This is a genomic window from Micromonospora sp. NPDC047187 (assembly GCF_040643355.1).
Taxonomy (GTDB): Bacteria; Actinomycetota; Actinomycetes; order Mycobacteriales; family Micromonosporaceae; genus Micromonospora; species Micromonospora salmantinae.
This window is the reverse complement of record NZ_JBEYUF010000006.1, coordinates 1-56673: the sequence shown is the minus strand read 5'-3', so window position 1 is coordinate 56673 and position 56673 is coordinate 1. Positions and strand designations below refer to the sequence as shown.

Genomic DNA, 56673 nt, shown 5'->3' with positions numbered 1-56673 from the left:
CCGATCAGGCGCGCGATCGGCTCAGGGAAGCCGGGGCGACGGGTGATCTGCAGTACTGGCTGACGCGACACGTTGAACAGGGGGCGCGGCTGTGTCGTTGAATCTCTACATGGGGTCCTACCTGGTCTGGGCGGCCGAGGACCTGGCCTGGGTGCCCGCCGGGCTGCTGCACCGGCGCTTCCTGGGCTGGGTCCGGCGACCTCATCCGGCGAGACGCGCAGGTAGCCGCCTCGATCACTTGATGCTGAGTAGGTGTGGACGAGCCGTTCTGACTACTCAGCATCAAGTGATCTTGGTGATGGCGGCGGAACCGGGTTACTGGCTCGCTCGCTCGGCGGCGCGTACGGCGTTGCGGAACAGCATCGCGACGGTGGTCGGCCCGACCCCGCCGACCCGGGGCGTGATGGCGCCGGCTACCTCCGCGCACGATTCGTCCACGTCCGGCAGGAGGCGCCGGCCTTCGTAGCGGACGCCGGCGCCGATGACGACGGCGCCGGGCTTGACGTGCTCGGGCTGCACGATCCCGGGTACGCCGGCGGCGGCGACGAGGATGTCGGCGCGGCGGGTGTAGCGGCCCCAGTCCGGCACGCCGGTGTGGACGACGGTGACGGCGGCGTTGGCGGTCGGGCGCTTCTGGGCGAGCATCATCGCCAGGGGGCGGCCAAGGGTGGCGCCCCGGCCGAGGATGACGACCTCACGACCGGCGACGGGGATCTCGTAGTAGGCCAGCAGGGCTTCGATGCCGGCGGGGGTGCACGGCAGCGGGCCGGGCAGGCCGACGGCGAGACGCCCCATGTTCAGCGGATGCATGCCGTCGACGTCCTTGTCCGGGTCGATGGTCTGCAACGCCGCGTCGTAGTCCAGGTGCCCCGGAACGGGGTACTGCACGAGCAGCCCGTGTACGGCCGGGTCGCTGTTGAATCGGGCAATGGCCTGGTGCAGCTCGGCCTGGGTGGCGGTGGCCGGCAGATGCACGTGCGGGGAGGCGAACCCGAGCGCGGCGGCCTGACGCTGCTTGATGGCGATGTAACCGGCACTGGCGTCGTCGTCGCCGACGAGGATGGTGGCGAGGCTCGGGGTGATCCCGCGGCTGCGTAGGCGGGTGGCTGCGGCGGCCGTCTCGGCCAGGACGGCTTCGGCGACGGGTGCACCCGGCAGGAGCCGGGCCGTGCCCGAGGGGGTGTGCTGGTCGGCGGATTGGCTGGTCGTGGTCATGACGGTTCCTCGACGCAGGCGCCCAGGCGGTCGACGCCCGCGAGAGGCTCCCCGATGGTTCCACCATCCCCGTGCCGCCAGTCGCCGGTGGTTCGATAATGCCGCATCACCAGGGCAACTGCCCAGCGAGGGGGAGCGCGGCGGGGAGGACCCCCGCCGCGCCCACGGTCCCTGACGGTCGCCGGCCGGTGGGGTCAGTGCTTGCCGGTGTACCGGAAGTCGAAGTAGTCGATGTTGAAGTTCTGGTACGCGGACGCATCCATGCTGATCACGAACTCGTGGGTGCCCCGCGTCAGGTACTGCGTCTCGGGCAGCGGCTGAAGCGTGAACGCGTCGTGCGAGGTCGTGGTCCGCACGTCGACCGGGGCGACCTGCGCGCCGTTCCTGATCGCCAGGTCGATCGCCGGTACGGAGTTCTCCGGCGCGCCCCGCCAGTAGCCGCGGTGCGCCACCACCATCACCGGAGCGTCCGGCCGGTGGTCGAGGTACTGACGTCGTACCTGCTCGATCGTCTGAGCGGGTGGCTTGGGGCGGTCACCCTCGACGCTCGCGCCCGTCGCGGTCGTCGCGTTTCCGATCGCGCCGGCCACGGCGGGCGGTACGAGGCCCACCACGACACCGGTCGCCACTGCGGCGAAGCCCCAGCTCATCCACTGTCTACGCACTGGTTCCACTCCCAGGTCCGCTGCTGCCGGCCGGATCTCAGCTGGTACGACCGTCCACTCAGCCTGGTAAACCAGGCGAGGCGACGGCTGAACGGATCGTGGAATCCCCGCGAAGGATCATGGAAGTCTGACCATGCACGGCCCCGGTCCTTCCGGGTCGACCGGCCGGGCCAGCTGCCCGGAGAGGTGATGGGCTCGCCCCAGGTCAGGGCTGGACGAACAGGGGGCCGTAGTTCGAACGGAAGATCTGCTCGCCGAGGCGGCGCATCACCAGGTCGCGCAGCGCGGGCGGGAGCCCGGTGGCCTTGTCGCGGCGATGGGTCTGGCTGAGCACCCACTCGGTACGCGGGCGGCGCCGCGCCTCGTACCCGCGCAGGGCTTCGGCAACGGACCCGGCGGTGGCCAACGACGACGCGAGCACGACCGCGTCCTCCAGGGCCATCGCCGCGCCCTGGGCCATGTTCGGCGAGGTGGCGTGGGCGGCGTCGCCGATCAGCAGCACCGGACCCCGGGACCAGGAGTCGAGCACGACCTCCTGGTTCGGCCCCGCGTGCAGGGTGCTGTCGTCGTAGTCGAGGGCCTTGAGCATGGTGGCCACCGGCTCGGTGAACGTCGCGGTCAGCTCGTCGCGCCAGCCGGGCCGGTCGGCCACCGGGCCGTCGTTGTAGTAGCAGTACGTCTGCTCGGCGCTGATCGGGATGGTCAGGAACTGCCTCCCGCGCCCCAACTGCACCGACCAGACCGGCTCGTCGTCGACGCGGGGAGCGACCCACCGGTACGCGTACTGGCCGAGGTCGCGGGCCGCCTGGCCGTCGAAGGCGAGCCGGCGGACGGTCGAGTTCACCCCGTCCGCGCCGAGCACCAGGTCGTACCGTTCGCTGCTGTCGTCGTCGAACTCGACGGCGACCTGGTCGCCCTCGGCAAGGAGCGCGACCGGTTGGCGGCCCCAGCGGATCGGGGTGTCGCCGACGCCGGCGAGCAGCGCCCGGTGCAGCTGCGCCCGGGGCAGCGACACGCACGGCCCGACGCCCCGCCACAGCGCGGCCACGTCGATGTCGAAGAGCCGACGCCCGCGCTGGTTGGCGCTGCGCTGCCGGGTGATCTCCACGGAGACGTCGACGACCGGCTCGGCCAGACCGAGTACGTCGAGCATCCGGGTCGCGTTGCCGGTGAGGTAGATGCCGGTGCCGGAGTCGGTCGGCCCGGCTGCCCGCTCGACCACCTCGACAGTGGCACCCCACTCGCGTAGCGCGGCCACCGTCGCCAGTCCGGCGACACCTCCGCCGACAATCAGTACCCGGACACCGGCACCCCGCACGACACGCTCCTCCCCGTTGCCCTGCCCGACCCCGCTGAGCTGCTGCTCAACGGTCCAGCCGCCGCAGCACTCTACGAGGCGGGTGAGTCAGCGCACGGGAACGGGGGCTGAACTACCGAGGAATGGGCTGCGACGATGAGGGCATGACGACCGCTGAGGCGTACGCCGAGTTCGGCAGCCGCGAGGCGCACGGGGTCTCGCCCACGTACGAGCGCCTGTCGCAGGCGGTGGCCCGCGACGACGAGCTGCTCACCCTGCTGGACGGGCTTCCGCCGGCCAAGCGGCAGCCGAATCTGCTGTTCGGCGTCGTCCGCTGGCTCGGTGGCCCGGTCGACGACCCGGCCGCGTTCCACGACTACGTGGTGACGCACTGGCCGGCCGTCGAGACCCAGATGCTCACCCGGGCCACCCAGACGAACGAGGCGGGCCGGTGCGCCGTCCTGCTGCCGGTGCTCGCCGCGCTGCCGCAGCCCCTCGCCCTGCTGGAGGTCGGTGCGTCGGCCGGGCTCTGCCTCTACCCCGACCGGTACGCGTACCGCTACGGCGACCATCAGGTCGGTTCCGGTGAGCTGGTCCTCGACTGCGCGGCCAACGGGTTGGTGCCGCCGGCAGGCGTACCCCAGGTGGCGTGGCGGGCCGGCCTGGACCTCAACCCGCTCGACGTGACCGACAGCGACGACGTGTCCTGGTTGGACGCGCTGATCTGGCCGGAGCACTCCCACCGGCGGGCCCGGCTGCGCGCCGCGGCGGCGGTCGCAGCGGCCGACCCGCCGCTGCTGGTCCGCGGAGACCTGGTGGACGACCTGCCGGCGCTGGCCGCGCGGGCGCCGTCCGACGCGACGCTGGTGGTCTTCCACACGTCGGTGCTCTATCAGGTGGCGCCCCCGCGCCGGGACGCGTTCGTCCGATTGGTCCGCGAGCTGCCGGGGCACTGGGTGGCGAACGAGGGGCCGGAGGTGCTCCGGTACGACGGGCTGCCCGCCCCGCCGAGCGACGTGCTGCACAACGTCCTCGCGCTCGACGGAAAGCCGGTGGCCTGGGCCAGGGGCCACGGCCAGTCGCTGACCTGGTTCGGCTGACGCCGCCGAGCCGACCCGGCCGCCAAGCCCCCAGGCCCGGTCAGCTCAACAGACCGGCTCGGGCATCCGGTGGCGCAGGGCCCGGATGAACCAGTCCACCGCCGGTGCCGTCGCATCGCCTGTCGACCAACCGTTGAGCACCGCCAACAGGTCGAGGTAGCGGTCCCGGCGGGGGTCGTTGGCCGGCACCAGCCGATCGAGCAACCGCCGACGCAGGTCGGCCTCGTCGGAGTGACAGTGCAGGCTGGCGTACCGGCTGGTGACGGCTGCGACCACCGGATCGGCGTCCGGGCTGCTCGGGTCGAGACCGGCCGCGAGGGCGGGGGCCACCGCGTCCCGGACCACCGCGACGGCGTCCGGGCGGGGCAGCCCCGTGACGTCGTGGTCGGCGGCGTGCTGCCGCACCAGCCGCCGCATCCGGGCCCGGAAATCCAGGTCCCGGCACAACTCGGCCAGCTCCAGCCAGGCTTCGATCTGCCCGGTGCTGGGGTCCTCGGGAAGCTCCGGTGTCAACGAGACGATCACACCCGGGTACGCGGGCTGGTCGCCGAGGCCGGCGAAGACGCCGTCCAGGAAGTCCGCCACCAACTGCCCGCGTTCGCGCGTGGTGAGCTGGGCCAGTCGGTGCAGCTCGTCCACCTCGGCCGGGCCCGACCCGCGCCTCGCCGCGACGGTGAGCACCGCCTGGCGCAGCCGCAGCACCCGGATCTGCACGGTCAACGCCTCGGCGTGCGCGGCGGCCACCTCTGGCAGGGGTACCTCCTGGGCCACCACCCGCCGGATGGTGGCCAGATCCAGGCCCAGGTCACGCAGCGTCCGGACCAGCTCCAACCGGGCCACCGCCGCCGGGCCGTACCGCCGGTAGCCGGCCGGGCTCCGGTCCGTCGGCGGCACGAGCCCGCTGTCGGCGTAGTACCGGATGGTCTTGACGCTCAGGCCGGTCCGTCGGGCCAGGTCGCCGATCGTGTGAAACGTCTGCCCGCTCATGCCCCCACCCTCGCGTCTCCCCCCGGTGGAGACTCAAGCCGCTGCGCTCATCGGTCAGCGGACCCGCTGGTGGCGGAGCAGGACCACCCCGTTGCCGAAGACCCGGCTCTCCACCAGCCGCAGACCGGTCGGAGTCTCGGCCTCGGGGAAGAGTCGACGGCCCCGACCGACAAGCACCGGATGGACGTAGATCCGGTACTCGTCGATCAAGTCGAACCGGGCGAACGTCGCGGCCAGGTCGGCCCCGCCGAGCGCCAGGTCGCCGCCCGGTTCGGCGGTGAGCTTGCGGACCTGCTCGACGTCGACCTCGCGCACGACTGTGGCGTTCCAGTCGGCGTGGTCGAGGGTGCGCGAGTAGACGATCTTCGGCATGTCCCGCCAGATGCGGGCGAACTCGCGCTCCGGGCCGCTGGCGGCCGGGTCCTGATCGGCGGTCGGCCAGTAGGCGGCCATCAGCTCGTGGCTGACCCGGCCGCTGAGGAACCCGCCCATCGGGGCGATCACGTCGTTGAAGTGCTGGTGCAACTCCTCGTCGACCTGGTGCCAGCCGATGTCGCCACCCGGGCCCTCGAAGAACCCGTCCAACGACAGACTCATCTGCACAACGATCTTCCGCATGGTTTCCCCTCCGTACGCGTCGACAGGTGTCGACCCCGATCGTTGTCGGACCGTACGACGAAACGACGGCTCGCCGCGACGACGCCGGGTGCATGTCGCGCAGCCAGGCAGCGGAAGGCCGACCGCGAACCGTCCCTAGACTGCTGCGGTGACCGGAGAGCGACTACCCCTGGCCGACCGGCCGCTCACCGAGCCGCACCCGTCCCGGCTGCCGTCCGAACACCCCGACCGGGCCCGGATCCTCGCCGCGCACACCGCCGCGTTGGCCGCCGGTGAGGCCGGTTACCTCGACCCGGCGAGCGGACTGTTCGTGCTCAGCGCCGGTTTCCTGGCCCGCCGTGGCACGTGCTGCGGGCGCGGCTGCCGGCACTGTCCGTACGTGGATGATCCACCCTCGGGATCGGCGTGAACGAGGACTTCCGCACGACACCGACACCCCGTACGGTGTCCGACGGACATCTGGCGGGCGCCTTCCGCCGTGGGTCGGCGAGAGGGTGGAGTGTGCGCGGTCGGATCGTGGTCGCCGGGCTGGCCGGTCTGCTGGTGAGCGGGTGCGCCGACGAGGCGGAACCGGTGGCGGTGCCGCCGCCGGTGCCGATCGCTGTGGACGTGGCGGCGGCCTCCTCGGGCGGCGCCTGCCGTCTGCTGGACTTCGCGGTGATCGAGCAGGTGGTGAAGGTCCGCTTCGACGTGGCGGCGGCCAGCGAACAGGGTGACACCCACACCTGTGTGGTCCGGGCCGCGGGCGCCACCCTGCCGGAGTTGACGCTCAGCGTGACCGAGACCACTGTCGACAAGGCCAGCTTCGGCGCGGACGTGGTGCCGGACAAGGCGGCGAAGGTCACCGGGCTGGGTCAGCAGGCGTACAAGCGGACCACCGCCGCGGCGAGCGGGCACGGGCCGGTTGCCGAGGTGGGCTGGCTGGCCGGCGACGGACGGCTGGCCACGGTGAGTTGGACCACGGCCCGTGGCAGTGAGCGCTCGGCGGTGGAGAAGCTGACCGGTGACCTGACCGCGTTGGCGAAAAAGGTGGACACCCGGGCGTTGTGACGCCCGGGTGTCCTGTTGCTCAGCCCGTTTGCTCAGTTGGCGGCGACGAAGACCCGGGAGGCGACCTCGCGGGGCAGCCGCACCCGGTCACCGGAGCGGTCGATCGACACCCCGTCGCGCTCCTGGGCCACTGTCACAGTGGCGCCCGGGTCGACACCGGCGGCGTGCAGTTGGCGCAGCACGTCGGCGTCCTTCTGCACGCTCTCGCAGATCCGGCGTACCACTACCGACCCGGAGAGGCCGGGGAAGGCCAGGTTGCGCTCGCCCTCGGCGGCCTCGGTGGTCTCCGCCGCCGGCGAACCCAGCTCCTGAAGCCCCGGGATCGGGTTGCCGTACGGGGAACGGGTCGGCCGGTTGAGCAGGTCGTAGACCCGCTTCTCCACCGCGTCGCTCATCACGTGCTCCCAGCGGCAGGCCTCCTCGTGGGCCTCCTCGTAGGGCATCCCGATGACGTTGACCAGCAGCAGCTCGGCGAGGCGGTGCTTGCGCATCACGGACACGGCGCTGCCGCGACCCAGGGCGGTGAGCGTCAGGTGCCGGTCTCCCTCGACGGTGAGCAGCCCGTCGCGCTCCATTCGGGCGACGGTCTGGCTCACAGTGGGGCCACTCTGCTGCAGCCGTTCGGCGATCCGGGCACGCAGCGGCGGCACCCCCTCTTCTTCCAACTCGAGGATGGTGCGCAGGTACATTTCGGTCGTGTCGACCAGGTCGTGAGACTTCATAAGGTCAGCGGCCCTCCGGTGCACGATGTTACCTCGGCGAACGGCTGGTGACCTTCGCCGAACCGCGTGCCGTCTACGCGAATGGTGTTGGATGGTCGCCATGTCCGGTACCCAGGAACCGTTGGTCGAGGTCGGTCGGCTCGTCGCCGAGCTCGGCCAGGTCGATCCGCCCACCCTGCTCGACGTCCGCTGGCGGCTCATCGGCCCGCCCGGACGCGACGACTACCTCGCCGGCCACCTGCCCGGGGCGGTCTTCGTCGACCTGGACACCGCGCTCTGTGGGGCGCCGGGTGCCGGCGGCCGGCACCCGTTGCCCGACCCGGCCGCGTTGCAGGCCGCGCTGCGGGCCGCCGGCGTCCGCGCCGGTCACCCGGTGGTGGTGTACGACGGCGGCGACGGCATGGCCGCCTCGCGGGCCTGGTGGACGCTGCGCTGGGCGGGTCACCGGCCGGTGCGCCTGCTGCACGGCGGCTACCCGGCCTGGGTCGCCGCCGGTCGGCCCGTCTCCACCGACGCGCCCGCCCCACCCCTCGGTGACGTCGTGGTCCGCGCCGGTGATCTCCCGGTGCTCGACGCCGGGCAGGCCGCCGCGCTGGCCGCCGCGGACGACTCCGTGCTGCTCGACGTACGGGCGGCGCCCCGCTACCGGGGCGAGGTCGAGCCGATCGACCCGGTCGCCGGGCACGTGCCGGGAGCGGCGAACCTGCCCGCCGGGGAGTACGTCGGGCCCGACGGCCGTTTCCTGGCCGCCGACGTGTTGGGTGAGCGGTTCGCCGCCGCCGGGGTGACCGAGGGACGGACCGTCGGGGCGTACTGCGGCTCGGGGGTGACCGCCGCCCAGGCGGTGCTCGCGCTGCACCTGGCCGGCCGCACGGACGCCGCGCTCTACGTCGGATCGTGGAGCAACTGGGTGGCGGACCCGGCCCGACCGGTCGCCTCCGGGTCGACACCCGGCCGCTGACCAGCGCGTGCGGTGGGCCGGCGCCGATCCTCGTGCGACGATGGCCTCATGTCCGACGACACTGTGGTGGTGTGGGACGAGTCGCTGCTCGCCTACGACATGGGTGACCATCCACTCGACCCGGTCCGGGTGGAGCTGACCATCGCGCTGGCCCGCGAGCTGGGCATCCTGGATCGGCCGGGGGTGCGGATGGTCAAGCCGGAGCCCGCCGACGATGCCCTGCTCACCCGGGTGCACGCGCCGGCCTACCTCGCCGCGGTGCGCAACGCGCCGCGCGACCCGCTCTTCGCCGGGTACGGGCTGGGCACCTCCGACAACCCGGTCTTCGAGGGGATGCACGAGTCCAGCGCGCTCATCGCCGGCGCGACGGTGACCGCAGCCGAGGCGGTCTGGCGTGGCGACGCCCGGCGGGCGGTGAACGTGGCCGGTGGGCTGCACCACGCGATGTCCGCCCGAGCCTCCGGCTTCTGCGTCTACAACGACCCCGCGGTGGCCATCGCCCGCCTGCTCGACCTGGGCGCCGAGCGGGTCGCGTACGTGGACGTCGACGTGCACCACGGCGACGGGGTGCAGGACATCTTCTGGAACGACCCGCGGGTGCTGACTGTCAGCCTGCACGAGACCCCGCTGGCGCTCTTCCCGGGCACGGGTTTCCCGGACGAGACGGGTGGTCCGGGTGCGCAGGGCACCGCTGTCAACATGCCGTTGCCGCCCGGTGTCGACGACAGCGGCTGGCAGCGCGCGTTCCACGCGATCGTGCCGTCGGTGCTGCGCGCGTTCCGGCCGCAGGTGCTGGTCAGCCAGTGCGGCGCCGACGGCCACCGGCTGGATCCGCTCGCCGATCTGAACCTGACGGTGGACGGGCAGCGGGCCACCTACCTGGCGTTGCGGGCGCTCGCCGACGAGTTGTGCGACGGCCGGTGGGTGGCCACCGGCGGCGGCGGGTACGCGCTCGTCGAGGTGGTGCCCCGCGCCTGGAGTCACCTGCTGGCAGTGGCCACCGGTGACCCGATCGACCCGGCGACGCTCACCCCACCCGCATGGCGGGACCTGGTCGCCTCCCGACGTCTGGGCCGGGAGATACCGCTGCGGATGACCGACGACGCCGACCCGTCGTACGAGCCGTGGCAGCCGACCGGCGAGCCGAACGCTGTGGACCGGGCGATCGCGGCCACCCGCAAGACGGTCTTCCCGCTGCTCGGGCTCGACCCGCACGATCCACGGGACTGAGCCGGGCCGGGGGAGGGCGTTCCGGTGACGACAGTGGACCAGCCGGTCGACGTGCTGCTCAGCGACGGCAGCACGGTCCAGTTGCGACCGATCGACCCGGCCGACGCGCCGGGCATCGTGGCGATGCACAGCCGGTTCTCCGAGCGCACCCGCTACCTGCGCTACTTCTCGCCGTACCCGCGAATCCCCGAGCGGGATCTGATCCGTTTCGTCACGGTGGACCACCACGACCGGGAGGCGTTCGTGGTGCTGGCCGCCGACCAGATCGTCGCTGTCGGCCGGTACGAGCGGCTCGGCCCGCAGGCCCCCGAGGCGGAGGTGGCCTTCGTGGTGGAGGACGCCTACCAGGGGCGGGGCATCGGCTCGGTGCTGATGGAGCACCTGGCCGACGCGGCCCGCCGCAACGACATCATGAGCTTCGTCGCGGAGGTGCTGCCGGCCAACGGGACGATGCTGCGGGTCTTCGCCGACTTCGGCTACCAGGTCCAGCGCGAGTACGCCGACGGCGTGGTCCACCTGAGTTTCCCCATCGCGCCCACCGAGGCCAGCTTGGAGGTGCAGCGCGGCCGGGAGCACCGCACCGAGGCCCGCTCGATCGCCCGGCTGCTCGCCCCGCGCGGCATCGTCGTCTACGGTGCCAGCGCCACCGGCCAGGGCGTCGGCGCGGCGGTGCTCGGGCACCTGCGCGACGGCGGGTTCACCGGTGCGGTGGTGCCGGTGCATCCGAGCGCGTCGACAGTGGCGGGCCTGCCCGCGTACCCGTCGGCGGTTGATGCCGGAGCGCCGGTGGACCTGGCGGTGGTCGCGGTCCCGCCGGAGGCGGCGACCGCGGTGGTCGCCGACGCCGCCGCCGCGGGGGTGCACGGCCTGGTGGTCATCTCGGCCGGCTTCGCCGAGGCCGGTGGCGAGGGCGCGGCCACCCAGCGGGCGCTGGTCCGCGCGGCGCACGCGGCCGGGATGCGGGTCGTCGGCCCGAACTGCCTCGGCGTGGCCAACACCGACCCGACGGTACGCCTCAACGCCACCCTCGCCCCGGCGTTGCCGCCGGCCGGTCGGGTCGGCATCTTCAGTCAGTCCGGCGCGTTCGGGGTGGCGCTGCTCGCCGAGGCGGACCGGCGGGGCCTCGGGCTGTCCAGCTTCGTCTCGGCCGGCAACCGGGCCGACGTCTCCGGCAACGACCTTCTGCAGTACTGGCAGGACGACCCCGGCACCGACGTGATCATGCTCTACCTGGAGACCTTCGGGAACCCGCGCAAGTTCGCCCGGCTGGCCCGGCGGATCGGCCGCGCCAAACCGGTCGTCGCGCTCGCCTCGCCGGCCCGCCCGCCCGGGGTCGGTGACGCCGCCGGGCCGGACGAGGTGGCGGTGGCCGCGCTCTTCGCCCAGTCCGGGGTGATCCGGGTGGACACCGTGCCGGAACTGCTCGACGTGGGTGTGCTGCTGGCCAACCAGCCGCTGCCGGCCGGCGGCCGGGTCGGTGTGGTCGGCAACTCCTCGGCCCTCACCGGGCTCGCCGCGACCGCCTGCGTCGGGCACGGCCTGAGCGTGGCCGACGGTTATCCCCGCGACGTCGGGCCGAGCGCCGGCGCCGCCGAGTTCGCCGCCGCGCTCGCCGAGACGGCCGGTGACGAACGGGTGGACGCCCTTGTGGTGGTCTTCGCCCCGCCGCTACCCGGCCAGCTGACCGACGTGGACGCCGACGTGACCGCCGCGCTGCCGGCCGCCCTCGCGCTGGGCAAGCCGACAGTGGCGACGTTCCTGGTCGGGCGGCTGCCACCGGGGGTGCCGGCATACGGCGGCGTGGAGGAGGCCGTCCGCGCTCTCGCCCGCGCGCACCGGTACGCCGAGTGGCTTCGCCGCCCGCCCGGGGTGGCACCGGAGCTGCCCGACCTCGATCGGGCTGCCGCGCAGGCAGCGCTCCGGGCCGACGCCACCGATCCGGGTGCGCTGCTGGCCGCGTACGGCATCGACGTGGTGGCCTCGGTGTCCGTCGACTCGGTCGACGCTGCTGTCGACGCGGCGGCGCGGCTGGGTTTCCCGGTGGCGCTCAAGGCGGCCGCCCCCGGGCTGCGGCACCGGCTCGACCTCGGCGCGGTCCGGCTGGACCTGCCCGACGAGCCGACCCTCCGCCGGGCGTACGCCGACCTGGCGGCGACCTTCGGCGCGGACGCTCTGGTCCAGCCGATGGTCCCGCCCGGCGTGGCCTGCGTGGTGGAGGTGGTGGAAGACCCCGCGTTCGGGCCGGTGGTCGGTTTCGGCCTGGGCGGGGTCGCCACCGAGCTGCTCGGCGATCGGGCCTGGCGGGCGGTGCCGCTGACCGACCGGGACGCGGCCGAACTGGTCGACGAGCCTCGGGCGGCGCCGCTGCTGCGCGGGCACCGGGGGGCCGCGCCGGTCGACCGGGCGGCCCTGGCCGATCTGCTGCTACGGGTGGGTCAGCTCGCCGACGAACAGCCCCGGGTGCGCTCGCTGACCCTCAACCCGGTGCTCGCCCGCCCGGACGGCATCTCGATCCTGCACGCGCAGGTAGGGGTGGGCGGCGTGGCCGCCCGCCCGGACACCGGCCCCCGCCGCCTGTGAGCGTGCCCGGTCAGGCGCGGCTGGAGATCTGCTGGACGCCCCAGGTGTTGCCGTCCGGGTCGGCGAAGAAGACGAAGCCCACGTTGTCCAGCGGGTCCGGCACCGGCCGGGGGTTCTGACCCACCACCTGGATCTCGCTGACCTCCACACCCCGCCCGACCAGCTCCTCGTGGGCCCGCTTCAGGTCGGGAACCACCAGTTGCAGGCCCTTGAGTGAGCCGGGTGGCATCTCCGGGACGACACCCTTGCCGATCACGATCGAGCAGCCCGAGCCGGGCGGCGTCAGCTGGACGATGCGCGCGTCGTCACTGATCACCGTGTCGTGGTCCACCGTGAAGCCGAGCTGGTCGGCGTAGAACTTCTTCGCCCGGTCCACATCGGATACCGGCACGATCACCACTTCCAGCGTCCAGTTCATCGTCGCTCTCCTCGCGTCGTCGGTCAGCGGACGGTGTCCCAGTCAAGCACCCCGACAGCACGGAAGGCCCCGGCGAACCGCCGGGGCCTTCCGTGGGAACCGGGTGCGTCAGCAGGCGTACGCCTCCAGGCGCTGGGCCCGCTCCGGGGCGCGCAGCTTCAGCAGCGTCACCTTCTCGATCTGCCGGATCCGCTCCCGGGACAGGCCGAACTCCCGACCGACCTCGTCCAGGGTGCGCTGGCGGCCGTCGTCCAGGCCGAACCGGAGGCGGATGACCGCCTGCTCCCGCTGGGACAGGGTGGAGAGCACGATGCTGACCTCGTTGCGCAGCTCGCCCTGGGCGGCGGCGTCGCCCTGCTCGGTGCGCGGGTCCACCGAGGCCACGAAGTCGCCGAGCGCGCTCTCACCGTCGTCGCCGACGGCCTGGTCCAGGCTGACCGGTTCCCGGTCGTAGGAGATCAGCTCGATGACCTGGATCTCGGGGATCTCCAGTGCGCGGGCCACCTCGGCGACAGTCGGTTCACGGCCCAGCGTCACCGCCAGTTCGCGGCGGGCCCGGACCATCCGGTTGACCTGCTCGACCATGTGCACGGGGATGCGAATGGTGCGGGCCTGGTCGGCCATGGCGCGGGTGATGGCCTGTCGGATCCACCAGGTGGCGTACGTGGAGAACTTGTAGCCCTTGGCGTAGTCGAACTTCTCCACCGCCCGGATCAGACCGAGGTTGCCCTCCTGGATCAGGTCGAGAAACGCCATGCCACGGCCGGTGTAGCGCTTGGCGATGCTGACCACCAGCCGCAGGTTCGCCTCCAACAGGTGGTCCTTGGCCGCCCGCCCCTCGGCGACGATCAGCTCCAGGTCGGCTCGCAGCTCCGCGGAGACCGGGGTGCAGGTGGCCAGCTTCTCGTCGGCGAACAGGCCGGCCTCGATACGCCGGGCCAGGTCGACCTCCTGCGCGGCGGTCAGCAGCTTCGTCCGGCCGATTCCGTTGAGGTAGGCCCGGACCAGGTCGGTGGAGATGCCGCGCTCGTCGGTGGCGTCCAGGTCGACGAGGGCCTCGGGGGTCCCGTCACTGTCGGTCGTGGTGGCCGGGCGCGTCCGGTGTTCCGTCATCTGCAGAACCATCTCTGTCTCTCCCCGTTTCCACGTCGGTGCCGTGTTCCCGGCCCAGTGGTGCCGGTGTGAACAACAGCTTGGCGGGCGGGGCGTAAAACGGGAGTGAGGCGATCGGGCACCCGACAGGAATTGCGTCGGATCGCTGGTGCGGTGTGTCGTCGGAGTGTGTGGTTGCCCGCCCCGGCTACGTTGCGGACGGCCGGCCACCTCAGGTCGGCCGAAACGACAGTTGGAGGACGGTGTGGTCTTCAAGCGGCTCATGAAGGCGATGGGCGTCGGTGGTCCGTCGGTGGAGACGGTGCTGGCGAACCCGAACTGCCGCCCGGGCGGCCCGCTGGAGGGCCGCATCCAGGTGCTGGGCGGCGACCACCAGGTCGACATCGACCACGTCGCCCTCGGCCTGGTCACCCGGGTCGAGGTGGAGAGCGGCGACAACGACTACGACACCACTCAGGAGTTCCACCGCCAGCAGGTCACCGGCGCGTTCCGGCTGGAGCCGGGGCAGCGCTTTGACCTTCCGTTCCGCTTCGACGTGCCGTGGGAGACACCGGTCACCGAGTTGTACGGGCAGCACCTGCACGGGATGACGATGGGCCTGCGTACCGAACTGGAGGTCGCCCGCGCTGTCGACAAGGGTGACCTGGACGCCGTGTCGGTGCACCCGCTGCCGGCGCAGGAGCGACTGCTGGACGCGCTGCTGCGGCTGGGCTTCCGGTTCGCACGCGCCGACGTGGAGCGTGGTCACATCTACGGTGTACGCCAGACGCTGCCGTTCTACCAGGAGATCGAGTTCAGCCCGGCCCCGCAGTACGCCCGCTCGATCAACCAGTTGGAGGTCACGTTCATCGCCGACGCGCAGCAGATGCAGGTGGTGCTGGAGGTCGACAAGCGCGGCGGTGTCTTCACCGAGGGCCGGGACGCCTTCGGCCGGTTCACTGTCGACCACGCCACCGCCGACCGCACCGACTGGACCGCCGAACTCGACAACTGGCTCCGCCAGTCCCTAACCCGCCGCGGCCTCTTCTCCTAACCCTCCCCACCACCCTCCTTCCGTTGATCATGAAGTTACTGCCCCGACACGCCGCTGCGGTTGGCAATAACTTCATGATCAACGAGGGAGGGGGTGGGCCGGGGGCCGGGCCGGGGAGGGGGGTGGGGCGGGGGTGGGTTAGAGGTCTAGGAGGAGGGTTTGGGGGCCTATGTTGATGCTTTCGACCAGCATGTGGGCGCGGAAGCGGCCGGTCTCCACCTTCGCTCCTCGTGCGCGTAGGGCGTCGACCACCGCTGTCACCAGTGGCTCGGCGACCTCGGCGGGGGCGGCGGCGGTCCAGCTCGGTCGGCGGCCCTTGCGGACGTCGCCGTACAGGGTGAACTGGCTGACCACCAGGATCGGCGCGCCGGTGTCGGCGGCGGACCGCTCACCGTCCAGGATGCGTACCTCGTGCACCTTGCGGGCCATCGTCTGAGCGGTCTCCGCGGTGTCGGTGTGGGTCACGCCGAGCAGCACCAGCAGGCCGTTCTCGATGGCGCCGACCACCTCGCCGTCCACCGTCACGCTGGCCCGCCCGACGGTCTGCACCACCGCCCGCATCAGGCGCTCACCGGCTCGATGAAGCCGCGCTCCACCAGGTGCGCCACGATCGGGCCGGCGGCCTCGGCCATCTCGTCGGGCTCGACGTCGTGCGCGGCGGCCAGCAGGGCGAGCTGGTCACGCAGCGGCAGCCGGCCGTCGGCGCCACCGACCAGCGCCAGCACCAGCGGGTCGATCTCCTCGGTCCAGCGCAGGCCGTGCGGCATAGCGAGGACCTGCCGGTCCACCCCCCAGCCCTCGTCGCCCATGGTGGCCTCCTGTCGTAGCTGGAGGCCCTCGGCGGCCCGGTAGCGCTCGGCGAGCAACGCCTCGGTGTCGCGTACCCGGAGAAAGTCCTGGCGGTCGAACCAGGCGGCGACCTGGTCGCCCAGCGGTGGCTGCACCCGCTGGCGCAGATCCTCCACCCGCACCACCGGGTCGGCGTGCCCGCTCCGACGCAGTGACACGATGCCGAAGCCGATGCCCTCCACCTTGTGTGCGTCGAACCAGTCCAGCCAGGCGGCCATCCGCTGCGGGTCGGCGGTCTCGCCGACGTCGGTGAGCCACAGGTCGACGTACGCCATCGGGTCGGCCACCTCGCGTTGGATCACCCAGGCGTCCAGACCGGTCCCGGCGAACCAGCCGGCCACCCGCTCGTCCCACTCCTCGCCGGCGACGTGCACCCAGTTCGCCAGGTACTGCATGGTGCCGCCCTCGGTGAGCAGGCCCGGGGCGGCGGCGGCCAGTTCGGCGCCGATCGCGTCACCGATCCGGCCGGAGTCGCGGTACACGTGCGTGGTCGTGCCCGGGCCGACCACGAACGGTGGGTTGCTCACCACCAGGTCGAACCGCCGACCGGCCACCGGGGCGACCAGGTCGCCGCGGAGCAGTTCCCACTCCTGACCGTTGAGGGCGGCGGTGGTCGCGGCGAAGCGCAGCGCCCGCTCGGAGAGGTCGGTGGCGGTCACCGACCTGGCGTGGGTGCCCAGGTGCAGGGCCTGGATGCCGGAGCCGGTGCCCAGGTCCAGTGCGGTGTCGACCGGCCGGCGCATGGTCGCGCCGATCAGGGTGTGGGTTGCCCCGCCGACGCCGAGGACGTGCTCGGCGTGCAACGGGCGACCCGGGCGGGCGCTGGCCGGCACGTCGGCGAGCACCCACCAGTCCTCGCCGTACGGCTCCAGGTCGATGCCGGCACGCAGGCCGTCGCCGTACCGCTCGACCAGCCCGCCCGCGAGGGCCTCGGCCAGGCTCAGCGGCGCCAGCGCGGCGGCCACCGCCGCCTCCGATTCGGTCTGGGCGCAGATGAACAGCCGGATCAGGGTGCCGAGCGGGTCGCCGTCCTCGGTGGCGCGCAGCGCGGCCCGATAGTCGTTGCGGGCGACCGCCGCGGTCGCCTGGGCGCCCAGCCGCTCGGCGATGCCGTGGCTGGTGAATCCGGTCCGGGTCAGTGCGCTGCGCAGCGCGTCGACACCGGCGGGGGAGAGCAGCATGTCGTGTTCGTCCACCCCGACATCCTGCCTCCCGTCGCGTCCCGGATCGCGTCACCCGACCGATTTGCAGATCGTCAGGGTGTCGAGCCGCTCCGTGTAATGAGCCGCCAACGCGTCGAATCGTGTTCGGGCCTCGTCTGCCATAACCGTGGTCCACGCCGTTCGCAGCCGCGCCACGGTCTGCGTCACCGTCTCAAAGGTCCGCTCCGGGTCCGCACCAGCTCGCTCTGCCAGGCGCCGAAAGTGGTCGCCGGTGATGGCGCTCGGCACTGTCTCAGCATTCAGGCTGAGCGCCAGCGGAGCCCAACGAAAGTTGGAATAGAGCGACAGAGAGTGGAAGTCGTAAACAGGGGCGAGGTGGGGAGTCCGTCCGTCCGCGTATCTGATCGCCCAGTTCTTCAGATGCCCGTCTGTATTGCCAACCACCAGCAGGGCAACAAGACGAGCAATGAAGTCGTGGTACCCGCCGTCCCCGGTAAGCTGCCGGATCGCTGCGGCCAAACCGTCGTACGAGGCACCCGATTCGCTGTACTTGAACTTAGGATCGACGTCCGCGATTTGGGCGAAGTCCTCCACGTGGATGCGTTCCCCGTATGCGCGGTCAAACCGTTGAATGACGTAGACGAGATCAGCCGGGCGGACTAGCCCATCGGGGAGACCTTTGACCTCGTCCGCACGCAGGAGATCCACTGCCGGAACTGGGAATCCGGCTGCTGCCAACCATCTCATGGTCAGATACTCATTGGTGGGTAGCTCACGCAGACTCTGGTCGGGCAGTTTTACGATCCACCAACCGCCCTGCCCGCTGACTGGCACGGTGAGTCGGTCAGCTGAGATCGAATACTTAAGCTGGACACCGGCCAGCGAGTGGCGTAGCGGGTGGTCGATCTGCTCCCCTGAGTCTGGGAGAAAATCGTCCTCCGGCTCGCTGTCGGCATGCACGGTTACGGCACCTGGCAGGTTGCTGCCCACTCTGAGTAGCAGGGTGAAGTCGCCCACTCTTCCGCCCCCGAGTTCACGGATGATCTGACGCCGCAAGGCGCCTTCGGGTAGCAAGTTGGCGAACCAGGGCGGCAGGCCGACGCGTGTACGTCGGACCGATCGCGGATCGTCTTCGAAGATCTGGCCAAGAACTTGATGATCGGGAGAGGAAAGGTCATCGTCGTAGATGAATTCGGAACCGCCCTGAACAAACTGGAGCTCACCGACCCGACGACCATGTAGCCGCACCTCGGCTGTCGTTCCTGCCATGTCACGCGGCCGTTCGCAAAACGTCCGCCAATGATTGCCCGTCCCGTGCGCCCCACTCGGCCATTCGATTGACGTGGCCAGTAATGATGCGGAGGCATGCCTGCGCCCGTAGTTCCAGGAACCCGGTCCAGTCGTCGTGCAGCGCGAGGGCCGCAGCATCCTCGCTGATCAGATGGCTGGCTGCGACGGTTGGCGAGGCGGCTACCAGGAGCGAGCGGGTGAGACGTTCCCCGGGGGGGAGCACAAACCGGTTAGCGATCGTGCCATGGGCCTTGTCGCCGCTCTCCGGCAGTAGGGGACGTAACGGACTGCCCTGCTCCAGCAGCCGAGTGATGTCGATGATCTCGCCGCTGTCGAGATCACGAGGCTCGGCCGCGAGGAGCCCCAGGGTGTTGAGCTTGGTCATTGCGTGGTTGAAATGCACCTTGTCCAACTCTGCGGCGAAGTCCGGGAAGGACTGCACCTGTCGCAAGACGTTTGTCGCAGCGGTCAACGCATTGGGCGCGTCCACCGACTCCACCTGATTGCGGACGTCGGCCACGCTGACTCCACGGGCGCGGGTGCCAGCGACAGCACTGCGCCAGACCCAGCGACGCAGCAACGTCGCCGGTCGACCACTCGGTGTGCCGTGCAAGCGGACGAACCGCACCAAGATCGGCAGCACGTGTGAGTAGGGCAAGAGCCTGATGTGGGGAATGCCGCATTCGCCACGTAGGAACTCGACTACCTCCCTCAGTCGTGCCGCGACCTCGCGGAGCGTTTCGGCCGGGTCGTCCTGGGGCCCGAACTCCTGCCGGAAGTCCTCTCGGAAAATATCGCCACCCCGATACGCGAGGACGCAGCGCAGGGTGAGCCGATCGTCGAGCGTTCCGAAGCCGAGCGTGGCCGGAACCTGGCCAAGGCCGTGCAGGCTGCTCAGTTCGTCGTTGACGGCACCGGTGTGTAACGCCTGGAAGACTTCTGACTTGGTGAGCCGCTTTCCGGTGGTGTTCATTCGGGTGAAGATCTCAAGTAGGGCGTTCTCGTCGGCCGAGTGAACGACGTACGTCGGAATCTGGTACTCGCGTATCGCTTTGGCCGCCTGGTCGGCGAGGGCGAGTTGTTCATCGGAGAGCCAGTCGGAGTTATCCCGCATCCAGCGGAGCAGGACCGCGGTATCCAGCAGAGAGCTGACGGGCACCCAGGACCGCGGCGGTCGTTGACGGTTGCCGATGGTGTGAAACTCGCCGGTATCGAGATCGAGATGGACCCGGAAACGTGGATCGACCGAGCGGTCGGCCCGGGTCAGAGCACCGACGAGAGACACGATGCGCTGTTGACCGTCAACAACCCAGAGAGCCGCTGCTGTCTCGGGTGCCACGACTTCGAGTGGGCCAACCTGGAGGCGTTGCGCCGGCGCTGGGCGTCGCCACAGCAGCAGGTTTCCGATCGGGAAGCCCCGCAGCAGGCTGTCAAAAAGTCGGACGATGTCGGACGCTTCCCACTTGAAGGACCGCTGGAAAGGCGGTATTCGGACCAGTCCGGTGGTGACGTCCCGGACCAGATCCTCCGGCGTGCGGTATTCGACGCGTGGCCTCTCCAGGCTCGGCACGGCCACCTCCTTTCCAGGACCCACCGAGAGTATCGGCAACAGGTCCCTGGTCCCAGCTACGTGGCCGGTGAGACGTGGCAAAGTCAGGGTGGCATCCGCCCACCCGTGACGGGCCAGGCAGGATGGTCCGCATGACGCTCGTTCTGCCCATCGACCCGGAGGCCAACCGCCTGCTGGAGCGTAGCCCGCTGGCCCTGCTGGTCGGCATGGTTCTTGATCAACAAGTGGCGATGGAGAAGGCGTTCTCGTCGCCGTACGTGCTCCAGCAGCGGCTCGGCCATGAGCTGGACGCGGCGGAGCTGGCCGGGTACGACCCGGAGGCCCTGGTCGCGCTCTTCGCCCAGCCGCCCGCGCTGCACCGGTTCCCGAAGGCCATGGCGGCCCGGGTGCAGGAGGTCTGCCAGGTGCTGGTGGAGCGCTACGACGGGGACGCGGCGCTGCTCTGGGCCGAGGTCGCCGACGGGCCGGAGCTGCTGCGCCGGGTCTCCGCGCTGCCCGGCTTCGGCAAGCAGAAGGCGCAGATCTTCGTGGCCCTGCTCGGCAAGCGGTTCGGGGTGACCCCGCAGGACTGGCGGAAGGCGGCCGGAGACTACGGCGACCCGGGCGCGTACCGGTCGGTGGCCGACGTCACGGACGCCGATTCGCTACGTCGGGTGCGGGAGTTCAAGCAGCAGATGAAGGCGGCGGCCAAGGCGAAGACCACCGGCGGCTGACCGACCGGCCTGTTGAGGGGCGGTCTGCTCAGGCGGCGGTCGGGTGCGCCAGCGAGGCCAGCGCGCGCCGGACGTCGGCCAGCGAGACGGTCGCCGAGTCGTCCAGGTCGGCCAGGCCGGCCTCGATCCACTGGCGCATCAGCGTGGTGACCCCGATGCCCCGGGCGTCGGCGGCGGCGCGGACCCGCTCGTAGGTGTCCAGTGGCAGCCGAACCGAGCGGCTCACCATCGGTACGTCGCTGTCGGGGGTGGGCAGCTCCGCCGCCGGGCTCTCGTCGATCAGCTCGGCGATTCGCTCGCCGCCGCCGTGGAACTGCTTGGTCGCGTCGTTACGGTGCATCGTCACGGCCTCCTCATCTACCGAGATCTCCGCACGGCCTCGTCGTAGCGCTTGGACTCGACGTCGCTCAACTCGCGGGCGGAGAGAATGTCCCAGTCGTTGTCGGTGCCATCGGCCTCGGCGAGCAGCACCGCCAGCCTGCGGCCCCGACGGGCGGCGGCGTAGACCACCATCACGTCGTCACCCAGATGACGGATGACCCGTCGGGCGCTGTGCAGCGCCTCCCAGACTTCCCCGGGTGTGACGTCGTAGACCCTCAGGTTGGCCAACGCCTCGTCGGTGAAGCTGAACCTGCTGCCCACATCGCGGAGCGTACCACGGGCGTAACACGCGGCGGGATGAGTCGAAGTTCGCTGATCACGGACCTGCGGTGACAGGATGAGGCGTAACCCCCTCGAGGAGGTCCATGGTGAAGCGTCAGGCGTACCAGCCGATTCTGATCACCGACGCCTCGCGCAGCCAGGACGATCAGCTCAACAGTCGCCAGCGCCGCTATGTCCTGATGATGGGCATCCGGGTGCTGTGCATCATCGTCGGCGCGATCCTGGTCGGTGCGAACGCCCCACTGCTCTGGCTCTGGCTGCCACTGTGCGGCCTCGGCATGGTGCTCATCCCCTGGCTGGCCGTGCTGCTGGCCAACGACCGGCCGCCGAAGGAAGAGCACCGGCTGGCCAACCGGTTCCACCCCCGCCAACAGGACGACACCCCGCCGATGAGCCTCACCGCCGAGGAGCGCCCACACAAGGTCATCGACCTCGAACCCTGACCCGCGAACGGGCCAGGGTTCGAGCAGTCGGGGCTGTGGCCGTGCGCCGGCTGCTACGCCTGTGGCCGAGCCCCGGCGGTGGAGACGGCCAGCGCGCCCAGGTCGGTGGCGCGGCCCAGTGCCGCAGTCGGGGTGGCACCGGCGAGCCACGCGGTGAGCAGACCGGCCGCGAAGGCGTCGCCAGCGCCCGTGACGTCCACCACCGCCACCCGGCTGGCCGGGGCCACGCAGACCGGCGTGGTGCGGTCCACCCAGACCGCGCCGGCCGCGCCGCGCTTCACCACCACCCGCCGAGCCGTCGCCGACAGCACCCGCCCCTGCGCCGCCGGGTCCAGCCCGCCGGCCAGCACCGTGGCCTCGTCCGCGTTGACCAGGAGCAGGTCGATGTCGCGTACCCAGCTCAGAAACGCCGCCGCGCCGACCCGCCGCAACGGCGCCGCGGAGGCCGCGTCGACGCTGATGGTGAGCCCGCGCTCGCGGGCGGCGGCCAACGCCCGCAGCCCCGCGCCGCGCGACTCCGCGTCCAACAGGGTGTACGCGGACAGGTGCAGATGCCCGGCGCCGGGCGCCGCCGCGATGGCCTGCTCGACGTGCGCGGCGCTCAGCCGCAGGTTCGCGCCGCGCTGGCTGACCATGGTGCGCTCGTCGTCGGCGGCCAACACGATGACAGTGCCGGTCGGGGCGCCCTCGACCCGCTCGACGGCACAGTCGACGCCCGCCCGTTCCAGCTCGGCCACCCGGTCCCGCCCGGCGTCGTCGTCACCGACGGCCCCGACGAGCGTGACGTCCACCCGCTGCGCGGCGACCCAGGCGGCGGTGTTGGCCGCCTGACCGCCGCCGCCGAGACTGATCGCGGCCCCGGTGTCCGAGCCGGCCGCGAGCGGCCCGGACAACACGGCGACCACGTCGGTGATCACGTCGCCGACGACGACCATCCGGGCCGGTCGGGTCATGCCGGGACGGCGGTGCCGCGGGCCACCGAGGCGACCGCGATCCGCGCGGCCAGGTCGGCGTTGCGCAGGATGATCCGCACGTTCACCGCCAGGCTGGCGCCCTCGGTTGCCGAGTGGAAGTGCGCGAGCAGGTACGGCGTGACGGCCTTTCCGGTGATCCCGTCCCGCTCCAGCAGGGCCAGGCCCTCGGTGAGAGTCCGGTCGTGCAGCTCCGGGTCGAGCTGCTCGTCGACCGGCAGCGGGTTCGCGATGAGCAGCCCGCCGGTGTGCACGGCGTGCTCGTCCCGGGCGGCGAGCACTGCGGCGACCTGCTCCGGCGAGTCCACCGACCAGTCCAGGTCGAAGCCGGCGTCGGTCAGGTAGAAGCCGGGGAACCGGCGGGTGCGGTAACCGACCACAGCGACCCCGAGGGTCTCCAGGCGCTCCAGCGTCGCGCCCACGTCGAGGATCGACTTGACCCCGGCGCAGACCACCGCGATCGGGGTCTGCGCCAGGGTGACCAGGTCCGCCGACTCGTCGAAGGTGTGCGCGGCCTCCCGGTGCACCCCACCCAGCCCACCGGTGGCGAACACGCCGATGCCGGCGGCGGCGGCCACCGCGCTGGTCGCGGCCACCGTGGTCGCGCCGTCCGCGCCGGTCGCGGCGGCCACCGCGAGGTCGCGGACGGAGAGCTTGGTCACGCCGTCGACAGTGGCCAGCCGGGTCAGCTGGGCGTCGTCCAGGCCGACCACCAGCTCACCGGCGATCATGCCGATCGTCGCCGGAACGGCCCCGGCGTCCCGAACCGTCCGCTCGATCTCCCTGGCCACGCGTAGGTTCTCCGGTCGGGGCAGGCCGTGCGAGACGATGGTGCTCTCCAGTGCGACGACGGGCCGGCCGTCGCGCAGGGCAACGGCGACCTCGGTGCCGTAGCTGATGTGAAAGTCAGTCACACGGGCACCGTACGGGGTGGGGCTTCGGCCGGCCTCAAGTGGACCCGGCCGTGATGACCTGCCAAACTTGTCGGTTGGAGGTGCAGACGTGAGCACAGAGGTTCTCGAGCGTCCGGAGCTGAAGGACGCCGATACCGGTCCCGAGATGTTCCATTACGTCCGCAAGGAGAAGATCGCCGAGAGCGCCGTCATGGGCACTTTCGTCGTCGCTCTCTGCGGCGAGACCTTCCCGGTCACCAAGGCGGCCAAGCCGGGTTCGCCGGTCTGCCCCAAGTGCAAGGAGATCTACGACTCGTACCGTGAGTGAACCTCGGCCGGTGCTCCGGCCGGCGACGTAGCCTGCGGCGGTGACCACCTCCACCGCCCTGCTGCTCGCCGACCTGACCGGGGTGGCGGTGTTCGCCGCGTCCGGGGCCTCGGCGGCGGTGGCCAAGCGACTGGACCTGTTCGGCGTCGCGTTCGTCGGCTTCGTGGCCGCCCTCGGCGGTGGGATCTTCCGAGACCTGGTCATCGACGAGGTGCCGCCGCTGGCCTTCGCCGACTGGCGGTACGTGGCCACCGCCGCGATCACCGCGCTCGCCGTCTTCTGGCTGCACCCGCAACTGGCCCGACTGCGCACCACAGTGCTGGTGCTGGACGCGGCCGGCCTGGCGCTGTTCACCGTCACCGGTACGCTCAAGGCGCTCGACGCCCGGGTGCCGGCCGTCGGGGCCTGCCTGATCGGCATGCTCACCGCCATCGGCGGCGGGCTCGGCCGCGACCTGCTCACCGCCGAGATCCCGGTCGTGCTGCGCCGGGAGATCTACGCGCTGGCCGCGCTGGCCGGCTCGGTCCTGGTGGTGCTGCTGTACGTCACCGGGCAGACCGGGCCCGCGCCGCTCACCGCCGCCGCCGTCCTGGTCTTCGGGCTACGCCTGATCGCGCTGCGTCGACGCTGGTCCGCGCCGGTGGCCACGCTGCGCCCGCCCCGCGCCGACGGGGCGGATCCACGCACCGACCGGGAGTGGTGAGACGGGTCGGGCCGCCGCTCGTTCGGGTGCGGGATTGTGACCAGCGTGGCGTCGCCTGGGCCCGGCGGCCCGTGCTGGTTATGCTGAGTCGGCCTTCGCGGCAGCTTCTGCGCGGAGGCGTTTTCATGGGCGGCGGATCCTCGTGGCCCTCGCCCGGGGTCCGCCATCGTGCGGTCGGAGAGGAGCTTCGCGTGGCAGCCCGGACGCCGGTGCTCGAGACGTTCCCGGCGCTACGCGCCTGGCAGCGCAAGGCGCTGGTGGAGTACCTGCGTCGCCGTAGTGAGGACTTCACAGCGGTCGCCACGCCCGGCGCCGGCAAGACCACCTTCGCCCTGCGGATCGCGGCCGAGCTGCTCGGCGACGGCACCGTGGAGGCCGTCACCGTGGTCGCGCCGACCGAGCACCTGAAGAACCAGTGGGCCGACGCCGCGGCCCGGGTGGGCATCCAACTCGACGCCGCCTTCCGCAACGCCGACCTGCACTCCGCTGCCGACTTCCACGGCGCGGTGGTCACCTACGCACAGGTGGGGATGGCACCGCAGGTGCACCGGCGACGCACCATGACCCGACGCACCCTGGTCATCCTCGACGAGATCCACCACGCCGGCGACTCCCGGTCCTGGGGCGACGGGGTGAAGAACGCCTTCGAACCCGCCGTACGCCGGCTGATGCTCACCGGGACGCCGTTCCGCTCCGACGACAACCCGATCCCGTTCGTCAGCTACGAGCGGGGCGGGGACGGGCTGCTGCGCTCCCGCGCCGACTCGGTGTACGGCTACTCCGACGCGCTGCGCGACGGGGTGGTCCGGCCGGTGCTCTTCCTGGCGTACTCCGGGGAGACCCGCTGGCGTACCAACGCGGGGGAGGAGCTGGCGGCCCGGCTGGGTGAGCCGATGACCCAGGACCTGGTGGCCCAGGCATGGCGTACCGCCCTGGACCCGGCCGGCGACTGGATGCCACAGGTGCTGCGGGCCGCCGACGCCCGACTCACAGTGCTGCGCAACGCGGGCATGGCCGACGCCGGTGGTCTGATCATCGCCACCGACCAGCAGACCGCCCGCTCGTACGCCAAGCTGATCGAGCAGGTGACCGGCGAGAAGGCCGCCGTGGTGCTCTCCGACGACCAGGGCGCGTCCGCCCGGATCGCGACGTTCGCGGCGTCCGACCAGCGGTGGTTGGTAGCGGTGCGGATGGTGTCCGAGGGGGTCGACATCCCCCGACTGGCGGTCGGGGTCTACGCCACCAGCGCCAGCACGCCGCTCTACTTCGCCCAGGCGATCGGCCGGTTCGTGCGGGCCCGCCGGCCCGGGGAGACCGCGTCGGTGTTCCTGCCCAGCGTGCCGCACCTGCTCGGGTTGGCCAGCGAGATGGAGACCGAGCGCGACCACGTACTCGGTAAACCCAAGGAAGCCGACGGTTTCGACGACGACCTGTTGGAACGCGCGCAGCGCGACGACCAGGCCAGCGGGGAACTGGAGAAGCGGTTCGCGGCGCTCTCGGCCACCGCCGAGCTGGACCAGGTGATCTTCGACGGCGCGTCGTTCGGCACCGCGGCCCAGGCCGGCACCCCCGAGGAAGAGGAATACCTCGGCCTGCCCGGTCTGCTCACCGCCGACCAGGTCTCGCTGCTGCTGACCAAGCGGCAGGCCGCACAGCTCGCCGCCCAACGCCGTCGTACGGCCGACGGGGCCGCTCAGCCGGCCGCTGCGGCCACGGCAGCGCCACCCGCACCCATGAGCGCCGCCCAGCGTCGCGTGGCGCTACGGCGCCAACTGAACGCTCTGGTGGCCGCCCGACACCACCGAACCGGTCAGCCGCACGGCAAGATCCATGCCGAGCTGCGCCGGCTCTGCGGCGGCCCGCCGAGCGCCCAGGCCACCATCGAGCAGCTTGAGGAACGCATCGCCACCGTGCAGACCCTCTAGACCGTCTCCGGCGGGTCGGAGGCAGCAACATCAGGGGAAGTTGCTCGGATCTTTGCGCGGGGCGCGGGCGCGGGGGAGTCCAGACAGAAAGAGCTGACCGGAGGCACCCTCGGGGTGCCTCCGGTCAGCTATGTCGGTTTGCGGATCTAGTTCGCCATCAGATCGGCGCCACGCCAGCTGAAATCGGGCTCCGTCGCGAACCGCTCGGTGATCTTTACAAGATCCTCCGCGTACTTGTTCGCGTGGTGCCCGCAGAACACCAACTCGCTCCCACCCGTGAGAGTGATCCGGAGCTTCCCGGCAGCATTGCAGCGGTCGCACCGTTCATCGGCGGCTGGGGGAGCCGCCGTCACGGGCGGCGGCGTGAGGGTCGGGGTCATCGCCTTCCTCCTCTGGTCGTCACCGATGAACAATCTCTTCGGTCGTTGCTCACCTATCGTGCAACACCCTTACTAGGCACTGCCTTCCCTGTGTGCCCGCGGGGGACCGAGGTCACACCTGGAAGGGACAGTGTGCCGTGCACCAAGGGTGCCACGTCAACGATCACATTCGTGCATCCGGACGATCACCATCTGGTGTTGCACACCAGGTGGTCAAAACGACACGTTCGGTTGACGAAACCCGCTCAGTCCAGGTAATCCCGGAGGACCTGCGACCGGGACGGGTGACGCAGCTTGGACATCGTCTTGGACTCGATCTGCCGGATCCGCTCCCGGGTCACCCCGTAGACCTGGCCGATCTCGTCGAGCGTCCGCGGCTGGCCGTCGGTCAGGCCGAAGCGCAGACGTACCACACCCGCCTCACGCTCGGAGAGCGTCTGCAGCACCTGCTGGAGCTGGTCCTGCAGGAGCGAGAACGAGACCGCGTCGACCGCGACCACGGCCTCGGAATCCTCGATGAAGTCGCCGAGCTGGCTGTCGCCCTCGTCGCCGATGGTCTGGTCCAGTGAGATGGGCTCCCGAGCGTACTGCTGGATCTCCAGCACCTTCTCGGGTGTGATGTCCATCTCCTTGGCCAGCTCCTCCGGAGTGGGCTCGCGGCCCAGGTCCTGGAGCAGCTCACGCTGTATGCGGCCGAGCTTGTTGATGACCTCGACCATGTGCACCGGGATGCGGATGGTGCGGGCCTGGTCGGCCATGGCGCGGGTGATGGCCTGTCGGATCCACCAGGTGGCGTACGTGGAGAACTTGTAGCCCTTGGTGTAGTCGAACTTCTCCACGGCCCGGATCAGACCGAGGTTGCCCTCCTGGATCAGGTCGAGGAACGCCATGCCACGGCCGGTGTAGCGCTTGGCCAGCGACACCACCAGTCGGAGGTTCGCCTCCAGGAGGTGGTTCTTGGCCCGCTCGCCGTCGCGGGAGATCCAGCCCAGGTCACGGACCATCTCCCGGACGAGCTTCTCCTCGCCCTCGTCGGCAGCCCGCAGCCGCTCGGCGGCGTAGAGCCCGGCCTCGATCCGCTTGGCCAGCTCCACCTCCTGCTCGGCGTTGAGCAGCGGAACCTTGCCGATCTGCTTCAGGTACGCCCGGACGGAGTCGGCGGAGGCGGTCAGCTCGGCGTCGCGTCGAGCCTGCTTGAGGGCCTCGGACTCCTCGTCGTCCCACTCGAAGTCGTTGTCGGTCGCCGAGGCGGCGGCGTCGGTCTCGGCGGCCTGGGCCAGCTCGGCCGGCTCCTCGACCACCACGTCCTCGATCGCGGCGGCCAGCTCCTCCGGGTCGATCTCGCCCTCGGCGCCCTCGCCCTTGGCCTTACCGCCAGCCTTGGTCGGCTTGGCCCCGGCAGCCGCGGCCACCGTCGCCTTGGTGGCTCGGGTCGACTTGGTCGCCTTCGCCGGCGTCGCCGTGGCGGCCTCGGCGCCGGTGCCGGTCGCCTTGCGAGCGGCCACCTTGCGCGGGGCCGACGTCGCCGGGGCGTCGTCGCCGGCGGGCGCCTGCTTCGGGGCCGGCGCGGCGGCCTTCTTGGTGGTCTTGGCGGTGGTGGCCCGGGACGCTGGCGTGGTCGAGCGGGCCGCGGCGACGCGGCGGCGGGTGCTCGCCGAGCCGTCCACCACGACGGTCACTCCGGCCTCGGAGAGCGCCCGCAGGATCTTCTTGGCCTGGGCCGGAGTCACCTCGGCGGACTCGACGGTGCGCGCGAGCTGAGCCGACGTGAGCTGACCACCGGCGCTCTGCGCGTGGGCGATCAGGGTGTCGGTGAGCGAGCGAACGTCGGCGCCGGGCTGGCGGGGTTCTGTCACGAATGACCTTCCGGAGGCGAAGAGCGGGCACGGCGGGTTCGTCCAGCGCAGCGAGGGTTACCGTGCCGGGCGATGTGGTTGAGGGACCCTCGTGTCACGGTCCGGCCGGTGGTCGGCGGTCCGTGCCGCGTGGGCAGGGGTGAATTGTAACGCCGTCTGCGGCGATCATCCTGCTCCGCACCGCGTACCGCCGGTGGGGACCGTCGGTGGGGCGGAGATATGGGCTTCGCGCTAATGATAGCCGCGTGGCCGGCGAAGGGCTTCCGTCGTCGAGGCCGGTGGCGCGCCGAACGTGTCCGAACTGCCGTTTGAGCAGGCAGTACGAGGTCAACATGGCGATTGCGAGGGTGCGCGTGTGGATCACCGAGGTCGCTGTCGGTCCGGCCGGTGGCGTCCCCACCAGGTCGCGGTTGGGCAACGGTTGTGAGCCGAGCATGGACGGGGCGGTAAGCACTTAAGCGACATTACCAACCGAAAGGGGCATATTGGCGGAGGTCGGCCGCTCAGGCCGCCAGGGCGGTGCGGGCGCGCCCACCTCGCAGCGGATCCCAGGCGCCAAAGATCCTGCTCTGGTGCCGTCGGGCGGCGTCGGGAACGATGATCTTCGGTAGTTTCACCCACCCACATGCGCCCAGTTGCGGAAAGAGGCGAATCATGACCAACTCGGCCACGACACCGTCGGAGCTGCTGACCATCGCGGTGGAGGTGGCTCGGGACGCGGCGGACACCGCGTACCGGATGCGCGCCGAGGGGGTAGTCGTCGCCGCCACCAAGAGCACCGTCACCGACGTGGTCACCGCCGCCGACCGGGCGGTCGAGCGACAGATCCTCGACGCGTTGGCCGCGCTGCGCCCGGACGACTCGGTGCTGGGCGAGGAGTACGGCGAGGGAGCTTCCGGCGCGACGCGCAGCGGTGTGCGCTGGATCGTCGACCCGATCGACGGCACTGTGAACTACCTGTACGGACTGCCGCACTCAGCGGTCTCGCTGGCCGCCGAGGTGGACGGGGTGGTGGTTGCCGGCGTGGTGCGCAACGTGAACACCGGAGAGCAGTGGACCGCCACAGCCGGCGGTGGGGCCTGGCGCGACGGTGTCCGGCTGCGTTGCTCCGGCGAGGTCGATCTGGGGCAGGCGCTGGTCGGCACCGGCTTCGGCTACGACGCCGGCCGTCGGGCGCACCAGGCGCAGGTGGTGGCCGGGCTGATCGCACACGTACGCGACATCCGCCGGCTCGGCGCCGCGGCGCTGGACCTCTGCCTGGTCGCCGAGGGGCGGCTCGACGCGTACTTCGAGAAGGGTCTTGCGGCCTGGGACCTGGCGGCTGGCGGGCTGGTGGCCGCCGAGGCGGGGGTTCGGGTCGCCGGCCTGGCCGGTCGACCGCCAGGGCCGGACCTGGTGGTCGCGGCCCCGCCCGCGCTCTTCGCGCCGCTGCACGACCGGTTGGCCGCGCTGGACGCCGCCGGCGGTCCCTGACCGGCGGACCAGGTCGGCCGGCTCTGAGCGACCGGCTCCGGCCTCTTGAGTGGCCGGCTCCAACCGGTGGGGCCAGGTCGGTGCCGGTCGCCGACCGGGCGCTGCGGCGGGCCGGTTACGCAGTCACTTGGCGGGTGGGGACGGGCAGGAGCCCTTGGGAGCCTCCGGCGGACCCGAGTCGCCGAGTGACTGGTTGACCTCGGTCGTGGTGGCGAGCTGCTGGAAGTTGTTGCCCAGTACGACGTCCACGGTGTCGTCGGTGCGCTTCGGGTCGTAGCCCGGGGTGGCGTTGTTGAGGAAGTATGCCTGGAGCAGGTGCGCGGACCCGACGCCCTTCGGGCCGTACCGCAGCACCGCGACGCTGTTGATCTTCTTCTCGTTCCCGGTCTTCTTGACCTGGAACTGTCGATTGCTGAACTCGTCGGCGACGGTGTGCGCGAGACCGGGCTGATCCGTGGCGTTGAACACGTTGATCTTGACGTCTTTGCGCTCGCGCAGGGTCAGATCCGCCAGCGGCCAGCCCTCGGGGCAACCCGCCGCGGTACCCACGTTGCCCTGGCTGTCGCGGACCACGGCCACGACGACGAAGACCAGGGCGATGATCGCCAGCAGGCCGACGACGACGAGTGCTCGCACGCGCGCAAAACTCATCAGGGCACTCCCCGGACTTCAGTGGGTGGTGGCGGCCAGGAACGATCGCTCAGGCCGCCGGCCGTCGAATACGCCGCTGAGGTTAACGGTTGTCCGGCCGTCGCGTGGAAACAGCCCGACATGCCGGCGCGCCGACCGCGAACCGGGTACTACTACCCCTATCTTCGTGTCGCCTGAATCACATTGGGAACAACTTCGCGTGCGGGGGCGTACATCTCAGCCGCAAGGGCGGTATACATGCCTCGCCCAAGGGGGGGTAAGGTTCCGCGCTCGCAGGGGAGTCGCCCCGGCGAGCTCGACCCGTTCGGTCCTCGGGTCGGGTGCCCGACACAAGTGGTGGCCGGCCAGCGGAACCGAAACAGCGTCGTCCGGCGTTACAACCGGAAGCGACAACATCGATATGGGAGAGTGAAACCGATGGCCACCGACTACGACGCCCCGCGTCGCGACGAGGTCGACCTCGGCGAGGACAGCCTGGAAGAGCTCAAGGCACGGCGCGTCGACTCACAGTCGGGCGCGGTGGACGTCGACGAGGCCGAGGTGGCCGAGAGCTTTGAGCTGCCCGGTGCCGATCTGGCCGACGAGGAGCTCACGGTCAAGGTGCTTCCGATGCAGCAGGACGAGTTCCGGTGCGCCCGCTGCTTCCTGGTCCACCACCGTAGCCAGCTGGCGGTCGAGCGTAATGGCGAGCTGATCTGCCGCGAGTGCGTCTGACAACCACAACAACACCGGCGGCGGCCTCCTGAACGGGGTCGCCGCTGCCGGTGTAGGCATGCGGCAGCGGTGGGTACCTGCTTGACTCGTAGCGGGTAGCCACAGCACCGGGAGGTCCGATGAGCGATCGAGGCGGCACCACCGATGGCGGCACGGACGGCCTTGGTGCCACCGGTGGCACGGACGACCTCGGTGCCACCGTCGCGGCGTTGACCGCGGACGACATCGCGCCGGCCCGACGCCGCCAACTGCTGACCCGGATGGTCGGGCAGGCCCGTGCGCGGGGCATCTCCGACCTGTTCAAGCCCCGTGCCGCCGTGCGATGGATGGTCGACGCCGTCGCCGAGATCGCCCCGCACGTGCCGGTACGGGACCTGGACACGCTGCGCCAGCACTTCCCCGGCCTGGACGACGCCGCCCTGGCCGACCGGCTCATCCGCAACGCGTCGAGGACCACCGCCGCGATCGGCGCGGCCGGTGGGGGCGTCGCCGCCGTCGAGTGGACGGTGGCTCCGACCCTGCTCTCCGCGCCGGTGCTGCTCGCCGCCGAGACCGTGGCCGTGGTGGCGGTGGAGCTGAAACTCGTCGGCGAGCTGCACGAGATCCACGGCGTGGCACTACCGGCCGCCGGCAGCCAACGGGCGGTCGCGCTGGTGCACTCACTGGGCCACTCAACGCGGTGTCAACCCGATGGTGCCCGGCGTGGGAGTGGGAGCGGTGCTCGGCACCGCCGCCCGCAAGGAGTTGCGGGACATGCTGCTGAGGCGTTTCGGTCGCAACCTCACCACACTCGGGCCGTTCCTGACCGGCGCGGCGGTGGCCAGCTTCCTCAACCGCCGGGCCACCCAGCAGATGGCCGACCAGCTCCAGGTCGACCTGCGCCGGCGGGGCATCGCCCGGCCCGCGCCACCGGCGGCCCTCCCGGGCCCGCCGACCGGCACCTGAGCGGGCCCTCGCCGGTGGGTCAGCCCGGCTCGCCGGCCGTCGGGTGGGTGGCCGCCAGGGCGTCCCGTGCGGTCAGCACCGCCTCGGCCAGCTCGACCGGGTGGCGGGTGCTCACCACCCAGAACGGGGTCGGATCCGCGGGATCGTCGAGGATCACCTGCACCGCGCCGCCGATCCACGGTCGCTGCACCACGAAGGCGAGCGGGTCCGCGCCGACGCCGAGCACCTCACGTCGGCCGGCCACGTCCAGCGGCACCACGTCGGCCACGAAACGGACCGGCAGGCGGGCGTCGTCCACCCGCAGCTCGGCGTCGGCCACCCCGATCCGGATCCGGCCCAGCCACCACAGCCCGACCGCGGTGAGCGGCACCAGCACGGCGAACGGCAGCCAGGTGCGGACGCCGGAGGCGCCCATCCAGATCTCGACGGCCAGCAACGCGGCGGCCACCAGCCCGGCCAGCCACAGCCACCAGGGCAGATCCAGCCGCTCGGTGTACGCCGAGCGGGCGGCGGCCGGCGGCTGATCGGCGGACGGGGAGGGCGACATGCTCACTCCTGCGAGGGTACGGCGCACGGCGGCTCGACGAACCGGCAGGATGGCAGGGTCACCCCGCGAACCGGACGGAAGAGGGGACCCGTGACCGACGTCGTACCCGTGCCTGTGCAACTGCTCGACCCGGAGCTGCCGTTGCCCACGTACGCCCATCCCGGCGACGCCGGGGCCGACCTGGTGGCGGCCGCGGACGTGGAGCTGCCACCCGGCGGCCGGGCCCTGGTGCCCACCGGCGTGGCCATCGCGCTGCCGGAGGGGTACGTGGGACTGGTCCATCCCCGCTCCGGTCTGGCGGCCAGGCTCGGCGTGACGGTGCTCAACGCGCCCGGTACGGTCGACGCCGGCTACCGGGGTGAGATCCTGGTCAACCTGATCAATCATGATCGGGAGGTGCCGGCGAAGATCTCCCGCGGCGATCGGATCGCGCAGCTCGTGGTCCAGCAGGTAGCGCGGGCGCGGTTCGAGCCGGTGGTCGAGCTGCCCGCGTCCCGGCGCGGGACCGGTGGGCACGGGTCCACCGGTGGGCACGCCGGGCTGGTGCCGTCGCCGACGGGCCAGGACCGGGTCGAGCGGCGGCCGAGCGAGCCGGGCCGCGGGCAGACGGAAGAGGTGGCAGGGTGAGTGTGAACAGCGGAGGGCAGGCGCAGTGATCTTCTCCCGAAAGCGGGCCGATGCGGAGCGGCAGACCCGTGACGAGCGGGCTACCCAGGTCCCGGACCAGGGTGATGCGACGCCGAGGCTGGAGCGCGGCCCGTACGACATCTCCGAGAGCTACGACGACGTGCAGCGACTCGACCTGGGCAGCCTGCACATCCCGGCGATCGCCGACGTCGAGGTGCGGGTGCAGGCCGACCCGCAGGGTGTGGTCCAGCAGGTGGTGCTGGTGCACGGTGACAACGCGCTCCAGTTGGGTGTCTTCGCCGCCCCCCGCTCCGAGGGGATCTGGGACGAGGTGCGCGAGGAGATCCGGCAGTCGCTGCTCCGCGACGGCGCGAGCGCGCAGGAGGTCGCCGGCGAGTACGGCCCGGAGCTGCACGCCCAGGTGAACACCCCGGACGGCGCGACGAACCTGCGGTTCGTCGGAATCGACGGGCCGCGTTGGATGGTCCGGGGCGTGTTCCAGGGCCCGGTGGCCACCGACCCGGCGATGGCCGGATCGCTCGTCGAGTGCCTGGACGGCCTGGTGGTCGACCGTGGGCAGGAGGCGAAGCCCGTCCGCGAGCCGCTGCCGCTGCGGCTGCCCCGGGAGGTCGCCGACCAGGCCGAGGCCGAGGCGGGCGACGCCGCCGCCGCGCCGCGTCAGGTCTGACCCGCGCGCACCGGCCCGCCGGAACCAGCCCCGTCGGCGTACGCTGGCGGCACGGTTCCGGCGCCGCCGGGGCCGGCCGGGGACGGCGAGCGTGGAGAGGGTGACGCGGAGGTCATGACGACCGACGAGGGCCGGGTGTCGCTGCGGCGCATCCTGCAGAGGTTCACCGCCAGCGAGGCCGAGATCGACGCGCAGGAGCTGCGTCGGGAGAGCGCCGAGTGCGGCGGGATCCCCGCCCAGCAGTGCTCCCGGGGCCAGCTGGTCTCGGTCGCCGGCCGGCTGCGCACTGTGGTCTACACGCCGCGCACCAATCTGCCCACCCTCGAGGCCGACCTGTACGACGGCAGTGACGTGGTGACCCTGGTCTGGCTGGGTCGGCGGCACATCGCCGGGATCGAGCCGGGCCGGCATCTGACCGCCCGCGGCCGGGTGGCGGTGCGGGACGACCGCAAGGTCATCTACAACCCCTACTACGAGCTGGACTCGCCCAAGTGACGGCACTGCGGACGGAAGGCCAGCGATGACGACGGGACAGGACCGGGCGGCACAGCCGGATACCGACCCTCAGGACGAGGAGCCGCTGCCGACGATCGCCGAGCAGATGGCCGACCAGCTCGGCGGCTGGCGCGGGCTGGTCGAGTCGAGCATCCCGGTCGTGGTGTTCGTCGTCGCCAACATCATCGGCGAGCTGCGGCCGGCGGTGATCGCGTCGATCGCGGTCGCCGTGCTGATCGCGGGGCTGCGGCTGGCCCAGCGTCGACCGATCCGGCACGCCGTCAACGGGCTGTTCGGCGTCGGCGTCGGCGCGGCCATCGCGTGGCGCACCGGCGACGAGCGCGACTTCTACCTTCCCGGCATCCTCTACGGCATCGGCTACGGCATCGCCCTGCTGATCTCGGCCGCGATCCGCCAGCCGCTGGTGGGCTGGATCTGGTCGGTGTTGGTGGCCAAGGGCCGTTCGGAGTGGCGGTCCGACCCGAAGCTGGTGCGCACCTTCACCCAGCTGACCGTGCTCTGGGGCGTGGTCTGGCTGGCCAAGGTGGGCGTGCAGGCCGGGCTCTACCTGGCCCACCAGGACACCGCCCTGGGCGTGGCCCGGCTGGCGCTGGGCTACCCGCCGTACGCGCTGCTGTTGCTGATCACGGTCTGGACGGTGCGCCGGGTCACCCGGGAGTCGCCGCCGGCCCCGCTGCCCAGCGCCTGAGCGAGGCCCTGCCGACCGGACCGCTCAGCGCGCCCGTCGGGGTCAGCGTGAGCTGCGGGTCCGTTCGACGCTGTCCGGCCCGAGGATCACCTGGCGGACCTGGTCCTCCACCTCGGCGGTGCAGACGAAGATCAGCTCGTCGCCGGCCTCGATCGGGTCGTCCGGGCTGGGCACCAGGACCCGCTTGCCGCGCAGGATCGCCACCAGGGCGGAGTCGCGGGGCAGCGGCACGGCGTGGATCGGTTGACCGACGTAGGGGGCGGTCGGCGGCAGGGTGATCTCGACGAGGTTCGCCTCGCCCTGCCGGAAGGTCATCAGCCGGACCAGGTCGCCGACGGTGACCGCCTCCTCGACGAGCGCGGCCATCACCCGCGGCTTGCTCACCGCGACGTCCACGCCCCACTGCTCGGTGAACAGCCACTCGTTCTCGGCCCGGTTGACCCGGGCGACCACCCGGGGCACCGCGAACTCGGTCTTGGCCAGCAGCGACAGCACCAGGTTGGTCTTGTCGTCGCCGGTCGCCGCGACCACGACGTCACAGCCGGCGATGTTGGCCTCCTCCAGGCTGCTCAGCTCGCACGCGTCGGCCAGCACCCAGTCGGCGGCCGGCACCCGGTCCGGGCGCAGCATCTTGGGTTGGCGCTCGATGAGCATCACCTGGTGCCCGTTGTCGATCAACTCCTGGGCGATCGAGCGGCCCACGTTGCCCGCGCCCGCGATGGCGACCCGCATGGCTCAGTGCCCTCCTTCCGGCGGCGTCGCCGCCACCGACGTGACCGCCGCCACGATGTCATCGCTGACCAGCATGAACACCTGGTCGCCCTCCTGTATGACGGTGGAGCCGGTAGGCAGCGTGCCGATGCCGAAGCGGATCAGGTAGGCCACCCGCGCCCCGGTCGCGTCCTCCAGCGTCCGCACCGGTCGGCCGATCCAGTCCTTGTGTACGGGCACCTCGACGATCGACACCGTGCTCGTGGGGTCGCGGAAGATCTCCACGTTGCCCTCCGGCACCAGGTGTCGCAGCATCCGGTCCGCCGTCCACCGCACGGTGGCCACGGTGGGGATGCCCAGCCGCTCGTAGACCTGCGCCCGGCGCTGGTCGTAGATGCGGGCGGCGACCCGGGACACGCCGAACGTCTCGCGGGCCAGCCGGGCCGAGATGATGTTGGAGTTGTCGCCGCTCGACACCGCCGCGAAGGCGTCCGCGCGCTCGATGCCGGCCTGTCTGAGCACCTCGCCGTCGAAACCGGCCCCGGTCACCGTGATCCCGGCGAAGTCGGGGCCGAGCCGGCGGAAGGCGTCGGCGTCCTGGTCGATCACCGCCACCGAGTGCCCTCGGGACTCCAGGCTGTGGGCGAGGGTCGACCCGACCCGACCACATCCCATGATCACGACGTGCACGCTGTCCCTCCCAAGGTGCGTACCACTTCCGCTGCCGGTGACCTTCGAGTGCGAGCCTGCCACGTCCCGGTCGCTAGCGGGGACCGACCGTACCCCGCCGTCGCGAGCAGCGGTGATCGCCCACCCCCGCGCCCCCGCCGTGGTGGTCGTACTCTTGGCGTTCGTGGCCAGTCCCACCTCGCTGCTGAAGCGGCTTCTTCTCGGTCGACCGTTCCGGTCCGACCGGCTCCAGCACACCCTCCTGCCGAAGCGCATCGCGCTGCCCGTGTTCGCCTCCGACGCGCTGTCCAGCGTCGCGTACGCGCCCGACGAGATCCTGCTGACCCTCTCCATCGCCGGTGCGTCCGCGTACTTCTTCTCGCCGTGGATCGCGCTCGCCGTGGTCGTGGTCATGCTCACCGTGGTGGCGAGCTACCGGCAGAACGTGCACGCCTACCCGTCCGGTGGTGGCGACTACGAGGTGGCCACTGTCAACCTGGGGCCGAAGTTCGGCGTCGGGGTGGCCAGCGCGTTGCTGGTCGACTACGTGCTCACGGTGGCGGTGTCGGTCTCCTCCGGGGTGGCCAACCTGGGCTCCGTGGTGCCGTTCGTGGCCACCCACAAGGTCCTGATCGCGGTGAGCGCGGTGGTCCTGCTCACCGCTGTCAACCTGCGCGGGCTGCGCGAGTCGGGCACGGCGTTCGCCATCCCCACCTACGGCTTCGTGATCGTGATGCTCGGGATGCTGCTCACCGGGCTGTTCCGGGTCTTCGTGCTGGGCGACGAACTGCGCGCGCCGAGCGCCGACCTGGTGATCCAGGCCGAGCACAGCGTGACCGGTTTCGCGCTCGTCTTCCTGCTGCTGCGGACGTTCAGCTCGGGCGCCGCCGCGCTCACCGGCGTGGAGGCGATCTCCAACGGGGTGCCGGCGTTCAAGGCGCCGAAGAGCCGCAACGCCGCCACCACCCTGCTGCTGCTCGGCACCATCTCGGTGAGCATGCTGATCGGGATCATCTGGCTGGCCCGGCTCACCCACCTGCAGTTCGTCGAGGATCCGAACCTCCAGATCGTCTCCGGCCCCGAGGGGTACGTGCAGAAGACGGTCACCACCCAGCTCGGCGAGACGGTCTTCGGTTCCGGATCGATCCTGCTCTACGTGCTGGCCGGGGTGACCGCCCTGATCCTCTTCCTGGCCGCGAACACCGCGTTCAACGGTTTCCCGGTGCTCGGCTCGATCCTGGCCCAGGACCGCTACCTGCCCCGCCAGTTCCACACCCGGGGCGACCGGCTGGCCTTCTCCAACGGCATCACCTTCCTCGCCCTCTTCGCGATCGTGCTGATCGTCGGCTTCCAGGCCGAGGTGACGAAGCTGATCCAGCTCTACATCGTCGGGGTCTTCGTCTCGTTCACCGTCTCCCAGGCCGGCATGATCCGGCACTGGAACCGGCACCTGCGCACCGAGCGGGACCCGGAGGCGCGCCGCCGGATGGTCCGCTCCCGGGCGATCAACACCTTCGGCATGGGCCTGACCGGCACGGTGCTGGTGATCGTCCTGATCACCAAGTTCCTGCTCGGCGCCTGGATCGCGATCGCCGCGATGGCGGTGATCTACGCGCTGATGTTGGCGATCCGCCGGCACTACGACCGGATCGCCGTCGAGTTGACCCCGCCGGACGAGGGTCGGGCCGTGCTGCCCGCCCGCAACCACGCCATCGTGCTGGTCAGCAAGCTGCACCAGCCGACGCTGCGGGCCATCGCCTACGCCCGCGCCACCCGACCGGACACGCTCACCGCGGTGACCGTCAACGTGGACGAGAAGGACACCCGGGACCTGCAGGCCGACTGGGAGCGACGGGAGATGGCAATCCCGCTCACCGTGATCGACTCGCCGTACCGGGAGATCACCCGCCCGATCCTGGACTTCGTCGCCTCCACCCGCCGCAAGTCGCCCCGGGACGTGGTCACCGTGTTCATCCCGGAGTACGTGGTCGGCCGTTGGTGGGAGAACCTGCTGCACAACCAGAGCGCCCTGCGACTCAAGGGCCGGCTGCTCTTCGAACCGGGGGTGATGGTGGTCAGCGTGCCGTGGCAGCTCGCGTCGACGGCGAGCAAGAACCTGGACCGGCTGGACGCCACGCTGTCCCGGACCCCGGCGCGTGGGCCACGCAGCGCCGTGCCACCGCTGGTCGCCGCCCCGCCGGTGGCCGCCGCGCCGCCCGGCGAGGGCGGGCCCGAGAACAGCGAAACGATGAGGAACACACGTGACTGAGCCGGGCGGTCCGCGGACCGCGACACCCAGGACGCCGTCGGCGTCGACCTCGTCGACGTTCGAGCGGGGGCTGGCCGAGACCGACCGGGTCGAGCTGACCGTCGACGCGGTCGCCCCCGGCGGGCACTGTGTCGCCCGGGTGGACGGGCAGGTGGTCTTCGTCCGGCACGCGCTGCCCGGTGAACGGGTCATCGCCGAGGTCACCGAGGTGCACCGCGGGTTCGTCCGGGCCGATGCGGTGACAGTGCTGAAGCCCTCAGCGGACCGGGTCGAGCCGCCCTGCCCGTACGCGAAGCCGGGTGCCTGCGGGGGCTGCGACCTCCAGCACGTCGCACCGGCCGCGCAGCTGGCCTGGAAGACCGCCGTGATCCGCGAGCAACTGGTCCGCCTCGGTGGGCTGACCGACGTCGAGCTGGACCGGCTCGGCGTCCAGGTCGAGGCGTTGCCCGGTGGGCTGCTCGGCTGGCGCTCCCGGGTCCGCTACGCGGTCGACGCCGCCGACCGGGCCGGCCTGCTCAAGCACCGCTCACACGAGGTGGTGCCGATCGACCGCTGCCGGATCGCCCACCCGGCCATCCAGCAGCTGCCGGTGCTCACCCCCACCGGTGCGCGCTGGCCGGCCGCCGAGGCCGTGGAGACCGTCGCCAGCACCGGCGGGGACGTGACCGTCACGGAGATCCGCGACGGGGTGCCCGCCCCGGTCAGTGGCCCGACCGAGGTCCGCGAGGTCGCCGCCGGACGGGACTGGACGCTGCCCGCGTCCGCGTTCTGGCAGGTGCACCCGGCCGCCGCAGACACCCTCTCCACGGCCGTGTTCGAGTTGCTGGACCCGCAGCCGGGCGAGGTCGCCTGGGACCTCTACGGCGGCGCTGGGCTGTTCGCCGCCGGGCTGGCCGCACGGGTCGGCGCGACCGGCCGGGTGACAGTGGTCGAAGCGGCGGCGCAGGGTGTCGCCGCCGCCCGGGAGAACCTCGCCGACCTGCCCAGCGTCGAGGTGGTGTCGGCCCGGGTGGAGACCGCGCTGGCCCGCCGACGAATCACCGGCCCGGTCGACGTGGTGGTGCTCGACCCGCCGCGCTCCGGGGCCGGCGCCCCGGTGGTCCGCGCGCTGGCAGCCGCCGGCCCGCGGGCGGTCGCGTACGTGGCCTGTGACCCGGCCGCCTTCGCCCGGGACGTGCGTACCTTCGCCGACCTCGGTTGGCGGCTGGCGGCGCTACGGGGCTTCGACCTCTTCCCGATGACGCAGCACGTCGAGCAGGTCGGGCTGCTGCTTCCCCCGGACGGGCGGTAGAACACCCCGCGTCGGCGCCTGACCGGGTGCTCAGCCGCCCACTCCCCGCCCGGCCCGGGTGCGTGGGGCTCGGGCCGAGCTGCGGAGTACCGGGGGGCCGATAGACTCTCCGGTCATGAGTGTTGAAGAGGACACGGCCAACCACGGCCGGCTGCTGGGGACGGTTCGCGGTCCGCAGGACGTCAAGCGGATGTCCGGCGAGGAACTGGACGTCCTCGCCGCCGAGATCCGGGACTTCCTGATCACCAAGGTCTCCCGTACCGGCGGGCACGTCGGGCCCAACCTCGGTGTGGTCGAGCTGACGCTCGCCATGCATCGCGTCTTCGACTCCCCCCGGGACCGGCTCCTGTTCGACACCGGCCACCAGGCGTACGTACACAAGATCCTTACCGGGCGTCAGGCCGGCTTCGACAAGCTCCGCCAGCGCGGTGGCCTCTCCGGCTACCCCAGTCAGGCGGAGAGCGAGCACGACCTCATCGAGAACTCGCACGCTTCCACAGCGCTGTCCTACGCCGACGGCCTCGCCAAGGCGTACGCCCTGCGTGGTGAGGCGCGCAGCGTCGTCGCCGTGGTCGGCGACGGCGCGCTGACCGGCGGCATGTGCTGGGAGGCGCTGAACAACATCGCCACCGCCGGCAACTCCCTCGTGATCGTGGTCAACGACAACGGCCGGTCCTACTCGCCGACCATCGGCGGGCTGGCCGACCACCTCTCCTCGCTGCGGCTCAACCCCGGCTACGAGAAGGTCCTCGACACCGTCAAGGACGCCCTCGGCTCCACGCCGCTGGTCGGCAAGCCGATGTACGAGGTGCTGCACGCGGTCAAGAAGGGCATCAAGGACGCGGTCGCCCCGCAGGCCATGTTCGAGGACCTCGGCATCAAGTACGTGGGCCCGGTGGACGGGCACGACGTGGTCGCGGTCGAGTCGGCGCTGCGTGCGGCCAAGAACTTCGGCGGCCCGGTCATCGTGCACGCCGTCACCCGCAAGGGCTACGGCTACCGTCCCGCCGAGGAGGACGAGGCCGACTGCCTGCACGGCCCGAGCAGCGCCTTCGACGTCGAGACCGGCGCGCTGCTGGCCGCGCCGTCGGTGAAGTGGACGCACGTCTTCGCCGACGAGCTGCTGGCCATCGCCGACGAGCGCCCGGACGTGGTGGGCATCACCGCCGCCATGGCCGAGCCGACCGGCATCGCCAAGCTGGCCCGCAAGTACCCCGAGCGGGTGTACGACGTGGGCATCGCCGAGCAGCACGCGGCCACCTCGGCGGCCGGGTTGGCGCTCGGTGGCCTGCACCCGGTGGTCGCGGTCTACGCCACCTTCCTCAACCGCGCCTTCGACCAGGTCCTGCTGGACGTGGCGATGCACAAGCTGCCGGTGACCTTCGTGCTGGACCGGGCGGGCATCACCGGCCCGGACGGGCCCAGCCACTACGGCATCTGGGACATGTCGGTCTTCGGGGTGGTGCCGGGGCTGCGGATCGCCGCTCCCCGCGACGCCGCCACCCTGCGGGAGGAGCTGCGCGAGGCGGTGGCCGTCGACAACGGCCCGACAGTGGTGCGGTTCCCGACCGGTGCGGTCGCCGCGGACCTGCCGGCGCTGCGCCGGGTCGGCACTGTCGACGTGCTGGCCGAGTCCGCCCGTACCGACGTGCTGCTCGTCGCCGTCGGCTCCTTCGGCCAGTTGGGCATGGAGGTGGCCGCCCGGGTCGCCGAGCAGGGGTACGGCGTCACCGTCGTCGACCCCCGCTGGGTGCGTCCGGTCCCGGCGGAGCTGGTCGACCTGGCCGCCCGCCACCGGCTCGTGGTCAGCGTCGAGGACGGCGTCCGGGTCGGCGGGGTGGGCGACGCGCTCGCCCAGGCGATGCGCGACGCCGACGTCCGGGTGCCGCTCAAGGACCTGGGTGTGCCGGCCGACTGGCACCCGCACGGCACCCGCGCGCAGATCCTCGCCGACCTGGGTCTGACCGCTCAGGACGTGGCCCGCAACGTCACCGGTTGGATCTCCGGCCTTGATGCCACCCCGGACCGCCTCACCCCCAGCGACGCGGCGGCACAGAACTGACGAGAACGAACAACGGCGGGCGTCCCTCGGGGCGCCCGCCGTCTGCGTACCCCATCGCCGCGTCGCGGTCTAGCCGCGACGCGCCCTCGCCCCGCCTCCGCCGATCTTGCACTTTCGATTGGCGTTATGCACCTTGCGCGCTGATCTGTCGGCACAGAAAGTGCAAGATCGAGCAGGCGGGGAGTGGCGGGCGGGGCGGGGTGGGGGTGGGGGTGGTTAGCGGGGGGAGATTGAGCGGTAGTGGGTCTTGTCGGTGTTGGCGAGGCTGTAGGTCTGGGAGCGGGACGGGGTCGGGATGACCGCCAGGCCGGGGCGGTCGACCAGCAGGGGAGTGCCCGGCGGGACGGACAGGGAGCTGTCCCGGGTGGCCCGCCAGCTCAGCACCACCAGCGGCTGACCGGGCACCGGCAGTTGGTACGCCTGCAAGGGGGTGGCCCGGTCGGCGGGTGAGACGACGGGCGCGCTCCCGTCGGCCGGTCGATAGATCACCGCCGTCATCGCGCCGGCGTCGGTGTCCCAGCTGAGCTGCTGCAACTCGGCCGGCTCGCCGCCGCCGAGGGCGACTTCGCCGAGCGATCGCACGGTGAGCTTCGCCATCGGCCAGGACGTCGGCACCGAGCGTGGGGCGTCCCGGTCCCCGATCCGGCGCGGGATGCTGCCGAAGGGGCCCCGATCGCCGGACAGCACGCAGGTGTCCAGGCCGGTGAGCGCCCGCCGGCCCGTGCCGGACTCGTCGCGGACCAACGGGTAGCGCGGGTCGACGGTGCCGGTGCCCAGGTCGATCAGCCGGTCGGCGGCCCGCCCACGGGGGAGCGACTCCGTGGTCCGCAGGGTCGCCGTCACGCCGACGGCCGTGCAGGACGGCACGTCGACCGGTGCGCTGAGACCGTCCGCGATGGTCAACGTCCGGTCCTGTGGTCCGAGGAGACTCTGCACCCGGGCCGAGACCAGGTAACGCCGGCCGCCGGCCGTCTGCACCGGCAGCACGTCGGAGTAGACGAGATAACCCGGATCGGTGTACTCGGTGGCGCGGGTCACCGCGTACCTGTCGCCCTCGCGAGTCAGTTGCAGCAGCCAGGACGCGCTCTCGCCGGGCACGTCGGCGGCCACCAGCGCCACCGGGGCGCCGTCGACCCGACCGGAGAAGAGGATGCCCGACGAGGGCAGGTGCGCGCGGTCGTCGGCCGGCGACCGCCAGCCCCGGACCGCCGCGGTGACCGCCGCCGTCGCCGTCGCGTCCCCGGAGAGGTCGCCCCGGGGCGGCCACACGGCGAGGGTGCCGTCCAGGCTGTCGTACCCGACCCGGAGGTCCTGCGGCTTCCGCTCGGCTACCGGACCGCAGGCCGTGCCGGCCAGCAGCGCGCTCAGCAGGACGGGAAGCGCCCTGCCGTACCGACGGCCTGGAGTCACCTGGCCCGCCCCCGATCGCCTCACCGTCGCTGTCGGAAAGCGCCATAGTACGAGATGTCCGATGCGGCGCCTCAGTTGGCCGGCACCCGAAGCACCATAGTGGACAGCACCGGGGGTTTAGGGTGTTTTGGTTGCTCCGGTAGACTCCGCCGACTGTGACGCCTGCCGAGTCCCGCGCCCTGCCCGCGCCGCACCCGGAGGCGGTAGCCGACTCCGCCGAGCTGGTGAGCTACCGCACACCGGCCGGCCTCTTCGCCGGCCCGCCCGCGCTGGCCGCCCCCACCACAGCGCCGGCCGAGCCCGAAGCGCCGGCCGCCCCCACCACGGCGCCGGTTGAGCCCGAAACGCCGGTCGAGCCTGGAGCGCCGGCCGAGAGCGCGGTGCCGACACGGGCGCGGTGGCGTCGGTGGACCCGGCGTCGGCAGCACCTGGCGGTGGGTGGCCTGTTCCTGCTCGCCGCACTCTGGGTGACCAGCCGGATCTGGCTGGACCCGTCCGGTCGGGTGGCCTCGCTCTACACCGGTGACCCGGCGCAGGTGCAGTTCTTCCTCGCCCACTCGGTACGCGTGGTGCTGCACGGCGAGTACCCGTTCTACACCGAGCAGTTCAACTACCCGGACGGCGTCAACCTGATGGCCAACACGGCCGTGTTGGCGCTGGGCATCCCGATGGTCCCGGTGACGCTGCTCTTCGGGCCGGCGGTCTCCTTCGTGGTGCTGGTCACGCTCGGTCTCGCCGGCACCGCCATGGCCTGGTACCTGATGCTCTCCCGCCACCTGGTGCGTACCCCGCTCGCGGCGGCGGTCGGCGGCTGGTTCTGCGGGTTCTCGCCCGCGATGCTCTCGCACGCCAGCTGGCACCCGAACATCATCAGCCAGTTCCTGCTGCCGTTCATCGTGTGGCGGGTGCTGGTGCTCACCCGCTCCGGAAGACCGGTGCGGGACGGGGCCCTGCTCGCCCTGCTGGTCACCGCGCAGGCGTTCATCAACGAGGAGATCCTGCTCTTCACGGCGCTGGCCTGCGGCGTCTTCCTGCTGGCGGTGCTGGCCCAGGAGCCGGCCCGGTGGTGGGCGGCGTGGCGACCCCTGGGCGTCGGCGTGTTGACCTGCGCGCTGCTGGCGGGGGCGCTGCTGGCGTACCCGCTCTACGTGCAGTTCGCCGGGCCGATGGCGTACCACGGGCTCAGCGACGCGGTGAAGGACTACGGCAACGACATCGCCGCCTTCTTCGCCCCCGGCTCGCCCACCCTCGGCGGCAACCAGCGAGCCAACATCAACCTGGCGCCGAACTACTCCGAGGAGAACGCCTTCTTCGGCTGGAGCCTGTCGATGCTGGCCATCGGCATCGTGGTCTGGCTGCGCCGCGAGTTGATCGTTCGGGCGCTCGCGGTGACCGGCGTGTTCTTCGCCGTGCTCTCCCTCGGCGAGCGGGTCTCCTGGTGGGACCGCGAGCTGATCACCGGGCCGTGGCAGTGGTTGGTCCACCTGCCGCTGCTGGACGCTGTGGTGCCGACCCGGTTCGGGCTCATCACCAGCGTGGTGATCGGCCTGCTGCTGGCGCTCGCCGTCGAGCGGGCCTGGGCGCTGCGGCCGGCCGACCGCCGTACCGTCCACGTGCTCACCGCCGCGGGCCTGGCCTTCGCACTACTGCCGATCGCACCGATGCCGCTGCGGATGGTCTCCCGGCCCCCGGTGCCGGACTTCATCACGGCGGACCGGTGGCGGGCGTACGTCGGGCCGGACCAGACGCTGGTGCCGATCCCGGTGCCCAGCATGGGCAACACGCACGGCATGCGCTGGGCGGCGGCCACCAACCTCGACTTCAAGATCCCCGGCGGTTACTTCCTCGCGCCCCGCAACGGAAACACCGGTGACCCGGGCCGGTTCGGCGGTCGTCCCAGCGGGGTGGGTCAGATGCTGGAGGAGGTAGCGACCACCGGCCGTACGCCCAAGCTGGACGACCGGCAGCGTCGGCGCTTCGCCGACGAGCTGCGGCACTGGCGGGCGGCGATCCTGGTGCTGCCGGTGCGGCAGCAGAACGCCGAGCCACTGCGACGTACGGTCGAGGAGCTGGTCGGCCCGGGCCGCCAGGAGTTGGACGTCTGGGTCTGGGACGTCCGGACGCTCACCGACCGTTCGGTCTGATGACCACCGGGACGACGTCCCCGAACATTTCGCCCCCGGTGACGGTCGGCGCGTTCCGGGCGGCCTGGCTGCGGGACGCGCTGGTGGTGGCCGGCTATCTGGGCCTCGCCGTGCTGGTGACCAGCGGGCAGTGGGGTCACCCGTGGCGGCTGTTCCACCAGGCGGGTGACCAGATCCTCTTCGAGTGGATGCTGGCCCACGCGGCGCATGCGGTGGTCGAGGGGGAGAACCCGCTCTTCAGCACGGGGTTGAACGCGCCCGACGGGGTCAACCTGATGGCGAACACCTCGGTGCTCGGCCTGGGTGTCCCGCTCACCCCGGTCACCCTGCTCTTCGGCTCGCAGGTGGCGTTCTGCGTGGCGGTCGTCGGCTGCCTCGCCGGGACCGCCGTCGCCTGGTACGTGCTGCTGCGCCGCCGGCTGGTCGGCACCCGGGCCCCGGCCGCGGTGGGTGGGCTGATCTGTGGCTTCGCCCCTGGCATGATCGCTCAGGCCGGCGCCCACCTGCACATCGCCGCCCAGTTCCTGGTGCCCGCGATCCTCGCCCTGGTGTTCCGGCCCGCCTCGGAGACGACGCGACACAGCGTGTGGCGGCCCGGCGTCGGCCTGGGGCTGCTGCTCGTCTGGCAGGTCTTCATCGGCGAGGAGGTGCTGGTCTTCCTGGCGCTCGCGGCCGGCGTCTTCGCGCTGGGTTACGCGCTCGCCGACCGGGTGGCCGCACGGCGGCTGGCGCCGGCCCTGTTCGGTCGGCTCGCGGTGGCGGCCGGCGTGGCGGCGGTGCCGTTGGCGTACCCGCTGTGGTTCCAGTTCCACGGCCCGCAGCACTACACCGGGATGGCGTTCGCCACCCAGGGCTTCCAACTGGACGTCGCCTCGTTCACCGCGTCGGCCCGGCAGACCGTGCTGGGTGACGACTGGCTGCCGGGGTTGCTCTCGCCGAATCCGACCGAGGAGAACTCGTTCTTCGGCCCGGGCCTGCTGGTGCTCGCCGTGGTGATCGTGATCTGGCAGTGGCGACGACCGCTGGTCCGGGCACTGGCCGCCTGCGGCGTGGTCTTCGCCCTGCTCTCGCTCGGCCACGAGCTGCGGGTGGACGGTGAGGCCACCGGCATTCCGGGGCCGTACCGGCTGGTCGGCGGGCTGCCGTTGCTCGATCTCGCGGTGCCGGCCCGGTTCGCGCTGATCTGCGTACCGGTGCTGGGTGTGCTGGTGGCGCTGTCCCTGGACCGGGTCCGGGCCGCGCGCGCGCCGAACGCGGCGCCGGGCCTACCGGTGCGGCTGCTGTGGGCCGGCGCGGTCGCCGCCGCGTTGCTGCCCCTGTTCCCGACGCCGATCCGCGTGGTGCCGGTCGCGCCGGTGCCGGCGTTTCTCGCCGCCGGTGGCTGGCGTCCACTGGTGCCGCCCGGTCGGACGGTGGTCGCGGTGCCCCCGGTCACCGGTGCCGCGCGCAGCCCGGTGATGCTCTGGACCGCCCGTACCGGTCTGGGGTTCGCCGCGCCGGGCGGTTACTTCATCGGCCCCAGCGGCCCGGACGACCCGGCGGCCCGCTGGGGCGCGCCGGACCGGCCCACGTCGGTGCTGCTGCGGCAGGTGGCCGAGACCGGCGCGGTGCCGGTGCTGACCGACGCCGACCGCCGCCAGGCCGTCGAGGACCTGCGGCACTGGCGTGCCGCGGTGGTCGTACTCGGGCAGGTGGAGCACGGTGACCCGGTCCGCCGGACCGTCGACGACCTGCTCGGCCCGGGCCGACCGGTCGACGGCGGCTGGTTGTGGGACGTCCGGGACCACGTCGGCTAACTAACCCACCAGGGCGCGCACGTCCCAGACCCAGACGTCGTCGACCCGCTGCGGTGGCCCGAGCAGGGCGGTGACCAGATCACGGAGCACCGCCTCGCGGGGGTGCGCCCCGAGCACCACCACCGACGCCCGCCAGAACCGCAGGTCCTCGACGGCCTGCCGGCGGTTCTCGTCGGTCAGCGCCGGAACCGTGCCGCTGTCCATGGTGGAGTAGATGAGGGAGCTGGTCGGCCGGTTCGGCGCACCGAAGACCCCCTCACCCAGCTCGTTCGGGCCGATGAAGTAGCCGCCCGGAACGGGGAACTCCTGCCCGGTCAGCGCACTCCAGCGCAGCGTCGGCAGACCGTGCACGTTGCTCGGGATCGGCACCGGCACCAGGGTTCGACCCGCCGGCACGTACGGCCGCCAGCCGCCAGCGGTGATGAAGTGCGGCGGTGGGTCGATCTGCTGGGCGGGCAGCGGGCGGGGGAAGAGCGGCAGCACGGCGAGGGCGACCGCCGCGTACCCCACCGGGCGCAGCCACCGACGGCGCGTGGCGGCCGGCACGGCCGGCTCGTCGTCGGACGTCGCCGGGGTCGCCTCGGCGACCCGCTGGGCCGGCACCCGTGGCCGGTCGGCCACCGGGCGCCCCTGGCGGTGCGCGGCGTCCCAGGTCAACGCGAGCAGTACGCCCACAGCGGCGGCGACCACCAGCGTCAACCGGGTCGGCATCATCATCTCGACCAGCGGCAGGTCGTCCGACACGTACGACCACGGGCCGCGCACACCGGTCTCCACGCCGTTGAAGCGCACGAACGGCCCGATCGCGGCGACACTGAACACCACGATGAGCACCGCGGCGATCCGGGCGGCCAGCGAGCGGCGTACGAGCAGCACCAGAGCCACCACCGAGAGCAGCACCAGGGGCCAACCGAACCAGGTGTTCTGCTCGGTCAGACCGATCGTCTTCTCCACGGCCGGGTCACCGGCCCAGGTGTCGCGGGCGAAGGTGACGAAGGCGACCAGGTCCTCGCCCCAGTTGTGGAACACGCCGCCCTGCAGGCCCCGGTAGGACTGCGGGCCGTTGAACTGGAACCAGATCGGGTACGCGGTGAGCACCAGGGCCAGTCCGCCGGCGACGCCGAGCCCGGCCAGGAACGTGCCGGCGGCGGCCCGGGTGGCCCGCGGCCGCTGCACGGCGTACGCCAGCACGATGACCAGGCAGGCCAGCGCGGTGAGCAGCAGCATCTCCTCGTTGATGAAGATCTGGTACGCCACCAGCGCGCCGAGCACGAGCCCGTTGCGGCGCCACCGGCCCGGCTCACCCAGGGTCAGCACCCGCACCACGATCAGCGGGAGCAGGAAGTTGGAGACGAAGTTCGGTTGGCCGTTGGCGTGGTGGATGATTCCCGGCGCGAAGCCGAGGAACGCGCCGCCGACGAACGCCGCCGCCCGGGAGCGCACCAGGTGACGGGAGAGCACCCAGTAGCCGGTGCCGGCGGTCGCCGCCAGCGCCGCGCCCAGGTAGAGCGCGTACATCACCTGGGGGCCGAGCAGCATGGTCAGCGGGGCCAGCGGCAGGGTCACCCCGAGCAGCGAGGTGTTGGCCATCATGTTCACCCCGTCCGGGGCGTTCTGACGGGCCGTGAACAGCGGGTTCTCCAGGTGCCGCACCGAGTACTCGCCGTGCGCGAACAGCCACTCGAACCAACTGTGATCGGTGGGCAGGTGCGAGGAGACCCGGCCGTTGACGTCACCCCAGTAGTTGAGGCAGACGAAGACGCCCAGCAGCACATAGGCTCCGAGGGCCAACAGGTCGGCTCGGGCCGGACGGCGTCGAGGCCGCCGTGTCGACTCGGCCTCGGCCGGGTCGGCGTCGGTAACGGGTTTCAGCGAAGGGTCTACCACCGGCACAGCCACGACGCGCCATCGTACAGGCGGGGTTCCGTCACTTTTGCCGGGCCGGTGCGCTGACGGTCGGTTTGCCGGACGGTGACCCGTCGGCCAGCCTTACCTGGTGACGGAAGGACGGTCGTTTGTCGATCATCGAGCTGGGCGAGATTCGCGACGAGCCCGCGTCGGCGCCTCCGGTTCACCGCCCGCGCGCCGTCGGTCGCCCGCTGCGCAGCGCGACTGTGCTGTTTCTCAGCCTGGTGGTGCTGGCCGGTGCCGCGCCGACGACGCAGCGAACGGTGAGCGTGGTGCCGGCGTCGCGGACGGCCACCGCGTACCTGGCCGGGGACGGCGTCTTCGTCGTCGATCCGCCGACACCCGACCGGGACCGGTACCTGACCGCGTACGCCCGACCGGCGCCGACCGGCGCCGAGGTGCGGCGGCGGTGGCAGGCGCCGCTGGCCCGCACCGGTGACTACCTCGACGTCCGGGTCGAGCAGGGGTTGGTGTTGGCGATGGCTGTCAACGCCCCCAACCGGCTGTTCCAGACCACCGCCTTCGACGTCGCGACGGGCCGGCAACGCTGGCAGCATCCCGGTGCTCCCCAGCCGACAACCGGCGGTGGCCTGCTGGTGACCAATGGCCGGGAGGACGGGTCGGGCGCGATGAGCGGGGTTGAACCCGGCACCGGCCTGGTGCTCTGGTCGGTGCCGATCCCGCCGGCCGCCAGCCCCACCTTCCATCTCGCTCCCGAGGGGCAGGTCGACCGGTTCGTGCTCCTGCAACCGACCGGCGAGGTGCAGGTGTACGACGCCGGCACCGGCCAACTGGTGCGCAGCATCGACACGCTGCCCGGTGACCGGTCGGCGTACCAGCGGGTGCAGGTCGTCGACGACCTGCTGCTGCTCGTCCCGCCGGGCAGCACCCGGCTGGTGAGCTTCGGGCTGGCCGAGTTGGAGCCACTGTGGACGGCGGAGGTGACGCTGGTGTCGCATGTGCTCGAATGCGGCGGTCTGCTCTGCGCGGTACCGCAGACCGGCGGCCTCCAGGTGCTCGACCCGGCCACCGGCGCCGTGCGGTGGTCGGAACCGGGCCAGGACGTCCTGGCCGACGTCCGGTACGGTCGGCTGCTGATGGCCCGGCCCGGCCAGGGGTACGCGGTGCGGGACGCGGCCACCGGGCAGGAACGGACCGAACTGGGCGCGTGGAGTCTGATGCCGGTGCTGCGCCCGGACGACCCGCTGGTTGGTGTGCGGCGCGGTGACGACGGTCGGATGGTCGTCGCCGAGCTGGACCTGCTGGCCGGCCGAACGCGGATCGTCGACGTGCTGCCGGGCATCGCCGGGAGTTGCCAGGCGTCCCTGCCGGTTCTGCTCTGCCAGCGCCTCGACGGCACTACCGCTCTGTGGAGGTTGACGCGGTGACCGACTCGGTGATTGACCTCGGCGAGCTGCGGGACGCCCCGGACCCGGAGTCGACGCCCCGCCCACCTCGCGGCCACGGTCGCCCGCTGCGCTGCGCGCTGGTCGTGGTGCTCGCGCTGGTCACGCTCGCCGCCTCCGCCGTCGTACCGCCCCGGCCGGCCCCGTTGACGCTGCCGGGCCGGCCCGGGTCGGATGTCATGGTCGATGGTGACCTTCTCCTGGTCATGGAGCCGGCCATCACCGAAGCGCGGCAGGCGCGGCTGGCCGCGTATCGGCTGCCCGGCGTCGAGCCGGTCTGGCAGGTGACGCTGCCGGCGGAAGCTCGGTACTGGGGGATGATTCCGCTGGCCGGGATGCTGCTGGCCACCGGGTACGAGATCGGCCCGGAGGGTCGGGAGACACTCACCGTCGCACTGGACCGGGCGACCGGGGCGTACCGGTGGCAGCAGCCGGGTGCCGTCTCCAAGCTGACCGACGGCAATCTGCTGCTGCGCAACGGCGGCGAGACCGTACCGTCCAGTCTGCGCGCTGTGGATCCGTGCTGCGGCACAGTGCGCTGGGAGCTGTCCGGCCTCAGCCCCGACATGAGGGTGCGGGACACCGGGCACGGGGTGGACCGGGTGGTGCTCAACCAGTCGGACGGGCCGGTCGAGGTACGCGACGCGATCACCGGTGCGGTGCTGGCCCGCGCCGACCTGCGCCCACCCGACGGTGGTCGGATCGGACTGGACCTGACCAAGGACCTGCTGCTGTCCATCGACAGAGGCTCGGGCACTGTCACCGCGTACGAGCTGGACCAGCTCAAGCCCCGCTGGACCCGCGCCAGGGTGCACATCGACTTCGCGCTGGACTGTGGCCCCGTCCTGTGTCTGCGCACCGGCAACAACGAACTACAGGCGCTCGACCCGGCGACCGGCGAGGTGCGCTGGCGCAGCAGCCAGTGGGGGTGGGCCTGGCCGGCCGACGGCCGGCTGTTGGCCAACCTCAGCGGTGTCGGTCCGTCGGAGCAGTACGTAGTGCTCGATGCGCTGACCGGCCAGCAACTGGCCGACCTGGGCCGGTGGGAGCTGTACCAACTCGGTGTCGGCGGCCGGCTGGTCGGCATACGCAGGCATCCCGACGGAGGGGTGCTCGTCGGCGAGCTGGACATCGCCGCCGGGAAGGTGCACATCCTGGACGCGCTGCCCGATGTCACAGGGGGGTGTCAGGCGGTCACCGGCTACCTGGTGTGCACTGCCACCACCACCGGCTCGTACCAGCTCTGGAAACTGACCGACTGATCACCAGTTCGGCTGGGTGGGCGGCGGGGGCAGCGGCACCGACGCGGGTCGCAGCACGTACGCCACCCCGCCGCTGCCGCGTTGCCAGACCGCCTCGAACCGCTGTCGGGGCACTGTGCGACGGACCGCGTCGTCGTCCGGGGCGTACGGGTCGTTGAGCACCGGGTCGCCGTCGGCGGTGAAGCCGACCAGCACCATCAGGTGCCCACCGGTGTCGTACCCGAGCCCCGGCACCTCGTCGGCCCGGAACGCGGCGGAGACGATCAGGGGGATGCCTGCGGCGACGAACGCCTCCGCCTCGACCAGCGACCGCAGCCGGGTGACGAACGCGTCCACCCCGTGCAGACCGGCGTACGCGGTGTTGAACGGCCAGTTGCCGGCCCCGGCGTACGCGTGGTCGTAGCAGTGCCGGGCGGCGTGTACCACCACCGGACGCGGGCCGGACGGCTCCACCCAGGCGTAGCGGTCCGGCGTCGGCTCGGCGCCCCAGTAGGCGAGCACCATCGAGGTGCAGGTGGGGCTGCACCAGGAGTCCCCACCACCGCCCCACTGCGGGTACTGGCCGGCGTGCAGCCGCTGCGAGTAGCGGGGCACGTCCAGCACCCGGCCTCGGGCGGCGGACGAGACGGGCTCCGCCGCGTACCAGTGGTCGGCCGTCGTGGGGCCGGTGGCGACCGCGCCGATGCTGCGCAGCACCGGGCCGCTCGGGCTGCCGGCGGGCCGACACAAGGTCACCCGCGTCTGCCAACCGGTGACCGTCGCTCCGGTCACGATCAGGGTGTCGGTGTCGACCCGGGCGCCACTGTCACGCTGTCCGGGCAGCGAGGTGCGCCGTACCGTGTGGTCGTCGGCGGCCCAGCGGGCCAGCCGGTACCAGTCGGTGCTGGGCGCGTCGTCGTGCCAGCCGCGCAGGTCGACCTCGATCCAGCAGCCGTCCGGGGTGTCGGCCGTCCAGGACGGCACCACCTCGGCGACGGCGAAGCCGACAGGCACCGGCGGCGACGTCCAGGTGCCCCGTTCGGCGACGCCGTCGAGGACGAGCCCTCGACCGTCGGCGAGCAGGCCGTCGCCGTCGCCGCTGCCGCTGGTCGTGTCGGCCGGCAGGTGGAAACCCCGGTAGGCGATGTCTCGCCGGGTGGGTGGTGCCGCAGTGGTCATGCCAGGTCCGTCCGTCGCTCGATACCGCCGGCCAGCATCGCGTACGCCGTGGTGGCCCGCAACGCCGGCCGGCGCGGACGGCGAGGGACGATGGTTGCCGGCCGGCACTAGGTTGTCGGTGGTCAGCAGCGAGGAGGCCGGGATGCGGGTACTGGTGGTCGAGGACGAGCGCAACCTCGCCGACGCGATCGCACGGGGGTTGCGCAAGCGGGGGATGGCGGTCGACGTGGCGTACGACGGCGACGCCGGCCACGAGGCGGCGTTCATCACCCGGTACGACGTGGTGGTGCTCGACCGCGACCTGCCGGGTGTGCACGGCGACCAGATCTGCGCCGACCTGGCGGCCTCCGGCGCGTTGACCCGGGTGCTGATGCTCACCGCCAGTGGCACCGTGGCCGATCGGGTGGAGGGGTTGCAGCTCGGCGCGGACGACTACCTGCCCAAACCGTTCGCCTTCGACGAGCTGGTCGCCCGGGTGCAGGCGCTGGGCCGGCGGGCCACCCCGGCCGCGCCGCCGGTGCTCGAACTGGCCGACCTGGTGCTCGACCCGGCCCGCCGGGTGGCCACCCGCGCCGGGGTGCCGGTGGACCTCACCAACAAGGAGTTCGGGGTGCTCTGCGAGCTGCTCAAGGCGCGTGGCGCGGTGGTCTCCAGTGAGGAGCTGCTGGAACGGGTCTGGGACGCGAACACCGACCCGTTCACCACCATCGTCCGGGTCACTGTGATGACGCTCCGCAAGAAGCTCGGCGACCCGCCGTTGATCGAGACGGTGGTCGGGGCGGGCTACCGCACCGCCGAGGTGAGCGCATGAGCCGGCGGCTGCGACCCACCCTGCGGCTGCGGCTGACACTGCTCAACGGGGTGCTGCTGATCGGGGCCGGAGCGATCCTGGTGTTGCTGGCCTGGCTGCTGGTCCGCGACGCGTTGCGCCCCACCGACGAGTTGGTGCCCGGCACGATCGTGCTGCTCTCCGACGGCCGGCAGATGGACGCCGCCCAGTGGCAGCGGCAGTTGGTCGACGCCGCCTCGGGGGAGCTGCTGGCCAAGGGCCTGGTCGCGCTGCTGGCGATCAGCGTGGTCGGGGTGGCCGGCGCGTACGCGGTGGCCGGTCGGGCGCTGCGCCCACTGCACCAGGTCACGGCGACCGCCCAGCGGCTCGGTGAGGCGACCCTGGACCAGCGGATCGGTTACTCGGGTGCCGACGACGAGGTGGCCGAGCTGGCCAAGACGTTCGACGCCATGCTGGACCGGATCGCGTCCGCCTTCGAGGCCCAGAAGCGTTTCGTGGCGAACGCCTCGCACGAGCTGCGTACCCCGCTCGCCGTGATGCGGACGGAGATCGACGTGACGCTCAGCGACGACGACGCGGACACCGCCGAGTACCGCCGGATGGCGACAGTGGTCCGCGACGCCTCCGAGCGGGCCAACGGCCTGGTGGACGCGCTGCTGGTGCTGGCCCGCAGCGAGGCGCAGGCGGGGCGGCAGCTGGGCCGGCGTACCGAGTGTGACCTCGCCGCGGGCACCGCCAACGCGCTGTCGGCGATGCGCCGCGAGGTGGAACGGATCGGCCTGCGGGTGCAGACGTCGCTGGAGTCCGCGCCGGTCGTCGGTGACCCGGGGCTGCTCGACCGGCTGGCCGGAAACCTGATCGAGAACGCGGTCCGCTACAACCACCTGCACGGTCGACTCTGGGTGCGTACCGGGACCGACGGTGACCGGTCCTGGCTGGTGGTGGGGAACACCGGCTTCGAGGTGGACCAGGCCGACGTGCCGGGGCTGTTCGAGCCGTTCCGCCGTGGTGGCCGGGAACGCACCGGAGCCCGTGGCTCCGGCCTCGGGTTGTCCATCGTCCGGGCGGTCTGCGCCGCGCACGGCGGCAGCGTACGGGTGGTCGCGCAGCCCGGCGGCGGCCTGGAGGTGACTGTCACCCTGCCGTCGTCGGACGCCCCGGTGGTCAACGGCGCGGTGCCCAGCCCCGGCTGAACGGGGTTGCGGAGGAGGCTCGGCCGATGGCAAGATCGCCGCGTCAGCCCAAGAAGCGAAGGGGGGTGCGTCGATGTCCGCCAATCATGACTCCGCGCCCCGGGTCTGCGCCGGCTGACTCCCGGAAGCGGAGCGTCCCATCCCGCACGGAGGGAACACCCGTGTATCCACGGATCCGCAACATCAGTTTTGACTGTCACGACACGTACGCCCTGGCCGGCTTCTGGTCGGCGGTGCTCGGCTACGCCCGGCTCCCGGAGGACCTTCCGAGTGACCCGGAAGCTGCCCTGCTGCCGCCGGACGGTGCCACTCCGAACATGTTCTTCCAAGCGGTGCCGGAGGACAAGGTGACCAAGAACCGGCTCCACATCTGCCTGGAACCGGTCGACCGGACCCGCGACGAGGAAATCGAGCGGGTTCTCGGCCTCGGGGCCACCATGATCACCGACCAGCGGCGCACCGACGGGACGGGCTGGGCGGTTCTGGCCGACCCGGAGGGGAACGAGTTCTGCGTGGTCCGCAGCGCCGGGGAGCGGGTCGACACGACTGTGGAGGACCAAGCATGAGTTCGACGATCCACAACATCAGCATCGACTGTCACGACACGTACGCCCTGGCCGGCTTCTGGGCGCAGGTCTTCGACTGCCCACGGCAGCCCGACGACTTCCCCGGCGACCCGGAGGCGATGCTCCTGCCGCCGGGTGGCCCGGAGGTGCTGTTCATCGCGGTGCCCGAGGGCAAGACGGTGAAGAACCGGCTGCACCTGGACCTGCAACCCGCTGACCGTACCCGGGCCGAGGAGGTCGAGCGGCTGCTCGGCATCGGCGCGACGCTCGTCGCCGACCACGTCGGCCCGACCGGTGGTGGTTGGGTGGTGCTCGCCGACCCGGAGGGCAACGAGTTCTGCGTGCTCGGCAACGCCGCCGAGCGGGTGGCCGCCGCAGCGGCGCGGGCCGCGGCAGCGGTAGCCGAACCGGCCTGACCGTCGACGTACGGCACCGGGCACCGGCCACCTTCGT

The 56673-nt window shown here is 71.9% G+C and carries 54 protein-coding genes and 1 pseudogene; 30 read left to right on the top strand and 25 right to left on the bottom strand.

What is annotated here, in order from left to right; all coding sequences use genetic code 11:
- Positions 1-315: 315 nt before the first annotated feature.
- From ABZ794_RS12925 to ABZ794_RS12915, 3 genes are all read right to left on the bottom strand, one after another.
- The gene (locus ABZ794_RS12925; RefSeq protein WP_210786367.1) at positions 316-1215 is read right to left on the bottom strand and encodes a bifunctional 5,10-methylenetetrahydrofolate dehydrogenase/5,10-methenyltetrahydrofolate cyclohydrolase; all 900 of its coding nucleotides are present in this window, start codon (positions 1213-1215) and stop codon (positions 316-318) included.
- Between the two features lie 194 nt (positions 1216-1409).
- Entirely contained in the window at positions 1410-1880 is a 471-nt protein-coding gene (locus ABZ794_RS12920; RefSeq protein WP_357515627.1) for a hypothetical protein, read from the bottom strand.
- 205 nt (positions 1881-2085) lie between these two features.
- Complete coding sequence (locus tag ABZ794_RS12915) at positions 2086-3198, bottom strand: FAD-dependent monooxygenase (RefSeq protein ID WP_307850673.1); 1113 nt, start codon at positions 3196-3198, stop codon at positions 2086-2088.
- A gap of 143 nt (positions 3199-3341) precedes the next feature.
- Here ABZ794_RS12915 and ABZ794_RS12910 point away from each other — a divergent pair, with 143 nt between their 5' ends.
- Positions 3342-4277 (top strand): DUF2332 domain-containing protein, encoded by a 936-nt coding sequence (locus ABZ794_RS12910; RefSeq protein ID WP_210786366.1) that lies wholly within the window; start codon positions 3342-3344, stop codon positions 4275-4277.
- Between the two features lie 45 nt (positions 4278-4322).
- Here ABZ794_RS12910 and ABZ794_RS12905 read toward each other — a convergent pair whose 3' ends face one another.
- On the bottom strand, positions 4323-5264 hold the full coding sequence (locus tag ABZ794_RS12905) for a MerR family transcriptional regulator (RefSeq protein ID WP_210786365.1): 942 nt from the start codon (positions 5262-5264) through the stop codon (positions 4323-4325).
- 54 nt (positions 5265-5318) lie between these two features.
- Positions 5319-5882, bottom strand: a complete 564-nt coding sequence (locus tag ABZ794_RS12900) for a dihydrofolate reductase family protein (RefSeq protein ID WP_210786364.1) — start codon at positions 5880-5882, stop codon at positions 5319-5321.
- Positions 5883-6030: 148 nt separating this feature from the next.
- Here ABZ794_RS12900 and ABZ794_RS12895 point away from each other — a divergent pair, with 148 nt between their 5' ends.
- Together ABZ794_RS12895 and ABZ794_RS12890 are read left to right on the top strand one after the other, a co-directional pair.
- A complete protein-coding gene (locus ABZ794_RS12895; RefSeq protein WP_210786363.1) occupies positions 6031-6291 on the top strand; it encodes a DUF5522 domain-containing protein in 261 nt (86 codons plus the stop codon).
- Positions 6292-6383: 92 nt separating this feature from the next.
- Entirely contained in the window at positions 6384-6932 is a 549-nt protein-coding gene (locus ABZ794_RS12890; protein WP_210786362.1) for a hypothetical protein, read from the top strand.
- 32 nt (positions 6933-6964) lie between these two features.
- Here the strand turns inward: ABZ794_RS12890 and ABZ794_RS12885 are convergent, their stop codons facing one another.
- Positions 6965-7654 carry a metal-dependent transcriptional regulator gene (locus tag ABZ794_RS12885; RefSeq protein WP_091400569.1) on the bottom strand — a complete coding sequence of 230 codons (690 nt, stop codon included), beginning with the start codon at positions 7652-7654 and terminating at the stop codon, positions 6965-6967.
- A 100-nt stretch (positions 7655-7754) separates the two neighbouring features.
- Between ABZ794_RS12885 and ABZ794_RS12880 the strand changes: the two genes are divergently transcribed.
- From ABZ794_RS12880 to ABZ794_RS12870, 3 genes are read left to right on the top strand one after another with little or no spacing between them, the layout of a single operon-like run.
- Entirely contained in the window at positions 7755-8615 is an 861-nt protein-coding gene (locus ABZ794_RS12880) for a sulfurtransferase (RefSeq protein WP_210786361.1), read from the top strand.
- Between the two features lie 48 nt (positions 8616-8663).
- Positions 8664-9845 (top strand): acetoin utilization protein AcuC, encoded by a 1182-nt coding sequence (locus ABZ794_RS12875; RefSeq protein ID WP_210786360.1) that lies wholly within the window; start codon positions 8664-8666, stop codon positions 9843-9845.
- A 24-nt stretch (positions 9846-9869) separates the two neighbouring features.
- The gene (locus ABZ794_RS12870; protein ID WP_357515623.1) at positions 9870-12425 is read left to right on the top strand and encodes a GNAT family N-acetyltransferase; all 2556 of its coding nucleotides are present in this window, start codon (positions 9870-9872) and stop codon (positions 12423-12425) included.
- Positions 12426-12435: 10 nt separating this feature from the next.
- Here ABZ794_RS12870 and ABZ794_RS12865 read toward each other — a convergent pair whose 3' ends face one another.
- On the bottom strand, positions 12436-12843 hold the full coding sequence (locus tag ABZ794_RS12865) for a VOC family protein (protein ID WP_210786358.1): 408 nt from the start codon (positions 12841-12843) through the stop codon (positions 12436-12438).
- A 108-nt stretch (positions 12844-12951) separates the two neighbouring features.
- On the bottom strand, positions 12952-13956 hold the full coding sequence (sigB, locus tag ABZ794_RS12860) for an RNA polymerase sigma factor SigB (protein WP_210786357.1): 1005 nt from the start codon (positions 13954-13956) through the stop codon (positions 12952-12954).
- Positions 13957-14200: 244 nt separating this feature from the next.
- On the opposite strand from sigB, the gene ABZ794_RS12855 reads away from it, so the two are divergent.
- Entirely contained in the window at positions 14201-14989 is a 789-nt protein-coding gene (locus ABZ794_RS12855) for a sporulation protein (RefSeq protein WP_357515621.1), read from the top strand.
- Between the two features lie 138 nt (positions 14990-15127).
- Here ABZ794_RS12855 and dtd read toward each other — a convergent pair whose 3' ends face one another.
- Genes dtd through ABZ794_RS12835 form a run of 4 tightly spaced genes read right to left on the bottom strand, consistent with a single transcriptional unit; the run spans position 15128 to position 19861 of the window.
- Entirely contained in the window at positions 15128-15550 is a 423-nt protein-coding gene (gene dtd / locus ABZ794_RS12850; RefSeq protein ID WP_238690886.1) for a D-aminoacyl-tRNA deacylase, read from the bottom strand.
- Entirely contained in the window at positions 15550-17034 is a 1485-nt protein-coding gene (locus tag ABZ794_RS12845; protein WP_210785158.1) for a methyltransferase, read from the bottom strand. The genes dtd and ABZ794_RS12845 overlap by 1 nt, the downstream gene beginning before the upstream one ends.
- Before the next feature lie 36 nt (positions 17035-17070).
- Positions 17071-18270, bottom strand: coding sequence for a HipA domain-containing protein (locus tag ABZ794_RS12840; RefSeq protein ID WP_210785159.1), 1200 nt, complete (start codon positions 18268-18270; stop codon positions 17071-17073).
- 1 nt (position 18271) lies between these two features.
- Positions 18272-19861, bottom strand: coding sequence for a DUF262 domain-containing protein (locus ABZ794_RS12835; RefSeq protein ID WP_210785160.1), 1590 nt, complete (start codon positions 19859-19861; stop codon positions 18272-18274).
- A 122-nt stretch (positions 19862-19983) separates the two neighbouring features.
- Here ABZ794_RS12835 and ABZ794_RS12830 point away from each other — a divergent pair, with 122 nt between their 5' ends.
- Positions 19984-20574 carry an HhH-GPD-type base excision DNA repair protein gene (locus tag ABZ794_RS12830; RefSeq protein WP_210785161.1) on the top strand — a complete coding sequence of 197 codons (591 nt, stop codon included), beginning with the start codon at positions 19984-19986 and terminating at the stop codon, positions 20572-20574.
- A 28-nt stretch (positions 20575-20602) separates the two neighbouring features.
- Here ABZ794_RS12830 and ABZ794_RS12825 read toward each other — a convergent pair whose 3' ends face one another.
- Positions 20603-20914 carry a hypothetical protein gene (locus tag ABZ794_RS12825; protein ID WP_124858894.1) on the bottom strand — a complete coding sequence of 104 codons (312 nt, stop codon included), beginning with the start codon at positions 20912-20914 and terminating at the stop codon, positions 20603-20605.
- Positions 20915-20931: 17 nt separating this feature from the next.
- Positions 20932-21216 (bottom strand): hypothetical protein, encoded by a 285-nt coding sequence (locus ABZ794_RS12820; RefSeq protein ID WP_030489374.1) that lies wholly within the window; start codon positions 21214-21216, stop codon positions 20932-20934.
- Positions 21217-21320: 104 nt separating this feature from the next.
- Between ABZ794_RS12820 and ABZ794_RS12815 the strand changes: the two genes are divergently transcribed.
- On the top strand, positions 21321-21680 hold the full coding sequence (locus ABZ794_RS12815; protein ID WP_210785162.1) for a DUF3099 domain-containing protein: 360 nt from the start codon (positions 21321-21323) through the stop codon (positions 21678-21680).
- Positions 21681-21733: 53 nt separating this feature from the next.
- Here ABZ794_RS12815 and ABZ794_RS12810 read toward each other — a convergent pair whose 3' ends face one another.
- Together ABZ794_RS12810 and ABZ794_RS12805 are read right to left on the bottom strand one after the other, a co-directional pair.
- On the bottom strand, positions 21734-22633 hold the full coding sequence (locus ABZ794_RS12810) for a PfkB family carbohydrate kinase (RefSeq protein ID WP_210785163.1): 900 nt from the start codon (positions 22631-22633) through the stop codon (positions 21734-21736).
- Positions 22630-23565: a pseudouridine-5'-phosphate glycosidase gene (locus ABZ794_RS12805; protein ID WP_210785164.1), complete on the bottom strand. Its 936-nt coding sequence runs from the start codon at positions 23563-23565 to the stop codon at positions 22630-22632. Before ABZ794_RS12805 ends, ABZ794_RS12810 begins: the two co-directional genes overlap by 4 nt.
- Before the next feature lie 88 nt (positions 23566-23653).
- Between ABZ794_RS12805 and ABZ794_RS12800 the strand changes: the two genes are divergently transcribed.
- The 3 genes from ABZ794_RS12800 to ABZ794_RS12790 all read left to right on the top strand — a co-directional run bounded on the left by ABZ794_RS12800 (position 23654) and on the right by ABZ794_RS12790 (position 26500).
- Entirely contained in the window at positions 23654-23872 is a 219-nt protein-coding gene (locus ABZ794_RS12800; protein ID WP_007456912.1) for a DUF3039 domain-containing protein, read from the top strand.
- 40 nt (positions 23873-23912) lie between these two features.
- Positions 23913-24575 carry a trimeric intracellular cation channel family protein gene (locus ABZ794_RS12795; protein ID WP_210785165.1) on the top strand — a complete coding sequence of 221 codons (663 nt, stop codon included), beginning with the start codon at positions 23913-23915 and terminating at the stop codon, positions 24573-24575.
- A 191-nt stretch (positions 24576-24766) separates the two neighbouring features.
- Positions 24767-26500 (top strand): DEAD/DEAH box helicase, encoded by a 1734-nt coding sequence (locus tag ABZ794_RS12790; protein WP_091400594.1) that lies wholly within the window; start codon positions 24767-24769, stop codon positions 26498-26500.
- A gap of 146 nt (positions 26501-26646) precedes the next feature.
- On the opposite strand, the gene ABZ794_RS12785 is transcribed toward ABZ794_RS12790, so the two are convergent.
- Positions 26647-26880 (bottom strand): hypothetical protein, encoded by a 234-nt coding sequence (locus ABZ794_RS12785; RefSeq protein WP_030489368.1) that lies wholly within the window; start codon positions 26878-26880, stop codon positions 26647-26649.
- Positions 26881-27125: 245 nt separating this feature from the next.
- Complete coding sequence (locus ABZ794_RS12780) at positions 27126-28736, bottom strand: RNA polymerase sigma factor (protein WP_112675658.1); 1611 nt, start codon at positions 28734-28736, stop codon at positions 27126-27128.
- A gap of 654 nt (positions 28737-29390) precedes the next feature.
- Between ABZ794_RS12780 and ABZ794_RS12775 the strand changes: the two genes are divergently transcribed.
- A complete protein-coding gene (locus ABZ794_RS12775; RefSeq protein WP_210785166.1) occupies positions 29391-30209 on the top strand; it encodes an inositol monophosphatase family protein in 819 nt (272 codons plus the stop codon).
- Positions 30210-30332: 123 nt separating this feature from the next.
- On the opposite strand, the gene ABZ794_RS12770 is transcribed toward ABZ794_RS12775, so the two are convergent.
- On the bottom strand, positions 30333-30845 hold the full coding sequence (locus ABZ794_RS12770) for a LytR C-terminal domain-containing protein (RefSeq protein ID WP_210785192.1): 513 nt from the start codon (positions 30843-30845) through the stop codon (positions 30333-30335).
- A gap of 432 nt (positions 30846-31277) precedes the next feature.
- Between ABZ794_RS12770 and ABZ794_RS12765 the strand changes: the two genes are divergently transcribed.
- Positions 31278-31574 (top strand): DUF4193 domain-containing protein, encoded by a 297-nt coding sequence (locus ABZ794_RS12765; protein WP_007075406.1) that lies wholly within the window; start codon positions 31278-31280, stop codon positions 31572-31574.
- A gap of 119 nt (positions 31575-31693) precedes the next feature.
- Positions 31694-32519: pseudogene (locus ABZ794_RS12760) on the top strand (hypothetical protein).
- A 19-nt stretch (positions 32520-32538) separates the two neighbouring features.
- Here ABZ794_RS12760 and ABZ794_RS12755 read toward each other — a convergent pair.
- The gene (locus tag ABZ794_RS12755; RefSeq protein ID WP_210785168.1) at positions 32539-33066 is read right to left on the bottom strand and encodes a DUF3093 domain-containing protein; all 528 of its coding nucleotides are present in this window, start codon (positions 33064-33066) and stop codon (positions 32539-32541) included.
- A gap of 90 nt (positions 33067-33156) precedes the next feature.
- Between ABZ794_RS12755 and dut the strand changes: the two genes are divergently transcribed.
- The 4 genes from dut (at position 33157) to ABZ794_RS12735 (ending at position 35585) form a co-directional block, all read left to right on the top strand.
- A complete protein-coding gene (dut, locus tag ABZ794_RS12750; RefSeq protein ID WP_210785169.1) occupies positions 33157-33693 on the top strand; it encodes a dUTP diphosphatase in 537 nt (178 codons plus the stop codon).
- A 25-nt stretch (positions 33694-33718) separates the two neighbouring features.
- Positions 33719-34381, top strand: a complete 663-nt coding sequence (locus ABZ794_RS12745) for a DUF3710 domain-containing protein (protein WP_210785170.1) — start codon at positions 33719-33721, stop codon at positions 34379-34381.
- 114 nt (positions 34382-34495) lie between these two features.
- Entirely contained in the window at positions 34496-34876 is a 381-nt protein-coding gene (locus tag ABZ794_RS12740) for an OB-fold nucleic acid binding domain-containing protein (protein WP_124816055.1), read from the top strand.
- 25 nt (positions 34877-34901) lie between these two features.
- Positions 34902-35585 carry a DUF3159 domain-containing protein gene (locus ABZ794_RS12735; RefSeq protein WP_210785171.1) on the top strand — a complete coding sequence of 228 codons (684 nt, stop codon included), beginning with the start codon at positions 34902-34904 and terminating at the stop codon, positions 35583-35585.
- 42 nt (positions 35586-35627) lie between these two features.
- Here the strand turns inward: ABZ794_RS12735 and ABZ794_RS12730 are convergent, their stop codons facing one another.
- Together ABZ794_RS12730 and ABZ794_RS12725 are read right to left on the bottom strand one after the other, a co-directional pair.
- Positions 35628-36317, bottom strand: coding sequence for a TrkA family potassium uptake protein (locus tag ABZ794_RS12730; RefSeq protein ID WP_210785172.1), 690 nt, complete (start codon positions 36315-36317; stop codon positions 35628-35630).
- A 3-nt stretch (positions 36318-36320) separates the two neighbouring features.
- A complete protein-coding gene (locus ABZ794_RS12725) occupies positions 36321-36986 on the bottom strand; it encodes a TrkA family potassium uptake protein (protein WP_210785173.1) in 666 nt (221 codons plus the stop codon).
- Between the two features lie 163 nt (positions 36987-37149).
- Here ABZ794_RS12725 and ABZ794_RS12720 point away from each other — a divergent pair, with 163 nt between their 5' ends.
- The 3 genes from ABZ794_RS12720 to dxs all read left to right on the top strand — a co-directional run bounded on the left by ABZ794_RS12720 (position 37150) and on the right by dxs (position 42587).
- Positions 37150-39234: an APC family permease gene (locus ABZ794_RS12720; protein ID WP_210785174.1), complete on the top strand. Its 2085-nt coding sequence runs from the start codon at positions 37150-37152 to the stop codon at positions 39232-39234.
- Positions 39235-39304: 70 nt separating this feature from the next.
- On the top strand, positions 39305-40525 hold the full coding sequence (locus ABZ794_RS12715; protein ID WP_210785193.1) for a TRAM domain-containing protein: 1221 nt from the start codon (positions 39305-39307) through the stop codon (positions 40523-40525).
- A gap of 115 nt (positions 40526-40640) precedes the next feature.
- Positions 40641-42587 carry a 1-deoxy-D-xylulose-5-phosphate synthase gene (gene dxs, locus ABZ794_RS12710; protein ID WP_238690896.1) on the top strand — a complete coding sequence of 649 codons (1947 nt, stop codon included), beginning with the start codon at positions 40641-40643 and terminating at the stop codon, positions 42585-42587.
- Between the two features lie 216 nt (positions 42588-42803).
- Here the strand turns inward: dxs and ABZ794_RS12705 are convergent, their stop codons facing one another.
- Positions 42804-43958, bottom strand: coding sequence for a hypothetical protein (locus tag ABZ794_RS12705; protein WP_238690976.1), 1155 nt, complete (start codon positions 43956-43958; stop codon positions 42804-42806).
- A gap of 419 nt (positions 43959-44377) precedes the next feature.
- On the opposite strand from ABZ794_RS12705, the gene ABZ794_RS12700 reads away from it, so the two are divergent.
- Entirely contained in the window at positions 44378-46141 is a 1764-nt protein-coding gene (locus ABZ794_RS12700; RefSeq protein ID WP_307850601.1) for a hypothetical protein, read from the top strand.
- Positions 46141-47937 carry a hypothetical protein gene (locus tag ABZ794_RS12695; RefSeq protein WP_247669784.1) on the top strand — a complete coding sequence of 599 codons (1797 nt, stop codon included), beginning with the start codon at positions 46141-46143 and terminating at the stop codon, positions 47935-47937. The genes ABZ794_RS12700 and ABZ794_RS12695 overlap by 1 nt, the downstream gene beginning before the upstream one ends.
- Here the strand turns inward: ABZ794_RS12695 and ABZ794_RS12690 are convergent, their stop codons facing one another.
- A complete protein-coding gene (locus tag ABZ794_RS12690; protein WP_357515768.1) occupies positions 47938-49824 on the bottom strand; it encodes a hypothetical protein in 1887 nt (628 codons plus the stop codon).
- Positions 49825-49952: 128 nt separating this feature from the next.
- Between ABZ794_RS12690 and ABZ794_RS12685 the strand changes: the two genes are divergently transcribed.
- Complete coding sequence (locus ABZ794_RS12685) at positions 49953-51233, top strand: PQQ-binding-like beta-propeller repeat protein (protein WP_210785178.1); 1281 nt, start codon at positions 49953-49955, stop codon at positions 51231-51233.
- Positions 51230-52513: a PQQ-binding-like beta-propeller repeat protein gene (locus ABZ794_RS12680; protein WP_210785179.1), complete on the top strand. Its 1284-nt coding sequence runs from the start codon at positions 51230-51232 to the stop codon at positions 52511-52513. The genes ABZ794_RS12685 and ABZ794_RS12680 overlap by 4 nt, the downstream gene beginning before the upstream one ends.
- On the opposite strand, the gene ABZ794_RS12675 is transcribed toward ABZ794_RS12680, so the two are convergent.
- Complete coding sequence (locus tag ABZ794_RS12675) at positions 52514-53671, bottom strand: peptidase C39 family protein (RefSeq protein WP_247669785.1); 1158 nt, start codon at positions 53669-53671, stop codon at positions 52514-52516. It abuts the gene before it with no gap.
- A 142-nt stretch (positions 53672-53813) separates the two neighbouring features.
- On the opposite strand from ABZ794_RS12675, the gene ABZ794_RS12670 reads away from it, so the two are divergent.
- From ABZ794_RS12670 to ABZ794_RS12655, 4 genes are all read left to right on the top strand, one after another.
- A complete protein-coding gene (locus ABZ794_RS12670; RefSeq protein ID WP_210785180.1) occupies positions 53814-54482 on the top strand; it encodes a response regulator transcription factor in 669 nt (222 codons plus the stop codon).
- Positions 54479-55654 carry a HAMP domain-containing sensor histidine kinase gene (locus ABZ794_RS12665; protein WP_210785181.1) on the top strand — a complete coding sequence of 392 codons (1176 nt, stop codon included), beginning with the start codon at positions 54479-54481 and terminating at the stop codon, positions 55652-55654. Before ABZ794_RS12670 ends, ABZ794_RS12665 begins: the two co-directional genes overlap by 4 nt.
- Positions 55655-55815: 161 nt before the next feature.
- Entirely contained in the window at positions 55816-56220 is a 405-nt protein-coding gene (locus ABZ794_RS12660) for a VOC family protein (RefSeq protein WP_210785182.1), read from the top strand.
- Positions 56217-56636 carry a VOC family protein gene (locus ABZ794_RS12655; protein WP_210785183.1) on the top strand — a complete coding sequence of 140 codons (420 nt, stop codon included), beginning with the start codon at positions 56217-56219 and terminating at the stop codon, positions 56634-56636. Before ABZ794_RS12660 ends, ABZ794_RS12655 begins: the two co-directional genes overlap by 4 nt.
- Positions 56637-56673 lie beyond the last annotated feature (37 nt).

What these genes read in the sequence shown, in the direction of transcription:
- ABZ794_RS12925 (WP_210786367.1), bottom strand. Translation starts at nt 1,215, where the DNA reads ATGACCACGACCAGCCAATCCGCCGACCAGCACACCCCCTCGGGCACG.
- ABZ794_RS12910 (WP_210786366.1), top strand. Translation starts at nt 3,342, where the DNA reads ATGACGACCGCTGAGGCGTACGCCGAGTTCGGCAGCCGCGAGGCGCAC.
- ABZ794_RS12905 (WP_210786365.1), bottom strand. Translation starts at nt 5,264, where the DNA reads ATGAGCGGGCAGACGTTTCACACGATCGGCGACCTGGCCCGACGGACC.
- ABZ794_RS12900 (WP_210786364.1), bottom strand. Translation starts at nt 5,882, where the DNA reads ATGCGGAAGATCGTTGTGCAGATGAGTCTGTCGTTGGACGGGTTCTTC.
- ABZ794_RS12885 (WP_091400569.1), bottom strand. Translation starts at nt 7,654, where the DNA reads ATGAAGTCTCACGACCTGGTCGACACGACCGAAATGTACCTGCGCACC.
- ABZ794_RS12880 (WP_210786361.1), top strand. Translation starts at nt 7,755, where the DNA reads ATGTCCGGTACCCAGGAACCGTTGGTCGAGGTCGGTCGGCTCGTCGCC.
- ABZ794_RS12875 (WP_210786360.1), top strand. Translation starts at nt 8,664, where the DNA reads ATGTCCGACGACACTGTGGTGGTGTGGGACGAGTCGCTGCTCGCCTAC.
- ABZ794_RS12865 (WP_210786358.1), bottom strand. Translation starts at nt 12,843, where the DNA reads ATGAACTGGACGCTGGAAGTGGTGATCGTGCCGGTATCCGATGTGGAC.
- sigB (WP_210786357.1), bottom strand. Translation starts at nt 13,956, where the DNA reads ATGACGGAACACCGGACGCGCCCGGCCACCACGACCGACAGTGACGGG.
- dtd (WP_238690886.1), bottom strand. Translation starts at nt 15,550, where the DNA reads ATGCGGGCGGTGGTGCAGACCGTCGGGCGGGCCAGCGTGACGGTGGAC.
- ABZ794_RS12840 (WP_210785159.1), bottom strand. Translation starts at nt 18,270, where the DNA reads ATGGCAGGAACGACAGCCGAGGTGCGGCTACATGGTCGTCGGGTCGGT.
- ABZ794_RS12830 (WP_210785161.1), top strand. Translation starts at nt 19,984, where the DNA reads ATGGTCCGCATGACGCTCGTTCTGCCCATCGACCCGGAGGCCAACCGC.
- ABZ794_RS12825 (WP_124858894.1), bottom strand. Translation starts at nt 20,914, where the DNA reads ATGCACCGTAACGACGCGACCAAGCAGTTCCACGGCGGCGGCGAGCGA.
- ABZ794_RS12815 (WP_210785162.1), top strand. Translation starts at nt 21,321, where the DNA reads ATGGTGAAGCGTCAGGCGTACCAGCCGATTCTGATCACCGACGCCTCG.
- ABZ794_RS12810 (WP_210785163.1), bottom strand. Translation starts at nt 22,633, where the DNA reads ATGACCCGACCGGCCCGGATGGTCGTCGTCGGCGACGTGATCACCGAC.
- ABZ794_RS12785 (WP_030489368.1), bottom strand. Translation starts at nt 26,880, where the DNA reads ATGACCCCGACCCTCACGCCGCCGCCCGTGACGGCGGCTCCCCCAGCC.
- ABZ794_RS12775 (WP_210785166.1), top strand. Translation starts at nt 29,391, where the DNA reads ATGACCAACTCGGCCACGACACCGTCGGAGCTGCTGACCATCGCGGTG.
- ABZ794_RS12765 (WP_007075406.1), top strand. Translation starts at nt 31,278, where the DNA reads ATGGCCACCGACTACGACGCCCCGCGTCGCGACGAGGTCGACCTCGGC.
- ABZ794_RS12755 (WP_210785168.1), bottom strand. Translation starts at nt 33,066, where the DNA reads ATGTCGCCCTCCCCGTCCGCCGATCAGCCGCCGGCCGCCGCCCGCTCG.
- ABZ794_RS12740 (WP_124816055.1), top strand. Translation starts at nt 34,496, where the DNA reads ATGACGACCGACGAGGGCCGGGTGTCGCTGCGGCGCATCCTGCAGAGG.
- ABZ794_RS12735 (WP_210785171.1), top strand. Translation starts at nt 34,902, where the DNA reads ATGACGACGGGACAGGACCGGGCGGCACAGCCGGATACCGACCCTCAG.
- ABZ794_RS12730 (WP_210785172.1), bottom strand. Translation starts at nt 36,317, where the DNA reads ATGCGGGTCGCCATCGCGGGCGCGGGCAACGTGGGCCGCTCGATCGCC.
- dxs (WP_238690896.1), top strand. Translation starts at nt 40,641, where the DNA reads ATGAGTGTTGAAGAGGACACGGCCAACCACGGCCGGCTGCTGGGGACG.
- ABZ794_RS12695 (WP_247669784.1), top strand. Translation starts at nt 46,141, where the DNA reads ATGACCACCGGGACGACGTCCCCGAACATTTCGCCCCCGGTGACGGTC.
- ABZ794_RS12675 (WP_247669785.1), bottom strand. Translation starts at nt 53,671, where the DNA reads ATGACCACTGCGGCACCACCCACCCGGCGAGACATCGCCTACCGGGGT.
- ABZ794_RS12670 (WP_210785180.1), top strand. Translation starts at nt 53,814, where the DNA reads ATGCGGGTACTGGTGGTCGAGGACGAGCGCAACCTCGCCGACGCGATC.
- ABZ794_RS12665 (WP_210785181.1), top strand. Translation starts at nt 54,479, where the DNA reads ATGAGCCGGCGGCTGCGACCCACCCTGCGGCTGCGGCTGACACTGCTC.
- ABZ794_RS12655 (WP_210785183.1), top strand. Translation starts at nt 56,217, where the DNA reads ATGAGTTCGACGATCCACAACATCAGCATCGACTGTCACGACACGTAC.